64 protein-coding genes (2 of these 64 cut by a window edge) are annotated in these 57671 nt (G+C 36.2%); 17 read left to right on the forward strand and 47 right to left on the reverse strand.

Annotated elements, in window-relative coordinates; all coding sequences use genetic code 11:
- The 6 genes from QRY57_RS19345 to QRY57_RS19370 all read right to left on the reverse strand — a co-directional run.
- Nucleotides 1-1510, reverse strand: partial view of a stage V sporulation protein D gene (locus tag QRY57_RS19345; RefSeq protein ID WP_090687167.1) — the 5' portion only. Its footprint begins 407 nt before the window's first position; only the first 1510 of its 1917 coding nucleotides appear in the window; the start codon lies at nt 1508-1510; its stop codon lies beyond the left edge, outside the window.
- A gap of 91 nt (nt 1511-1601) precedes the next feature.
- Nucleotides 1602-3749 carry a PASTA domain-containing penicillin-binding protein gene (locus QRY57_RS19350; RefSeq protein ID WP_286015890.1) on the reverse strand — a complete coding sequence of 716 codons (2148 nt, stop codon included), beginning with the start codon at nt 3747-3749 and terminating at the stop codon, nt 1602-1604.
- A 20-nt stretch (nt 3750-3769) separates the two neighbouring features.
- A complete protein-coding gene (ftsL, locus tag QRY57_RS19355) occupies nt 3770-4138 on the reverse strand; it encodes a cell division protein FtsL (RefSeq protein ID WP_208017082.1) in 369 nt (122 codons plus the stop codon).
- A 15-nt stretch (nt 4139-4153) separates the two neighbouring features.
- On the reverse strand, nt 4154-5086 hold the full coding sequence (gene rsmH / locus QRY57_RS19360) for a 16S rRNA (cytosine(1402)-N(4))-methyltransferase RsmH (RefSeq protein ID WP_026590239.1): 933 nt from the start codon (nt 5084-5086) through the stop codon (nt 4154-4156).
- 371 nt (nt 5087-5457) lie between these two features.
- Nucleotides 5458-7074: a bacillithiol biosynthesis cysteine-adding enzyme BshC gene (gene bshC / locus QRY57_RS19365; protein WP_286015891.1), complete on the reverse strand. Its 1617-nt coding sequence runs from the start codon at nt 7072-7074 to the stop codon at nt 5458-5460.
- A 79-nt stretch (nt 7075-7153) separates the two neighbouring features.
- Nucleotides 7154-8041 carry a 2-dehydropantoate 2-reductase gene (locus QRY57_RS19370; RefSeq protein ID WP_286017906.1) on the reverse strand — a complete coding sequence of 296 codons (888 nt, stop codon included), beginning with the start codon at nt 8039-8041 and terminating at the stop codon, nt 7154-7156.
- Between the two features lie 305 nt (nt 8042-8346).
- Between QRY57_RS19370 and QRY57_RS19375 the strand changes: the two genes are divergently transcribed.
- Nucleotides 8347-8820 carry an N-acetyltransferase gene (locus QRY57_RS19375; protein WP_286015892.1) on the forward strand — a complete coding sequence of 158 codons (474 nt, stop codon included), beginning with the start codon at nt 8347-8349 and terminating at the stop codon, nt 8818-8820.
- A gap of 26 nt (nt 8821-8846) precedes the next feature.
- Here the strand turns inward: QRY57_RS19375 and QRY57_RS19380 are convergent, their stop codons facing one another.
- The 3 genes from QRY57_RS19380 to QRY57_RS19390 all read right to left on the reverse strand — a co-directional run bounded on the left by QRY57_RS19380 (nt 8847) and on the right by QRY57_RS19390 (nt 10232).
- Nucleotides 8847-9368, reverse strand: a complete 522-nt coding sequence (locus QRY57_RS19380) for an RsfA family transcriptional regulator (RefSeq protein WP_026590235.1) — start codon at nt 9366-9368, stop codon at nt 8847-8849.
- 128 nt (nt 9369-9496) lie between these two features.
- The gene (gene rpmF / locus QRY57_RS19385; RefSeq protein ID WP_001984764.1) at nt 9497-9670 is read right to left on the reverse strand and encodes a 50S ribosomal protein L32; all 174 of its coding nucleotides are present in this window, start codon (nt 9668-9670) and stop codon (nt 9497-9499) included.
- Between the two features lie 61 nt (nt 9671-9731).
- Nucleotides 9732-10232, reverse strand: coding sequence for a YceD family protein (locus tag QRY57_RS19390; protein WP_026590234.1), 501 nt, complete (start codon nt 10230-10232; stop codon nt 9732-9734).
- A 153-nt stretch (nt 10233-10385) separates the two neighbouring features.
- Between QRY57_RS19390 and QRY57_RS19395 the strand changes: the two genes are divergently transcribed.
- Complete coding sequence (locus tag QRY57_RS19395; RefSeq protein WP_286017907.1) at nt 10386-11627, forward strand: nucleotidyltransferase; 1242 nt, start codon at nt 10386-10388, stop codon at nt 11625-11627.
- Nucleotides 11628-11653: 26 nt separating this feature from the next.
- Here the strand turns inward: QRY57_RS19395 and QRY57_RS19400 are convergent, their stop codons facing one another.
- On the reverse strand, nt 11654-12679 hold the full coding sequence (locus QRY57_RS19400) for a SepM family pheromone-processing serine protease (protein WP_208017077.1): 1026 nt from the start codon (nt 12677-12679) through the stop codon (nt 11654-11656).
- On the reverse strand, nt 12672-13463 hold the full coding sequence (locus QRY57_RS19405) for a patatin-like phospholipase family protein (RefSeq protein ID WP_286015893.1): 792 nt from the start codon (nt 13461-13463) through the stop codon (nt 12672-12674). Before QRY57_RS19405 ends, QRY57_RS19400 begins: the two co-directional genes overlap by 8 nt.
- A gap of 114 nt (nt 13464-13577) precedes the next feature.
- Between QRY57_RS19405 and ylbJ the strand changes: the two genes are divergently transcribed.
- Entirely contained in the window at nt 13578-14810 is a 1233-nt protein-coding gene (gene ylbJ / locus QRY57_RS19410) for a sporulation integral membrane protein YlbJ (protein ID WP_090687271.1), read from the forward strand.
- On the opposite strand, the gene coaD is transcribed toward ylbJ, so the two are convergent.
- The gene (gene coaD / locus QRY57_RS19415) at nt 14802-15293 is read right to left on the reverse strand and encodes a pantetheine-phosphate adenylyltransferase (protein ID WP_026590229.1); all 492 of its coding nucleotides are present in this window, start codon (nt 15291-15293) and stop codon (nt 14802-14804) included. The two genes, ylbJ and coaD, sit on opposite strands and share 9 nt — an antisense overlap.
- On the reverse strand, nt 15290-15856 hold the full coding sequence (gene rsmD, locus QRY57_RS19420; RefSeq protein ID WP_090687273.1) for a 16S rRNA (guanine(966)-N(2))-methyltransferase RsmD: 567 nt from the start codon (nt 15854-15856) through the stop codon (nt 15290-15292). Before rsmD ends, coaD begins: the two co-directional genes overlap by 4 nt.
- Nucleotides 15857-16422: 566 nt before the next feature.
- On the opposite strand from rsmD, the gene QRY57_RS19425 reads away from it, so the two are divergent.
- Nucleotides 16423-16812, forward strand: coding sequence for a DUF7147 family protein (locus QRY57_RS19425; protein ID WP_026590227.1), 390 nt, complete (start codon nt 16423-16425; stop codon nt 16810-16812).
- Nucleotides 16813-16881: 69 nt separating this feature from the next.
- Here QRY57_RS19425 and QRY57_RS19430 read toward each other — a convergent pair whose 3' ends face one another.
- The 6 genes from QRY57_RS19430 to QRY57_RS19455 form a co-directional block, all read right to left on the reverse strand.
- On the reverse strand, nt 16882-17148 hold the full coding sequence (locus QRY57_RS19430; protein ID WP_026590226.1) for a YlbG family protein: 267 nt from the start codon (nt 17146-17148) through the stop codon (nt 16882-16884).
- Nucleotides 17149-17275: 127 nt separating this feature from the next.
- Complete coding sequence (locus QRY57_RS19435; protein ID WP_286015894.1) at nt 17276-17728, reverse strand: YlbF/YmcA family competence regulator; 453 nt, start codon at nt 17726-17728, stop codon at nt 17276-17278.
- Between the two features lie 106 nt (nt 17729-17834).
- On the reverse strand, nt 17835-18407 hold the full coding sequence (locus QRY57_RS19440; RefSeq protein ID WP_286015895.1) for a histidine phosphatase family protein: 573 nt from the start codon (nt 18405-18407) through the stop codon (nt 17835-17837).
- A gap of 78 nt (nt 18408-18485) precedes the next feature.
- A complete protein-coding gene (locus QRY57_RS19445; protein ID WP_286015896.1) occupies nt 18486-18731 on the reverse strand; it encodes a YlbE-like family protein in 246 nt (81 codons plus the stop codon).
- 12 nt (nt 18732-18743) lie between these two features.
- Nucleotides 18744-19169 carry a YlbD family protein gene (locus QRY57_RS19450; RefSeq protein WP_286015897.1) on the reverse strand — a complete coding sequence of 142 codons (426 nt, stop codon included), beginning with the start codon at nt 19167-19169 and terminating at the stop codon, nt 18744-18746.
- A gap of 89 nt (nt 19170-19258) precedes the next feature.
- Entirely contained in the window at nt 19259-20296 is a 1038-nt protein-coding gene (locus QRY57_RS19455; protein ID WP_286015898.1) for a CAP domain-containing protein, read from the reverse strand.
- Between the two features lie 205 nt (nt 20297-20501).
- Between QRY57_RS19455 and QRY57_RS19460 the strand changes: the two genes are divergently transcribed.
- Complete coding sequence (locus tag QRY57_RS19460; RefSeq protein ID WP_026590220.1) at nt 20502-20867, forward strand: YugN family protein; 366 nt, start codon at nt 20502-20504, stop codon at nt 20865-20867.
- Nucleotides 20868-20901: 34 nt separating this feature from the next.
- Here QRY57_RS19460 and ctaG read toward each other — a convergent pair whose 3' ends face one another.
- The 6 genes from ctaG to cyoE all read right to left on the reverse strand — a co-directional run bounded on the left by ctaG (nt 20902) and on the right by cyoE (nt 26826).
- On the reverse strand, nt 20902-21807 hold the full coding sequence (gene ctaG / locus QRY57_RS19465) for a cytochrome c oxidase assembly factor CtaG (protein WP_286015899.1): 906 nt from the start codon (nt 21805-21807) through the stop codon (nt 20902-20904).
- A gap of 88 nt (nt 21808-21895) precedes the next feature.
- Entirely contained in the window at nt 21896-22234 is a 339-nt protein-coding gene (ctaF, locus tag QRY57_RS19470) for a cytochrome c oxidase subunit IVB (protein WP_026590218.1), read from the reverse strand.
- 3 nt (nt 22235-22237) lie between these two features.
- Nucleotides 22238-22861, reverse strand: coding sequence for a cytochrome c oxidase subunit III (gene ctaE, locus QRY57_RS19475; protein ID WP_286015900.1), 624 nt, complete (start codon nt 22859-22861; stop codon nt 22238-22240).
- Nucleotides 22861-24696, reverse strand: a complete 1836-nt coding sequence (gene ctaD, locus QRY57_RS19480) for a cytochrome c oxidase subunit I (RefSeq protein ID WP_286017908.1) — start codon at nt 24694-24696, stop codon at nt 22861-22863. The genes ctaE and ctaD overlap by 1 nt, the downstream gene beginning before the upstream one ends.
- 60 nt (nt 24697-24756) lie before the next feature.
- Nucleotides 24757-25806 (reverse strand): cytochrome c oxidase subunit II, encoded by a 1050-nt coding sequence (coxB, locus tag QRY57_RS19485; protein ID WP_026590215.1) that lies wholly within the window; start codon nt 25804-25806, stop codon nt 24757-24759.
- Nucleotides 25807-25902: 96 nt separating this feature from the next.
- Nucleotides 25903-26826 carry a heme o synthase gene (gene cyoE / locus QRY57_RS19490; protein ID WP_090687281.1) on the reverse strand — a complete coding sequence of 308 codons (924 nt, stop codon included), beginning with the start codon at nt 26824-26826 and terminating at the stop codon, nt 25903-25905.
- Nucleotides 26827-27307: 481 nt separating this feature from the next.
- On the opposite strand from cyoE, the gene QRY57_RS19495 reads away from it, so the two are divergent.
- The gene (locus QRY57_RS19495; protein WP_286015901.1) at nt 27308-28246 is read left to right on the forward strand and encodes a COX15/CtaA family protein; all 939 of its coding nucleotides are present in this window, start codon (nt 27308-27310) and stop codon (nt 28244-28246) included.
- 84 nt (nt 28247-28330) lie between these two features.
- On the opposite strand, the gene pyc is transcribed toward QRY57_RS19495, so the two are convergent.
- From pyc to QRY57_RS19510, 3 genes are all read right to left on the reverse strand, one after another.
- The gene (gene pyc, locus QRY57_RS19500; protein WP_286015902.1) at nt 28331-31777 is read right to left on the reverse strand and encodes a pyruvate carboxylase; all 3447 of its coding nucleotides are present in this window, start codon (nt 31775-31777) and stop codon (nt 28331-28333) included.
- A 329-nt stretch (nt 31778-32106) separates the two neighbouring features.
- Nucleotides 32107-33288, reverse strand: a complete 1182-nt coding sequence (locus QRY57_RS19505) for an FtsW/RodA/SpoVE family cell cycle protein (RefSeq protein ID WP_026590211.1) — start codon at nt 33286-33288, stop codon at nt 32107-32109.
- Nucleotides 33289-33411: 123 nt separating this feature from the next.
- Nucleotides 33412-33699, reverse strand: a complete 288-nt coding sequence (locus QRY57_RS19510) for an Fpa/YlaN family protein (protein ID WP_026590210.1) — start codon at nt 33697-33699, stop codon at nt 33412-33414.
- Nucleotides 33700-33852: 153 nt separating this feature from the next.
- On the opposite strand from QRY57_RS19510, the gene QRY57_RS19515 reads away from it, so the two are divergent.
- The gene (locus QRY57_RS19515; protein ID WP_286015903.1) at nt 33853-34350 is read left to right on the forward strand and encodes a molybdopterin-binding protein; all 498 of its coding nucleotides are present in this window, start codon (nt 33853-33855) and stop codon (nt 34348-34350) included.
- Between the two features lie 131 nt (nt 34351-34481).
- Here QRY57_RS19515 and QRY57_RS19520 read toward each other — a convergent pair whose 3' ends face one another.
- Together QRY57_RS19520 and QRY57_RS19525 are read right to left on the reverse strand one after the other, a co-directional pair.
- Nucleotides 34482-35810 carry a PhoH family protein gene (locus tag QRY57_RS19520; RefSeq protein ID WP_026590208.1) on the reverse strand — a complete coding sequence of 443 codons (1329 nt, stop codon included), beginning with the start codon at nt 35808-35810 and terminating at the stop codon, nt 34482-34484.
- A 274-nt stretch (nt 35811-36084) separates the two neighbouring features.
- A complete protein-coding gene (locus QRY57_RS19525; RefSeq protein WP_286015904.1) occupies nt 36085-36540 on the reverse strand; it encodes a pyridoxamine 5'-phosphate oxidase family protein in 456 nt (151 codons plus the stop codon).
- Between the two features lie 142 nt (nt 36541-36682).
- On the opposite strand from QRY57_RS19525, the gene QRY57_RS19530 reads away from it, so the two are divergent.
- Nucleotides 36683-36883: a YlaI family protein gene (locus QRY57_RS19530; protein ID WP_208017065.1), complete on the forward strand. Its 201-nt coding sequence runs from the start codon at nt 36683-36685 to the stop codon at nt 36881-36883.
- Nucleotides 36884-36919: 36 nt separating this feature from the next.
- Here the strand turns inward: QRY57_RS19530 and QRY57_RS19535 are convergent, their stop codons facing one another.
- The 3 genes from QRY57_RS19535 to typA all read right to left on the reverse strand — a co-directional run bounded on the left by QRY57_RS19535 (nt 36920) and on the right by typA (nt 39569).
- Nucleotides 36920-37195 carry a hypothetical protein gene (locus QRY57_RS19535; protein ID WP_026590205.1) on the reverse strand — a complete coding sequence of 92 codons (276 nt, stop codon included), beginning with the start codon at nt 37193-37195 and terminating at the stop codon, nt 36920-36922.
- An 11-nt stretch (nt 37196-37206) separates the two neighbouring features.
- Nucleotides 37207-37509, reverse strand: a complete 303-nt coding sequence (locus tag QRY57_RS19540) for a YlaH-like family protein (protein ID WP_286015905.1) — start codon at nt 37507-37509, stop codon at nt 37207-37209.
- Between the two features lie 215 nt (nt 37510-37724).
- A complete protein-coding gene (typA, locus tag QRY57_RS19545) occupies nt 37725-39569 on the reverse strand; it encodes a translational GTPase TypA (RefSeq protein WP_026590203.1) in 1845 nt (614 codons plus the stop codon).
- A gap of 140 nt (nt 39570-39709) precedes the next feature.
- Here typA and QRY57_RS19550 point away from each other — a divergent pair, with 140 nt between their 5' ends.
- Nucleotides 39710-39889: a DUF5325 family protein gene (locus QRY57_RS19550; RefSeq protein WP_026590202.1), complete on the forward strand. Its 180-nt coding sequence runs from the start codon at nt 39710-39712 to the stop codon at nt 39887-39889.
- Nucleotides 39890-39932: 43 nt separating this feature from the next.
- Here QRY57_RS19550 and QRY57_RS19555 read toward each other — a convergent pair whose 3' ends face one another.
- Nucleotides 39933-40724 carry an inositol monophosphatase family protein gene (locus QRY57_RS19555; RefSeq protein WP_286015906.1) on the reverse strand — a complete coding sequence of 264 codons (792 nt, stop codon included), beginning with the start codon at nt 40722-40724 and terminating at the stop codon, nt 39933-39935.
- Between the two features lie 88 nt (nt 40725-40812).
- Nucleotides 40813-41001, reverse strand: a complete 189-nt coding sequence (locus QRY57_RS19560) for a YkzI domain-containing protein (RefSeq protein WP_001250169.1) — start codon at nt 40999-41001, stop codon at nt 40813-40815.
- 207 nt (nt 41002-41208) lie between these two features.
- On the opposite strand from QRY57_RS19560, the gene QRY57_RS19565 reads away from it, so the two are divergent.
- Nucleotides 41209-41835, forward strand: a complete 627-nt coding sequence (locus tag QRY57_RS19565) for a YktB family protein (protein WP_286015907.1) — start codon at nt 41209-41211, stop codon at nt 41833-41835.
- 81 nt (nt 41836-41916) lie between these two features.
- Here QRY57_RS19565 and QRY57_RS19570 read toward each other — a convergent pair whose 3' ends face one another.
- The gene (locus QRY57_RS19570) at nt 41917-42186 is read right to left on the reverse strand and encodes a UPF0223 family protein (protein WP_026590199.1); all 270 of its coding nucleotides are present in this window, start codon (nt 42184-42186) and stop codon (nt 41917-41919) included.
- Between the two features lie 595 nt (nt 42187-42781).
- Between QRY57_RS19570 and QRY57_RS19575 the strand changes: the two genes are divergently transcribed.
- Complete coding sequence (locus tag QRY57_RS19575; RefSeq protein WP_490715731.1) at nt 42782-44254, forward strand: aminotransferase class I/II-fold pyridoxal phosphate-dependent enzyme; 1473 nt, start codon at nt 42782-42784, stop codon at nt 44252-44254.
- A 74-nt stretch (nt 44255-44328) separates the two neighbouring features.
- A complete protein-coding gene (locus QRY57_RS19580; protein ID WP_286015909.1) occupies nt 44329-45159 on the forward strand; it encodes a protein-glutamine gamma-glutamyltransferase in 831 nt (276 codons plus the stop codon).
- Between the two features lie 37 nt (nt 45160-45196).
- On the opposite strand, the gene QRY57_RS19585 is transcribed toward QRY57_RS19580, so the two are convergent.
- The 4 genes from QRY57_RS19585 to QRY57_RS19600 form a co-directional block, all read right to left on the reverse strand.
- A complete protein-coding gene (locus tag QRY57_RS19585; protein ID WP_090687296.1) occupies nt 45197-45328 on the reverse strand; it encodes a GapA-binding peptide SR1P in 132 nt (43 codons plus the stop codon).
- 62 nt (nt 45329-45390) lie between these two features.
- Nucleotides 45391-45522 carry a GapA-binding peptide SR1P gene (locus QRY57_RS19590; RefSeq protein WP_026590194.1) on the reverse strand — a complete coding sequence of 44 codons (132 nt, stop codon included), beginning with the start codon at nt 45520-45522 and terminating at the stop codon, nt 45391-45393.
- Between the two features lie 61 nt (nt 45523-45583).
- Nucleotides 45584-45712: a GapA-binding peptide SR1P gene (locus QRY57_RS19595; RefSeq protein WP_000536782.1), complete on the reverse strand. Its 129-nt coding sequence runs from the start codon at nt 45710-45712 to the stop codon at nt 45584-45586.
- 199 nt (nt 45713-45911) lie between these two features.
- On the reverse strand, nt 45912-46208 hold the full coding sequence (locus QRY57_RS19600; RefSeq protein WP_026590193.1) for a DUF3055 domain-containing protein: 297 nt from the start codon (nt 46206-46208) through the stop codon (nt 45912-45914).
- Between the two features lie 133 nt (nt 46209-46341).
- Here QRY57_RS19600 and QRY57_RS19605 point away from each other — a divergent pair, with 133 nt between their 5' ends.
- Nucleotides 46342-46734, forward strand: coding sequence for a DUF1885 family protein (locus QRY57_RS19605; RefSeq protein ID WP_286015910.1), 393 nt, complete (start codon nt 46342-46344; stop codon nt 46732-46734).
- Here the strand turns inward: QRY57_RS19605 and QRY57_RS19610 are convergent, their stop codons facing one another.
- From QRY57_RS19610 to pdhA, 5 genes are all read right to left on the reverse strand, one after another.
- Complete coding sequence (locus QRY57_RS19610; RefSeq protein WP_026590191.1) at nt 46735-46965, reverse strand: hypothetical protein; 231 nt, start codon at nt 46963-46965, stop codon at nt 46735-46737.
- A gap of 352 nt (nt 46966-47317) precedes the next feature.
- The gene (gene lpdA / locus QRY57_RS19615; protein WP_026590190.1) at nt 47318-48730 is read right to left on the reverse strand and encodes a dihydrolipoyl dehydrogenase; all 1413 of its coding nucleotides are present in this window, start codon (nt 48728-48730) and stop codon (nt 47318-47320) included.
- Nucleotides 48731-48735: 5 nt separating this feature from the next.
- A complete protein-coding gene (pdhC, locus tag QRY57_RS19620; protein WP_026590189.1) occupies nt 48736-50025 on the reverse strand; it encodes a pyruvate dehydrogenase complex dihydrolipoyllysine-residue acetyltransferase in 1290 nt (429 codons plus the stop codon).
- Nucleotides 50026-50117: 92 nt separating this feature from the next.
- The gene (gene pdhB / locus QRY57_RS19625; protein WP_000068166.1) at nt 50118-51095 is read right to left on the reverse strand and encodes a pyruvate dehydrogenase complex E1 component subunit beta; all 978 of its coding nucleotides are present in this window, start codon (nt 51093-51095) and stop codon (nt 50118-50120) included.
- Nucleotides 51096-51098: 3 nt separating this feature from the next.
- On the reverse strand, nt 51099-52214 hold the full coding sequence (gene pdhA / locus QRY57_RS19630; RefSeq protein ID WP_026590188.1) for a pyruvate dehydrogenase E1 component subunit alpha: 1116 nt from the start codon (nt 52212-52214) through the stop codon (nt 51099-51101).
- A gap of 513 nt (nt 52215-52727) precedes the next feature.
- Here pdhA and QRY57_RS19635 point away from each other — a divergent pair.
- Both QRY57_RS19635 and def read left to right on the forward strand, forming a co-directional pair.
- The gene (locus QRY57_RS19635; RefSeq protein WP_026590187.1) at nt 52728-52901 is read left to right on the forward strand and encodes a YjcZ family sporulation protein; all 174 of its coding nucleotides are present in this window, start codon (nt 52728-52730) and stop codon (nt 52899-52901) included.
- Nucleotides 52902-53095: 194 nt separating this feature from the next.
- Nucleotides 53096-53650, forward strand: a complete 555-nt coding sequence (gene def, locus QRY57_RS19640) for a peptide deformylase (protein WP_026590186.1) — start codon at nt 53096-53098, stop codon at nt 53648-53650.
- An 80-nt stretch (nt 53651-53730) separates the two neighbouring features.
- Here the strand turns inward: def and QRY57_RS19645 are convergent, their stop codons facing one another.
- Complete coding sequence (locus QRY57_RS19645) at nt 53731-54504, reverse strand: Cof-type HAD-IIB family hydrolase (protein ID WP_208017057.1); 774 nt, start codon at nt 54502-54504, stop codon at nt 53731-53733.
- A gap of 589 nt (nt 54505-55093) precedes the next feature.
- Between QRY57_RS19645 and QRY57_RS19650 the strand changes: the two genes are divergently transcribed.
- Nucleotides 55094-55306, forward strand: coding sequence for a DNA-dependent RNA polymerase subunit epsilon (locus QRY57_RS19650; protein ID WP_026590184.1), 213 nt, complete (start codon nt 55094-55096; stop codon nt 55304-55306).
- Between the two features lie 3 nt (nt 55307-55309).
- Nucleotides 55310-56977 (forward strand): ribonuclease J1, encoded by a 1668-nt coding sequence (gene rnjA / locus QRY57_RS19655; RefSeq protein ID WP_208017055.1) that lies wholly within the window; start codon nt 55310-55312, stop codon nt 56975-56977.
- Nucleotides 56978-57025: 48 nt separating this feature from the next.
- Here the strand turns inward: rnjA and QRY57_RS19660 are convergent, their stop codons facing one another.
- Nucleotides 57026-57671, reverse strand: partial view of a potassium channel family protein gene (locus QRY57_RS19660; RefSeq protein ID WP_051588525.1) — the 3' portion only. The gene runs 68 nt beyond the window's last position; the window shows 646 of its 714 coding nt (coding positions 69-714); its start codon lies beyond the right edge, outside the window — the gene reads right to left on this strand; its stop codon occupies nt 57026-57028.

Consider the following 57671-nt stretch of genomic DNA (forward strand, 5'->3'; position numbering starts at 1 on the left):
TTACTTTTTGGGCAGTTCCTGTTTTCCCGCCAACACGATAACCATCAATATATGCACCTTTACCAGAACCTTTCGCTACAACATTTTCTAACGCATAACGAACTTTTTCCGATGTTTCCTTGGAAATAACTTTTCTTTTCTCAACCGGCGTTTTCTTTCTGACAACTTGATTATTCGATGGATCAACAAATTCTTTCGCAATATATGGTTGGTATAATGTCCCGCCATTTACAGCTGCTGCTACTGCAGCAACTTGTTGAATTGGTGTGACAGAAACCCCTTGCCCGAAGGAAGTCGTCGCTTGTTCAACCGGTCCAACCTTATCTAAATTAAATAAAATTCCTTTTCCTTCTCCTTGTAAGTCAATCCCTGTCTTCTGTCCAAAACCAAAATCACGAATGTATTGGAATAACTTTTCTTTTCCCAGGCGATCCCCAAGCTCAATAAAACCTGGGTTACAAGAATTTTGAACAACTTCTAAAAACGATTGGCTACCATGACCGCCAGCTTTCCAACAACGTAGTCTAGCTCCACCAACTTCAGCTGCTCCATCATCATAAAACGTATCTTTCTCCAAGTCTACTAATTTTTCATTCAAAGCAGCTGCCAATGTAATGATTTTAAAAGTTGATCCCGGCTCATATGTACTCCAAACGGGCAAATTCCGATTAAATACTTCTGGTGAAACGCTCTGAAAATCTGCTGGATCAAAACTTGGGCGACTTGACATACCTAAAATCTCACCATTTTTCGGGTTCATCGCAATTGCTATCATACCATCTGGATTATAAGTAGAATCTGCGATATTCATTTCTCTTTCTATAATTGTATTGATTCGAGAATCGATTGTTAATTTTAAATCTAAGCCAGCCTCTGGTTTTTTGAAATCATCTCCAACATTCGGCATTCTTTGTCCTTTTGCATCCGCAAAAAATCGCACATGACCTTTATCACCATTTAATTCTTTATCATAATATGCTTCTAATCCCATTAGCCCTTGGTTATCAATTCCAGCAAATCCCAGTACATGAGATAAATATTTTCCAAACGGATAATACCGAATGGAATCTTCAGCAATATAAACACCTTTTAAACTTAAAGTACGTACTTCCTTTGCTTTATCATGAGAAATTTTCCTTCCACCTTTATCCAATCTCACAATAGACTCTTTTTTTGTAATCCGTTTATAGATTTCCTCTTTTTGCACACCTAAAACTGCAGCTAACTTCTCTGCAGTCTCTGCTGGTTTTTCAATTTGTCTTGGTACAACAAAGACTGTTGGGGCACTTTTATTTGTTGCAAGCTCCACACCATTTCGATCTAAAATTTTCCCTCGTTCAGGTTCAAAAGTAATATTACGACTCCACGAATCTTTCGCACGATCTGTTAACATATTCCCGAGAAAAAACTGTACATATCCAAGACGAATATCAATAATTGTAAAAATGAGTATACCCGATATAAGTATAAAAATGAGTCTTTTTCTAACAGTTACATTTGATACACGCATATTGGAACAAACCTCCTTTACGCCTAGCTTGTTCCAATATATGCTTGTACCTGTTCGAATAGAACCTCTCGCATTTCTTGCACCTAAAACATTATGGTTTTTCTGCCTCTTGTTGTGGTTCAAGCGGTGGTACCAGTGTTACAGCTAATTCCGTACCTGCTTGTAACGGCGTTCCTTCCGCCACACTTTGTTCTGTCACATATCCTGTACCAGATGGTTTCAAATTAAGATTTAACGTTTTCGCTAAATTCATTACATCACGAAGTGCCCATCCTTGTACATTCGGCATCAACGGCTTATCTCCTACTAAGAAGACCCGATCGCCCTTCAATGTTTTTTCAGTTGCTTTTGGTACCTGTTGTTTTACTTTTCCTTCACCTAGTATAATCGGTCGGAATTTGGCTTTTTCTAACACTGCCTTTGCCTCTTCCATTGTTTTCCCAGTTACATCTGGAACAACCGTCTGCTGTTCTTTCACATATTTCTTCGAATCTTTTACTTCATTCGGTTTAATTTTCAAATACTCTAAGCTATTTTTCGTTACAGATTTAAACATTTCTGCAAGAGGTTGTGCTCCGTATTCATTATCTTTTAATTTCGGTTGCTTTATTGCAAAGTAAACAATTAACTGTGGGTCGTCCATTGGTGCCATACCAAGGAATGAGAAAATATAATTTTCTCTTCCAGTCATATATCCACCTTTTCCATCCGGAATTTGTGCTGTTCCTGTTTTACCACCAACAGAGTATCCATCGATTTTATACGCATTCCCTGTTCCTTTTGGTGATGTAACAACACGTTCTAATAATTGCCTTACTTGTGCTGCTGTTTCTTTTGTAACTGGTTGTCCTACTTCTTCTGGTTTATGCTGTAAATCCACTTTATTTGTTATTGGGTCTACAATTCGATCAATTGCATAAGGTTTCATCATTTTCCCATCATTTGCAATTGCAGTCGCAGCTTGTACAAGCTGTATCGGCGTTACAGTAGACCCTTGTCCAAAGGCCGTTGTTACCTGTTGAATTTGCTGATCAAATATAATCGTATTTTCTCCTTCACCAGGTAAATCAATATGCGTTTTTTCATCCAATCCAAATTTGTGAATATATTGACGGAAACGATCTGGACCAAGTTTTTGATCCCCTAAAATAGCAAATGCAACGTTAGAGGAACGCTCAACACCTTCATCGAATGTAATAGATCCCCAACCAGCACCACCGTTATGATCTTTTATTTTACGATTCCCAACTGGATATGTACCTGATTGGTAATATTCTTGACCGTTATATACCCCTTCATTAATCGCCGCAGCTAATGTGAAAATTTTCATAGTAGATCCCGGCTCATATGCATTTGCGATTGGATCATTTAAATAGTATTCAATATTACGCTTATTCGGATCATAACTAGGCCGACTAGACATCCCAAGTATTTTTCCGGTTTTCGGATCCGCAACCACTCCAATTAGCATAGAAGGTTCATAATGCTGCTCAGCCGCTTTCATGGCATCCTCTAAAAAGCCTTGAATACGTTGATCAATTGTTAAATACACATTTTCCCCATTTTTCGGCGGCTTTACATTTTGTTTTCCTCCATCAAGGGAAACCCCATTACGATCTCCTGTATATGCTACACTCCCGTTCGAGGCGCGCAAGTACTTATCTAAGCTCTTTTCTAATCCGAATTTCCCCTCTGCAATTCCTTTATCATCAGGTTTTGCAAAACCTAACACATAAGATGCAAAATCTCCATTTGGATACACCCTAGCTTTTTCTGTAACAAATGAAATACCTTGTATATTAAGACTTTCTATTTGTTCTTTCTTCTCTTTCGTCAAGTTCTTTCCTAGCGTTCCGAACTCCACCTGACTCTTATCTTTGTTTAAAGCGTCTAAAATTTCTTCTTCACCTGACCCAAGTACACCTGCAATTTTTTTTGCAGCATCCTCTTTATCTTTTACAGGTTTTTCACCTTTCAGCTGCGCAACAATCTTGTATGAGTTCGCATCTTGCGCTAACACATGTCCATTTTGATCATAAATCGTTCCACGATTCGCTTCAAGTACACCATTTTTATTATGCTTTTCTTGTGCAAGTTTCTTTAAATCCTGACCATGTACTGTTCCTGTTGCTTGAATATAAAAGAATCGGGCTAACAACACCAAAAAGAGCAGGAGGAAAAATATCATAAAGTAACCTGCTCCTTTATTGGTATGAATTTTGTTCATATTCGTCTTCATTTTTCTTCACACCTACTATATTAATGTAAACCTTTCACATTATTCGCATTAATTTCTAGCCCGTGTTTTTTTGCAATCTCTGCGATACGCTCATAGCGACTTAATTTTTCTACTTCAGCTTGTAATTCTTGATTTTCTTTTTGTTGTTTCACAATTGTACTCTCTATTTTTGCTGCTTCCGCATCAACTTGGTACAGTCCCGCTTTATTTCCAATAAAAGCAACGCAAGCATATAATAAAAAGCCAACAAAAGCCACATATAGTAATTTCTCAATTCTTGTAATTTTTGTTTTCACCTTTGGTTGTACTTTTTGCTGCGGAGCTTGAGATTGTACTTGTACTTGTTCTTGTACTTGTTGTTGTTTATACTTTACAGCTAAATTTGTCATACCTCTCTCTCCTTTTTATCGTTTTTCAGCGATCCGTAACTTCGCAGAACGCGCTCGATTATTCTCTTCTAACTCTTCATCAGAAGGTAAGATTGGTTTTCTTGTGACAAGCTTTAGTTTTGGCTTAAACTCATCAGGAATAATTGGTAAGCCTGGCGGAAGCTGTGGCGTTGTACTATTTCGTTTAAATGTTGTTTTACAAATACGATCTTCTAATGAGTGGAACGTAATAACACTTATTCTTCCACCCGGCTTGACCATTTCAATTGCAGATTCCAACGCTTCCTCGAATACTTTCAATTCATCATTTACAGCAATACGAATCGCTTGAAATACTCGTTTTGCAGGGTGTCCTCCCGTTCTACGAGCTGGAGCAGGAATTCCTTCTTTAATTAACTCCACTAACTCTGCTGTCGTTTCAATCGCCTTATTCTCACGATACGCTTCAATTTTCCTTGCAATCTGCTTTGAAAATTTTTCTTCACCATATTGGAAAAAGATTCTTACGAGTTGTTCATATGACCAGTTGTTCACAACATCATATGCTGTTAATGAGGCATCTTGATCCATCCTCATATCTAAGGGTGCATCATGATGATAACTAAAGCCACGTTCTGGTGTATCTAATTGTGGGGATGAAACACCTAAATCAAATAAAATTCCATCTACTTCTGTTATTCCTAGTTCATGAAGTTTTTCTGACAAATAGCGGAAATTACTCTTCACTGTTATAAATTGATTACCATAAGAAGAAAATTTTTCTTTCGCATTTTGAATCGCAACTTCATCTTGGTCAAATGCAATTAATTTTCCCCCTTCCGTTAGTTGGGATAATAAATAGGAACTATGTCCTCCACCACCTAGCGTACAATCTACATATGTACCACCTGGCTTTATATCCAAACCATCTACTGTTTCTTTTAAAAGAACTGTTACGTGTTTAAACATTGTTGCACCTACTTTTTGCAAAATAATTACGTTGAATGTCTCACTTGTTCCCTTTTAATACCATACACAATATGTTGGGAAATTAACGCTATGAAAACATGTCACATCCAACTTGGCGTTAGTGGAAATCTAATGTCCACTAATCGCAGTTTCACTTTATTATATACTAAATTTTATCATCTTTTGCGGGAAATTAAATAAAAACATGTCGAAAAACACAATAATGCGTTTACATTTTGTTCTATTTTGTCATATACATGCGTTTTGTTCTCCATATCACACTCTTGTTTATATAGTTTGATAATTCAGTTTTTTACTTTACATTTAATTCCACAAATCAAAAATAAAATCCTGCTCCTAAGAGCAAGATTTTATAGTTTTATAATATGATGTTTCCCGTCCCAAGAGTACGATTGTTTCGTTACCCGTTCAACAAAATCTAATCCAAACTGATTTAAATAATAACATATATTCCATACACGCTCCTGCGGTGCGCCTAACGGACGGAGAGCGTATTGTACACGCCTGAATTTATTCAGCTCTACTTCATTTTTTTTCTCAACATTCCGCTTTAACATTCTTTCTAACAATTCAATTTGCTCTTTAATTTTCCGCTCATTTTTCTCAGCAAATTTCTGCATTCCTGGGTCTATTTTTGTTACAAACTGTCGTAAAGAAGTATGAATATCGATCATTTTCTCTGTCGCTTCTATAAATCGTTCACCAATCGGCTCTTCTATTTGATTAGAAAGCCACTCTTCACGTAACATATCTATACTCTTTACAAACAGATCACTCTCTTGTAATTGCAAATCGTGTAAATCTGTTGAAATATCACGTTCCACATAACTAATTGTGAGCCTTGGAATAACCGGAGGTACCTGAAATCCGAACACATGAAATACTCGTTGCAATTCACTCCAGTAAGCAATTTCACCAGGCCCTCCAATAAATGCTAATGTCGGAAATATATATTCTTGCATAAGTGGTCTCGTTACAACATTATTACTAAATCGTTCCGGACTTCTTTCCATTTCCGCTATCAATTCTTCATACGAAAATGAATAAGCACCATCTTTCCCAACAAATTGCCCATTCTCTTCTTCTAACAACACACGTTCTTCATCAATTTGCATAAATATGTGTACCGCATTTGATTTTGTTTCAATAATCGGTTTATATCCTTGTTCTCTTATTAATTGCTGTTGTTTATGAAGACTCATTTGCACTTCTTGATATCGACTTAATATTTGTTTAAAAAAAGAGACTTCCAATTTTCTTAACGCTGGATGATGTGAATCAACAAGAATCAAGCCTGAATCTACAAATAATTTCATAATAAGATGCGCAAAGAAATCCACATAAGTACGCGAATTCTGCAAGGCATCTTCAACAAACTGTAATACGTCCTTTGTAAAATTCGTTTCTGGATATGTTTTAAAAATTTCTTCAATCCACTTTCTACAATCTTCTTTTGAAAGCTCAGACTCAGATGCACTCGCTTTTTTTAGAAGACGATCATGAAAAATCGTCTTTTTTATTTTTTTATTTTTCGTTACAAACACATGATTAATTTCATCGATATCATGATCTTCACCAGCAATCCAAAAAACAGGAACGACACGTACTCCTAAACTCGCCTCTTTTTCTTTTGCAAGCTGTAAAATCGAAATAATTTTATGCACTGTATAAAGAGGTCCTGTTAATAGTCCCGCTTGCTGTCCTCCAACAACAACATATGTATTTTCATCCGCTAGCGCCTTTATATTCTGAAGAGTATGCTCTCCAGCATGTAAATTAGTATTATACTCTAATAAATGTGCCACTAAATCTTGACGGAAAAATTTCTTATTACGCAAATCATGCAGACGTTGCCCGAATCCTTCTTCTGTCAACGGATAATCAAAGTATGCCTGCGCTTCTTTCTTACCCTTCATATAGTCCGCCACAACACCTTGTAGTGGAACAGAGATCTCTTTTATCTCCATATAATTCTTCCTTTCCTATCCTGTTCTCTCACCAATCCAAATTGTAGTCAATGTTTCATGTAAAAGCAAAGAATATCTCTTATACTTCTAATCCCTTTATGGAATTGTATACAAATTGCAGTACTGGAACTTGTTTTTGCTGTTTCCGTGCTTCCTCCATCACATAACCAATAATAGCGTCAATTTCCGTTTCCCGGCCCGCTCTTATATCAGCTAACATAGATGATGTATTACTGGCTGTGGTTTCACATACACGACAAACCAATAGCCACAAATCTTCTTTTCTTTCCTCCCCTACAAGAAACACGACCTCCTGAAATATTTGCTCCATGACTCTATAAAAATAAGGGTTCGACAGCAACACTCCGTTTTGTATACCAAATAAAGCTGTTAGCGGATTAATGCATACATTTATTACAAGTTTATAATACATCGTCTGTTTCCAATCTTCTTCGACTTGCACCGAAAAATATTTTGGAGAAAAACAATCTAATAGTGAATCAAATTGAGACAACTCTCCATTTACCACCCCAAATTTTGTAACTCCTACTCCTGTATGATTCACTGTATATTTATTTTCTTTTTTTGCTCCATGCTCTACAATTCCCACTGCTATATTTTCACATTTTATTTCTTGCAAGATATGCAAATGAGACATCCCATTTTGCAAAAAGATAATCCGTCTTTGTTCTTTTATAAAAGGAAGAATATTCACTAGATGATATTGTTTTACAGCAATGAACAGATAGTCCATTTGTTCATCTACAATATTCTCTAAGGGCATAGCATTTATAAATACCGTTTCCATTTCTCCCTTACGAATACATTTTATTCCCTCCTGAACTAACTTTTCAGCTTGTTCTACCGTTCTTGTAAATAATGTAACATCCCGTTTGTTCTTTTTTAAATAAAATGCAAAAAGCAGACCAATCGCTCCCGGACCAACAATCCCAATTTTCATCTCTATCCTTCAGAAGCTCCTAACCGGTACCAAAATAAATTATATCCTACCATCAACTAGAAGCCTTCTGATTTCCCCCTCTCTATACTTGTCCTAACATTGATTATATCTTAATTTATATTTCAACAATCGAAAGTACATTTCATAAATATGTATAAATCCCCTTCCTATGACTAGTGTAGCAAACACTTCAAAAAAATACCGAAAGAAATACTCTATTTTCTTCATAAAAACGAAAAAATGAGTTATAATATTATTGAAAATATTTATACTTTTCTTTATTTTACAAACTGAGAAGAGGATGTGATGTAATGACATTCCCAAAAGTTGAGCGCTTGCTCATCAATTATAAAACGTTAGACGAATTTAAAAAATTTAAGGGCTGTGGTGCCCAAGAACTCTCCATGTTTGAAGAATTACAAGCAAATATTATTGAAAATGATAGCGAATCTCCCTTTTACGGCATTTATTACGGCGGATCCCTTATCGCACGTATGAGTTTGTACATGAGGAGACACGGTGAGTCCAACCCTGAGATTACTGGACCTTACGTAGAACTTTCAAAACTTGAGGTGTTACCAAACTTTCAAAAACAAGGTTTTGGTCAAATGCTTGTTAACTATGCAAAACAACTACAATTTCCAATCAAAACAACAGCCCGTATACACTCTGCTGCGTTTTGGGATAAACAAAATTTCGAGCAAGTATCAACGGCTGATGGCGAATTTTATATTTGGCATCCAGAAACTAATTTGAATGCGGTTACAAACGAAGAATCTGCATAAATAAAAACAGCTGTTATCAGCTGTTTTTATTTTTTCAACTTTTCTAATGTTTCATGCTCATGAATCGTATCTCTTTCTTTTGTCTCTAACACCATCACACTTCTTTTTCGATCAATATAATCAAGCAAAGTACGATACTCTTCTTCATATACAGATAAACGCTGAAGAAGCCATTCCTTTTCCTTTTGTAGCAATTCAATTTTTTGATGTAATTCTTTTACCTCTTTTTCATCTTTATATTTTTGTAAAAAGGTAATAACATCATCTAACGTAATCGATACAGGAGAAAGCTCCACTACTTTCGGTTGCCTTACTTCATAACTTTCTGCCTTACGAATTTGTTTGGCCTCTTCAATACGTTCCTTATATTGCTTTCTAACGTAAGAATTCCATCTAAATCCACATGCTGCAGGTGTACGAGATAAATGCCTTCCTACCTCTTTAAATGCGGAAAGTTGCGTTCCACCTTCACGAATATGCCGGAGTACCACTTCTGCCAGAAGTAAATCTTCATCATCAGTCCATGCATCTTGTCTTGTTGTCGCCATTCCTCTAGTCCTCCTTATGCATTTTTTATTAAGCATATGCAGTTACTAGAAAAGATAGAATACCTACATGTAAAGTTAAGACAAAAAAAATAAACGTAGAAGATATTCTTCTACGTTTATTTCCGCAATTACTTGCTGATTACTTCTTTACCTTTGTAAGTACCGCATGCTTTACATACACGGTGAGCTAATTTCGCTTCACCACAGCTTGGGCACTCTACCATACCAGGTACTGATAATTTGAAATGCGTACGACGCTTTCTTTTTACTGTTTTAGAAGTTCTTCTAAAAGGTACAGCCATTCTTCCCACCTCCTTAAAAGAAATAGTTATTTTCATATGAAGGCCTGAACCAGTCTTCCGATTATTTGTCAAAAAACTTCGCAAGTCCTGCCAATCTTGGATCAACAGGCTTTTCTTTGCTTTCTTCCGAAATCACTTGCCAGTCTTGACCTTGCGTCGGTGCTCCACCGGAAACATCATCACTGAAAATTTGCATTGGAATCTCCAAAAGTATATTTTCCTTGATTATAGGGAGTAAGTCAAGTACTTCTCCTTCTAAGTAATGGATTTCCGCTTCCGTTTCATACTCTTCTGCTGAAGTTTGGAACACCTCAGTTGTTTTAATGTCAAATGGTAATGTTACATCTACTAAAGAGCGAGAACATGGTAACACCATGCTTCCAGTTATATGTAGATGAAACGTAAACTTACTAGAGCCAAAATCAACTCTACCTGTTACATGAACAGGACTAATTTTACGAATTTCTTTCTCGACTTCTTTTAGCTCACTTACATCTACCATCTCATCCAATGTCAATCCTTTATGTCTCAATTTGTTTAATTGATGGATGGACCATTTCATATCATATCACCTCAAGGCAACAAACAAAATTATAGCTAGCCATTTTATATTTGTCAATGTTTTTTCTTTACACTATAATGAAGTCATTATAGGAAATAATATATAGATTATCATGTTTTCAGAAAAGATGCTACATCGAAAGGAGAGATTATCATAAAGGCTAGTGGTATTATTGTGGAATATAACCCCTTTCATAACGGTCATGCTTATCATGTGCAACAAACAAAAAAGTTAACACAGTGCGACATTACAATCGCTGTCATGAGTGGACCATTTTTACAGCGCGGTGAACCAGCTCTCGTATCAAAATGGCAGCGAACCAAAATGGCTCTAGCTGGGGGCGTAGATCTTGTTGTTGAACTCCCTTATGCATTCGCAACACAAAAGGCCGAAACATTTGCTAGCGGAGCTATTTCTATTTTAGATGCGCTTGGCGTTTCTGAAATTTGTTTTGGCAGTGAGGATGGAAAAGTTCAAAATTTCTATAACACCATTTCGTTACGCCAAAAAGAAAATGATACTTTCAATCAACTTGTACAGCAATTTATGGATAATGGAAACAGCTATGCAAAAGCAACTTCTCAAGCCTTCTTACATATCTTATCGGACAGCAATACTGTTGATATGTCACAGCCAAATAATATATTAGGCTTACATTACATTGAAGCAATTCTTTCCCAGAAAAGTTCAATTCATGCACATACCATTGAAAGATTCGCATCTCATTATCATGACGAAACCTTTCAAGATAACCATATTGCAAGTGCCACCAGCATTCGCAAACAATTATTTAGTGAAAATGATTCATTCACAACCATTTATCCCTTTGTACCAAATTTTACTGCATCTTTTTTAGAAAGCTATAACCAAACCTATCACATGCTACATTGTTGGGAGAAGTATTTCCCATTTTTTAAATACAAACTTTTGACAATGTCTTCCAAGGAGCTACAACATATATATGAGATAGAGGAAGGATTGGAGCATCGTATTTTATCAAAAATACATAATAGCTCTTCATTTCTTACTTTCATGGAAGCGTTAAAAACAAAACGTTATACATGGACTAGATTACAACGAGCGTGTACACATATTTTAACGAATACAACAAAAGAAGAAATGGAGAAGGCGCATACAGAGCAATATTCACCATATATACGTTTACTTGGTATGTCACAAAAAGGACAAACTTATGTTTCGAAACATAAAAAAAGTCTAGGACTCCCTCTTCTTACTCACACAAAGACATTCAAGCATCCTGTTCTAGATATAGAGCGAAAAGCAAACGCTGTTTATTTTTCAGTGCTACAAGAACCGCTACGTACAAAATGTATACAAAAAGATGTAACGCAACATCCTATTCGGTATGATGAAACAATAAATACCTTTTTATAAAAAAGTAAACCTCTCTTGCGAGAGGCTTACTTTTTTTCTGACATTTTTTCCAAGTATGTTAATGCATCATCCAATGTATCTACTGGTACAATTTTCATCTTCGTCTTAATATCTTTTGCTGCTTCAAGTGCTTCTTTATAATTCGATTTCGATGCCCCTTTTTCATTTGGAGCAAAGAATATTTCTGCACCCGCATCACTAGCTGCTACAACCTTTTGCTGAATACCACCTATAGGACCGATTTCTCCCTTTTCATTAATTGTTCCTGTCCCAGCAATTTCATGGCCTTTTGTCATGTCTTTTTCAACTAATTGATTATAAATTTCTAATGTAAACATTAATCCCGCCGAGGGCCCACCAATTTCGTGCGAGTCGATTTTCACTTTTGGATCTACGACTAATTCTCTTTCAGTGACAATAGAAACTCCGATTCCCACACGCCCCTTACCATCAGGAATTTGTTTTAATGTTAACTTTTCCTCAAAACGTTTTCCATCTCGAACATATTCAATATGTACTACTTCCCCTTCTTTTTTCCCTGCCATGTGCGCAGTAAATTGGTCTATCGTTTCAAAAGGCTGACCGTCAGCAGCGACAATTACATCTCCCAGTTTTAATTTTCCTTCAGCGGACATATTCTTTGCAATCCCAGCAACTAATACTCCTTTATTTTGAAAAGAAACCGGACGATTCGCACGTTTATATGCATTATAAATCGCTGCATTTTGTGAATCTTTCATTGCATACGCTTGGCGGAATTGGTATTCCTCATCACTCTCACCTTTTTGCAAAATTTCCTCTGCTTTAGAAATGTGATTATATTTATTAAATTGGGCAGCTATTAAGTTTACAACATTCGCTGGCCCCATTGAAACTGTCACAAGCATAAAATCACCTGATTCTTTCTTTCCACCATCAACTTGTACATATGGTTCTAATTTCGCAGCCATACCTGGCTTTGTTACATAATATGGAAGGCGTACGTAGACAAGTAACATCGCCAATATAACTCCAATTAAAATTGCATATATAAACCGAAAACGCTTAAACATTATTTTTCTCCTTCCACTGCTCAACTAATAAGTAAATTTTCTGAATATGCTTCTCCGCCTCTTCTTCTCCAACTCGAATAATGTCTTCAATATTGGTAAAAGCACGAGAACTAAATTGTTCTACTGCCGGACGCATCATTAAATCCGAAGCAATTTGCCGATTGACAACAAGTTCATGCTGCATAATTTCAATGCTCTGCATGATAACATCATAAATGGATGTAATTTCTCCGTTCACCTTAATAGGCGATACATCTACAGCAATCACAATATCCGCACCTAGCTCTTTTACGACAGATACAGGAATACGATCAATTACCCCACCGTCCACTAATAAACGACCATCTATTTTCTCAGGTACAAACACTCCTGGCACAGAAATACTTGCTCTGACCGCATCAGCAATAGAACCGCTTGTAAATACAACTTTTTCCCCCTTTAAAATGTCAGTGGCCACAACTGCAGTTGGGATATCTAACTCTTCTAATTTTTTATTATATGTAAACATTTTAATCATATCTTTTACACGCTTTCCAGAAATAAAGCCCATTTTGGGTACAGTAAAATCCAAATAGTATTTTCGTTTAAATAATGTAGCCATTCGATATAGCCTCTCTACGTTGCAACCCGCTGCATAAAATGTACCAATCAATGCCCCCATACTACTTCCGGCAATCATATGGATGGGGATATTCGCCTCTCGTAACACTTTAATCACACCGACATGCGCAAAACCTTTCGCACCTCCAGATCCAAGAGCTAAACCTATTTTCGGTTCCTTCATTTCTCTCACCCTTAAAATTTTTTTGTCCTCTTTTTCATACTTATGGTCTAAACTCACCATGTATCCACGTATACTGAAGTGAACGTTTTTGGGACAAAGGGGGGCTACGTTAAAATGTATGAAAAATGGAAAACAGCTTTTCTCACCATAACGATGATATTTCTAACATTTTCTCTCGTACTTCACCCCCAAGCCGCTTTGCAAGCTTCTATTCGCGGATTAAATATATGGTGGGAAGTTGTCTTTCCTTCGCTATTACCTTTTTTTATCGTTGCGGAGCTTTTAATTAGTATAGGTGTTGTAAAGTTTATCGGTGTTATATTAGAACCGCTTATGCGCCCACTCTTCCGTGTACCTGGTATTGGAGGCTTTGTTTGGGCAATGGGGATGGCTTCTGGCTTTCCTGCAGGCGCCAAATTAAGTGCCAGACTAAGGCAAAGTAACCAGCTAACTCAAATAGAAGCAGAACGGCTCGTATCATTTACCAACTCTTCTAATCCACTATTTATTTTTGGAGCTGTTTCTATTGGCTTTTTTAACAATCCAAAATTAGGTTTTATATTAGCTACTGCACATTACGTTAGCAACTTTACTGTCGGTTTACTTATGCGTTTTTACGGCAACAACAATACTTACATAAAGGAAAAACAATCCATTCAAAAACGTCCCTTACAGCACGCTTTTTCAATCCTCCATGAGACACGTTTGCAAGAGAACAGACCGATTGGAAAACTACTTGGTGATGCTATTATTTCCTCTATTCAAACTTTACTCATGATTGGCGGATTTATTATTTTATTCTCCGTTTTAAATAAAATGATTACCGTCTTCCAAATCACAACAGCACTAGCTCTTATTATGCAACATATTTTAACATTCTGCCAACTATCGCCACACTTTAGCATCCCCATCTTGTCAGGGCTTTTCGAAATGACACTGGGTAGCCAAATGATTAGCCAAACCAATCATACTACAATTCTTGAACAAGCAATGGTCACAAGCTTTATCCTCGCATTTAGCGGCCTTTCTATCCAAGCTCAAGTGGCAAGCATTTTAGCCGAAACTGATATTCGCTTTAAGCCTTATTTCTTTGCAAGAATTATCCAAAGTATTCTCGCCCCAATATACACCTTTATATTTTGGGTACCACTTTACGAAAAATTACATTCTTTTTCACCAAATCAACAAGATATTCCGGTTTTCTTATCAAATCAGTCTTCTATTCTTACAAAGGCTTGGGATATATTGCTTCACTACGGCCCTACTTTTACACTATTTTGTTTATATCTATATGTTATTTTATTATTCTTACGCATAATAAATAAAGAAAAACCCCGTTCATCTTAACGGGGTTTGAAACTTTTCTTTTAAAGCGCGCTCTACAACAGAAGGAACAAGACCAGCTACATTCCCACCATAACGAGCCACTTCCTTCACAATGCTCGAACTTAAAAATGAATATTGATTATTTGTCATAATAAAAAATGTTTCAATGTTTTCATCTAACTTACGATTCATTGATGTAATTTGCATTTCATATTCAAAATCAGAAACCGCACGTAAACCACGTAAAATCGCGTTTGCATTACGCATTTTTGCATACTCAACTAACAGTCCGCTATGCGAATCAACTTTTACGTTTGGAATATCTTTTGTTGCTTCTCGAATTAGCTCTAGACGCTCTTCTACTGAAAAAAACGGTTTCTTAGAAGAATTATTTAAAACAACAACATATACTTCATCAAACACCTTTGCGCCCCTTTTAATAATATCCAAATGTCCAAGAGTTATTGGATCAAAACTTCCTGAAGAAATTGCTATACTTGTCATTCGGTCTCCTCACCTTCATACTTATAAATCGAAATCGCCGTAATACCATAATTTTCTGCTCTTACCTTTACAAGTCTACCTATCGTCTCAGGTAAGACTATATCATCCCCATGTTCTGCCATAATCAATCCATCTTCGTTCAATACTCCATGTTGGTCCATAACACTAATTAACGAAATGATTTTTTGATCTTTGTATGGTGGATCTAACAGTATGAGATCAAATGATAATTCACGCTTAATTAGCGCCTTCAAAGCGCGCTCTGCATCATTTCTATACACTTCAGCTTGATCATGTACTCTGCAGCTTTCTAAATTTTGATGAATTACCTTCACCGCTTTATTATCTCGATCAACAAAAATAGCTTTGTCAATCCCTCTGCTAAGTGCTTCAATCCCAAGTCCTCCGCTACCTCCAAATAAATCGAGAGCAACTCCTCCCTCGAAATAAGGACCAATCATATTAAAAATGGCTTCTTTTACTTTATCTGTTGTTGGTCGCGTTGTATTACCTGGTACAGCCTTAAGTGGATGCCCTTTACATTTTCCTGAAACTACTCTCATTCGCTGTCACTACCTTTATTTCAATCTATCGAGCGATTATTACAAACACATATCCGCTTTGGTAATCGCTATCAAATCCCAATATTTCCTGGCTATTTTCCCATTAAAGGATAACCTAATCCGCTACCTATTAAAAGAAAAAACACTTTATTTCTTTTAATAGCCATCATTGTATGATCACTTTCCAGTATCCAATATGTATATTCATCTCACTATATGCGAGTAAAATCTCTTCTACTGATACAAGTTTCCCTTTATCTTTTTTATCCTATCATAAAATAAAAAAAAGCAAAATAAAAAGCCTACGATAAAATTTAAATTCATTATGTATATCTTCATTTAGATTGGACATAAATAAATATAACAACATCACCTTCGATGTTGTTGCCAACCGCGGAGAAGACTTACGTTTCCCCATAAGTTCTTCCTCCGGTTTCTCCTCTCCCTTTGCCTTCTTGCTAGTACATACTAGTATAAGAAGGGCCCTGCTTTGCAGGGTTTTTTTCTTTGCGTTCTTTTCATTTTAAAAATGAAATGATACAGTAAAAGAAAGAGGAGGAAATAATATGATTCAACGTTTTATTGAACTAGGAGAAGGCTACTCCGATTTATATGAATTACTTGAGATTGCGAAAACAAATAAAGACCGTGTGTCACATATGTTACAATTCGAAACCTTAAAAAATGATAAAAAAGTATGCTCACTAGTTGTTGTTCTGAAACCAACAACAGTTGGTGATTTCCAACCGCTATATATATGTCGCGAAGGGATTCCTATACTTGAAAATAAAAAAAGCAAACGAATTGTTTTATTCGAAGAAACAGCTGAACAAATTGAAAAAAATGTCGTTTCTTTTACTGTAAAACCTTCTACAACTTTCCCAGAAAAAGAATTATATTTTAATCACCTTATCGGCATTTTACGAATGAATCATTTCATTCCTCCAATGCAGTAGCAATTTATACCCATTGTATTTTTATTAAAATAAAGAATCCCCCCACTAAAATTAGTGGGGGGATTCTCCTTAACTATAGTCGTATTCTTTCGCACGATCCGGACGCGAATTTTCAAATTCCGTTTTAAGAAACGGGCGATATGACTGCTCAATTTTTTTCACAAAAGGAAGCTTATTTAGCTTTTGCATCATATGCTCTATTTGCTCTACATCACAATATACAACTGCATATTTCAAACGCTTTGATATGTAATGAATATTACCATATTTCCTTAAAATTTTGGCATGTTTCAATGAATGTAAATAAACAATCATACTTTGTCGTTGCCCGAACATAATCTTCTCCATCTTCTCCTTTTATATACTCATATTCTTGTATTTTATAAAAATCAATCAGAAATTTGTGAAATTATAGAACAAATTCTGTATACGTTTTCTTCCATATTCTAAAAAACGGGGCACATCACCCCGTTTTTTTACAACCGCAACTTCCACCAGAGCCACACCCGCTTCCGCAGCCACCTGCATCAAAAAACGGATTTCCAGTAGGAACTTTAATCGCAGATGATACTTCGGAACCAATTGCTGCACTGACTTCATCTAATAGTTTTTGCAAAGTATTTTCCGCTTTTTTAAAAGCAGATATCTTTTCATGCAAGTCTACAGAACGTTTTAACTCTCGCATGTTTTTCGAAACGAAAGTATAATCAGGATGATATTTTCCAAAGCGTTGCACTTCTTCATATCGCTCTTTCATTACTGTAAATTGACCAATTAATGTTTGAGCCTCCAAATCTTCCTGTAATGCCTTATAACATTTACGATAGCTCTTAGCTATATCGGAACAGACAATCGCTTTTGCAAGCTGTTCTGCTTCGTCTAATATCATTACGCTTTCAAGCGTCGCTACAATCATGAGAGACACCTCCGAGTATCCATCATAACACATTTAGAACAGAACTACTAATTTGAATATAAAGTTAAAAGTTCTATTACTGAAAATACTCATCCATTATAATTTCTTATACGCAAATATGCTCGGCAATATTATATCGTAGTACGTCCCAGCTTCCATTCTCTTCTTTTACATAACTAATACACGCATTTTTTAATGGCGTTTTAAATGTAATTTCATCAGGTGAGATTGCGTGTAACATTGCTTTTATCGCATGTGAATGTGCAACAATAATAACACGTTTACCCACATGTACTTGTGCAACGTCTTGCAATGCAGCAAAGCAGCGTTTTACAATCTCTTCATCTGTCTCCATACCTTCTACATTTCCCTCTGCAATAAGCTCTCTAACTGCAGGAACTGGTTTTCCTGAAGCCTCTCCAAAATTCCGTTCAACAAACCGCTCATCTAGAAGAATAGACTGTATTCCAACAGCATCGCTAATTGCCTGTGCTGTTTCTTGCGCTCTAATTAAGGGACTACTAATAATTGCATCCCACGTTTCCAATTTTAATGCAGCTGCACTTTGACTGGCTTGCTTTTTCCCAACTTCATTAAGTGGAATGTCTTCACGCCCTTGAATAATCTCTTGAAAATTCCAATCAGTTTGTCCATGTCGCACTAAACAAATTTCCGTCATGCTGTAACTCCTTTTTTTCAATAATCTGTTTCTATTGTAACAAATGTTTCGCATGACGGACATAGTTTTTCCTTCCAATTATGTTGCATTCTGCTGCTTCATATATTGAAACATGTCAATCATAATAGAAGCAACCGCCAGTTGATTTTGAAATTTTGCAACTTTATCAGGAATTGTCTTTTTATAATACTGTAAGGCAGCTAATTCAAAAGCCTCCTTCTCCTTAGGATTACGTGATAATTTCCGATACCAATGGGGTTGTTCACGAATATAACGCTCTAAATCTTTGTCAGCTTTTATAAATTCCATAAGTTCTACCCTCATCCTCTTTTCCTCCTAATCTTTTCGAAAGAAAAACGGATTATTTTCAGAAGTTCTTTGCTCAGGTTGTGTACGATTCCCTTGAAATTGTTGAATAACTTGTTGTACACTCCCAATTGCACTTGTTACATTAGCTAGATGCTGCTGCATTTGTTCTGCATCTAATTTTTTTAAAAACGAAAGCATTTGTCCCATTAAATCAGCAGCTTTTTCATCATTATTTTCTGTACGATTCTCTTGTATAGGAGAAGAAATCGCTTCTCCATCCGCTTTATAAGCATTCCACATTTCATCTTGCTCCCCAAGTAAATACCATTCCTCATAAAATTGTTGCCATGTTTTTTGACCGTTTCGAACTTCATGAACCATTTTAGGGTGATGGTTTACAAACTCTTTAAATTGTTGAACAGAAGGATGTAACGGTCCTTTTGTCTTTGTCATAATCCTCACCTCTTCAGATGTATCTACTATATTGTAAGAAAAAAAAGGCGCATGGTTCGCCTATTTTTAGACGTTTCATGCACCTTTTCTTATTTTCTAATGAAATTTTGAGTATAGAATTTATCGAAGACCCCAACACCTAGTCCAGTAAATTGTTCATTTAACAAGTTTTTCCGATGCCCTTCGCTATTCAGCCAACCTTGCACTGCCGCGATTCCATCAGTATGCTGCGCTGCTATATTTTCTCCCGCTAGTTGAAAAGTGACTTGACCACGTTGTAATCGATCTCCTAAAGTTCCAAATTTCGGTGAATCATGTGAAAAGTAATTATTCTCTTTCATATCTTTACTATGTCCAAAAGCTACTTCAGCTGTTTGTTGATCCCATGTTAGTAATGGCAATTGATGACGACTACGAATAATATTAGTCAAATCTAGAATTTGTTGCATATTCCCATGTTCTACTTGTGCCATTTTTTCCTGAGGGATTGATGGCTCCGTCCCTAATTCTCCAGAATAAACAAGCTGATACGGTCTTTGTCGAAGCAATGTTTCATCATCCATATACCTAATTCCAACAAGTTTATGTGTAAACCGATCAAAGTATAACTGCGCCCAATCATCTTCTTCTATCGAAACAAGTGGTTGTTCTGCAATTTCAGTATCAGATAATTCAAATTGGTAACTGTTCCTTCCTTTTTCTAAAGAAATTTCATGTGAAAATGGATTTTTTTTATAGACATCTTCATACTTTTCATTCATATGAAACGGGGCTACATCCACTTGATCACCAGCAACATAAGCTGTTACAATTTTATGCTCTGCAACACCAAACTGTACATATTGTGATAAATCTTGATTATAAATCCACCATTCGTAACCATAAGCAGAAGGTTCGATTCGAGCTGGCTCACCCCATTTTGCTAATAAATTTTCCGAATCTCCTCCTATTAATTGGGAGATTGTCTCTGGAAAACCTTCATTTATCTGTTTCTTTTTCTTGACAATCTTATGTTCCTGCTTAGAATGAGATGGCTGTAATATATATTGCGAAACGAGTAATTTCCCGTATAAATCAATTGCTAAAATCAAAGCCGTAATCATTACGATACGTAATAATTTTTTCAAAAAATATACCTCCTGGTCAAACATAAAATTGAGATATACACAAAGCCCTGTCTTCTCTTTTGTTTGTACCATACTATTTTCACTATATCATATTTTTATAAAAAAAGCCGTGATTATCCCTTTTCTCTCAATATGAATTGCGATTTCTCATTATTCATACTATTATAAAATTAGATGGTTTCAAATAAAAATAAGGAGGAATTCTATGCAGTTTACAAATTCAAAACTTATAGACGCAACTATTGATTTTACACTTCTCACAGAAGTCATGCAAAATCATCATTTCGTACTTGCTGGACAGTGGGATTATGAACGAGTTACATATGACTATAAATTTGAAATATTAAAGGATGTATACTATTTACGGGTTCAAGGATTTGCTGTAGAAGGAGAAATCGGAGGACGACACGCACAAGTTAAATTACTTCCCCCATTGTTAGGAAAACACTATTATCCACATGGTGTTGAATATGGAGAGAATGAAAATTTCCCTACAAACGTACTTCAAAAAAGCGAACAACTACTGCAAAATATTGAAAAGGAATTGAAGGAATTTCAAATTATCGAGTAAATAAAACAGGCATGTCCATGTGGACATGCCTGTTTTATTTCGTTTGCAAATAAGGAGGTACTGCCTGTAGTTGCTCCTCATCTTTTTTACGTTCCTTACGTGCCCATTTAAAAAATACATAGCCAATAATTGTACCATATACTATCTCCTGGACAATTTTCATAATGATACCACCTGTTTGTTGATCTTGTACAATCGGCATCCAGTGTAAAAATTCTGGTCCGGTTATATTTAAATCAGCCAGTGTCCCTACAGGCACACAAAGCTCCATCGCTTTCATCCATGCACTTGGATCCGTATATGTAACAAACAATGATTCGCTAGCAAATATGATTAGCGCACAAGCTGGTGTCAATAATATACCGTTCGCAAACATATAGCCAATTTTTTTAATTTCACTTAATGTTTGATACTCCGGCAATGGATTTAGCATAGGCCACCACATCATCATTGCTGTAAAAAATAAAACAGCAAGAAAAATAGGATGAGCGACTTGATTTTGTTTTACAGCATCAAACACAACCGGCAAATGATAAATGGAAAATAATCCATTAAATACAAACAGGGCAATAAGCGGTTTTGTAAACATATTCAACATCACCTGGATAAAACGAAAAGAAGTAATATATTTATATAACCAAATCGGAATTCCTAATAACAATAATGGTGGTACCGCAATATACATCACTGCCATTTCAAACATATGTGCACTAAATACAATATGTCCAAGTAAATCAATAGGTCCACCCTTTACAAAATACAATAGGACAATCCCAGTCGTAAAATAAAATATCTGCTTTTTATTTACCTTATCTGCATTTTCGAACCGATTTCTATATGGCCCAATAATAAGAAAGTAACAGATAAGGATAGACACCATAAAAAGTAAAAAGATCGGGCTCCATAAAGCTTGAAAACCAAATATCCATAAGTTGCTCATTTTTACACCCACCCTTTCAATTTGAATTCCTTACCCTCATAGGAAAAAGGGAGCGAAGATAACTTCAAGCTCCCTATCCTTTGCTTTTTTAAACCCAGATAATCGTCATAAAAGCTAAAATGGTTAATAATCCAACTAATAACCCTGCATATAAGAAAAAGGCCGCTGTTTCATGTCCCTTATGACTCATATGCATGAAATAGTACAATTGAAATATTACTTGCACAACAGCTAACAATAAAATAAATGGTACTGAGAAAAGAGGACTAAATGTTTTCGGATAAGCGACTGCCACAAAAGCTACAATCGTTAAGAAAATCATTAGACCAAATGTAATCACTTGATGCCTCATTTCCTCTGCACTTTTTCTTCTACGATAAACAAGATCTACCTTTGAGTTACTTGTGTTTGTTTGCTTTATCGCCATTGTTTATCCCACCATTCCCATCAAATATACTACAGTGAAAATAAACACCCAAACTACATCGATAAAGTGCCAGTAAATCGATGCGACGTAAAACTTTGGAGCATTATATAAATTTAGCCCTCGCTTCGCATTCCGAAAAACTAATGTTGAGATCCATAACAATCCGAACAATACGTGTAATCCATGAGTTCCAACAAGCGCATAAAACGCTGAACCAAATGCACTGCTTTTCATCGTATGTTTGAATTCATGTGTATAATGATAAAATTCATAAATCTCAAATCCTAAAAACCCCAAGCCTAATAGTACTGTAACAATTAACCAAAGCTGCATTTGCTTAAAGTTAAAATTCTTCATATGATACATCGCATACACGCTTGTTAAACTACTTGTTAACAAAAGCATTGTCATGATAAAGACAAGTGGCATTTGAAACATTTCTTGAGAAGTGGGGCCGCCATTTGTAGAATTTTTTAATGCTAAATATGTGCCAAATAAGGAAGCGAACAATACAGTTTCGCCTCCAAGGAATAGCCAAAATCCAACAAACTTATTTTTCCCCTCAAGGGTTGCTTTTTCAGGCTCTGCCGGAAATGTTTCATTTGTTAATTTTTCCTCTACATGCATTACGCTGTGCCCCCCTTATCATCCAAATCTTCTTTATGAATATGATAACCATGGTCATCAATTACTGAACGTAAGAACATTGCACCAAACGTAATGATAAGCCCAATTATTGCAACCAGGAGCCAAAACTTATCTTTTCCACCTTGCATGTACATTGCACCAAATGCCGCTATAAATAGCCCAAGCGAAATAACAAATGGTGAAAATGAAGAGTTTGGCATATGAATGTCACTCACAGGCTCTGCTGGTGTCATCTCTTTATTCCCTTCACGTTTCTCAATCCAAAACGGATCCAGACCTCGAACGAATGGTAATTGCTTAAAGTTATATTCTGGTGTCGGAGCTGGTATTGACCATTCTAATGTACGACCATCCCATGGATCACGACCCGCTTTCTCTTTAGACAATGATGTTTTCACAACATTGAATAAAAGAACAATCGTTCCAAGTCCCATAAATACAGCACCAATCGAACTAATTAAGTTCCCTGTTTCTAATCCTTGTCCTGGTAAATACGTAAAGTAGCGACGCGGCATACCAATTAAACCAAGGAAATGTTGGATAAAGAATGTTAAATGGAAGCCGATAAAGAACAACCAAAATGTAATTTTCCCTAGTGTTTCATTTAATACTCTGTTAAACATAAGTGGCCAATAATAGTGTGCACCGGCTAATAATCCAAATACAACCCCACCAACGATTACATAGTGGAAATGTGCCACAACGAAATAGTTATCATGAAATTGATAGTCAGCAGGCGCTGAAGCAAGCATAACCCCTGTTACTCCTCCCATTACGAATGATGGGATAAACGCAACAGCCCACATCATTGGAGTTGTAAACCGAATACTTCCACCCCACATTGTAAAGAGCCAGTTAAATATTTTAATCCCCGTTGGGACTGCAATTGCCATTGTTGCAACTGAAAAAATAGCATTCGCAACAGGACCAAGGCCAACCGTGAACATGTGATGTGCCCATACCATAAATCCTAAAAATCCAATCAACACTGTTGCAAATACCATAGATGAGTAACCAAATAGTCGTTTTTTAGAAAATGTAGCGAAGATTTCTGAGAATATTCCGAAAGCTGGGAGTATAAGAATGTACACTTCTGGGTGACCAAAGATCCAGAATAAATGCTCCCATATAATCGTATTACCACCTAAAGCTGGGTTAAAGAAACTTGTACCAAATAGGCGATCTAACATAAGTAGTGCCAATCCGACTGTTAATGGTGGAAAGGCAAATAAAATAAGTGAAGACGTTACAAATGTTGTCCATGTAAACATCGGCATACGCATATAGGTCATTCCAGGTGCACGCATATTAATAATTGTGACAAGGAAGTTAATACCACCAATCAGTGTACCTATACCCGATATTTGTAATCCTAATACATAAAAGTCAATACCATGTCCTTTAGAAGCAAGAGATAACGATGCATAAGATGTCCATCCTGCATCAGGTGCTCCTCCCAAAAACCAACTTAAGTTTAAAAATACGCCTCCAAAGAAAAATAACCAAAATCCAAGTGAATTTAAAAATGGAAACGCCACATCGCGCGCCCCAATTTGAAGTGGCACAGCAGCGTTCATAAATGCAAACACGAGCGGCATAGCTGCGAGGAAAATCATTGTTGTACCGTGCATTGTTAATACTTGATTATAAGCATCCCCAACAAGAAAAGCATTGTTCGGAATGGCTAATTGAAGACGGATAAATAATGCTTCTATTCCGCCAATGATAAAAAATAACCCACCTGCAATTAAATAGAGAATGGCAATCTTTTTATGGTCTACTGTCGTCAAATAATCCCATATAACAGCACCCATCCCCTGTTTCTTTGCTACAGAACTCACGTTTTCAACCTCCCCTTCGCAAATAATCCCTTTTTACTTCTCAACTTTTAACGTTTTCAAATAGGCATTTAATGCCTCTATTTCATCGTCCGTTAAGTTGCCATATTTACCAGTCATTTTATTTCCTGGCTTCATATTTTCAGGATCCTTTAGCCATTTTTTTAGGTTTTCTTCATTATTTTCAGCAATGCCGGCAACCATATCGCGATCAGCAAAATTTGCTAGGTTTGGTGCGATACGTGCAGAAGGTGGTCTACTATCATTTGATCCAGTTGCATGACAACCGATACAGCTTTTGTTGAATATCTCTTTACCTTGTTGTTCTTTTGTAGAAGCTACTTCCTTCTTACCATCAATTTTCTTCATATCTGCAATCCAAGTTTTGTACTCGCTTTCATCAACAGCTTTCACTTTAAATTGCATTAAAGAATGTGATGGGCCACAAAATTCTGTACAAAAACCATTATAAGTGCCTGATTTATCTGCCTTTAACCACATTTTGTTTACATTATCTGTATTCGTATCCATTTTTCCAGCTAAAGATGGAACCCAAAATGAATGTTTAATATCAGCACCTTTCAGATTCAAATACACTTTTTTACCTGTGGGGATAACTAAATCTTGCGAAGTTACTATCTTTTCTGATTTGTAAGAAAATTCCCACCAATAAAGATTCGCTGTTACATCAACAACGATTGTATCTTTATCAATATTCTTTTTCTCCATCGCACTTACGTCAGCAAGTTTGAAGGTATATGTAACAGTCGGAACAGCCAATATTAGCAAAAGAATAATCGGAATAACTGTCCATATAATTTCTAGTTTGTGATTTCCTTCAACTTGCTTTGGAATATAATCCTCTTGGCCCTTCTTTTGTCGGAAACGCACAATTACATACAAGAAAATAATAGTAACTACAAGTACAACACCTACCATAATCGCACTTGCTAACAAGAGTAAATCATATTGCATTTTTGCTACTTCACCTTGCGGAATTAAAGTAGATTGAAAGGCTTTACCGCATCCCCCTAACAGTAAAGCCAGCAGTGAAACGAATGAAAGCAGTCGCCACTGTTTCTTCATACAAACAACCCCCACTTTCTTTGTGAATTAGATTGTACTTTATTTATAGTAAGTAAAGTAAATCTCAACGTAAAGAAATCCCCTCATGTCGTTGTCTTAGAAGAATGTAACTACAATCATTGACACAAATAAGATTGTCAAGTAATTCAAGGAGTAGACGAACATTTGTACAGACCATTTTATGTCATCCTTCTTACGGAATCCATAGAATCCTAATACGATCCATCCAATGTTAAGCAATGTTGCAATTACCATGAATGTTACTCCCAGTCCACTCATATAAAACGGTAGTGGTAATAAACATACTGTCCAAATCATGATTTGACGTTTTGTAATATCAAATCCATGTACAACAGGAAGCATTGGAATACCTGCATTTCGATATTCATCAACACGTTTCATCGCTAATGCGAGGAAATGTGGGATTTGCCAAACAAACATAATTAAAAATAGCATCCAAGCAATCGGATGATCTAAACTAGGATCAATTGCTGCCCAGCCAATTAAAGGTGGAACTGCTCCAGATACACTACCTACTACTGTATTTAGTGTGTATGCTCGTTTTGTCCATAATGAATACAAAACAACATATGTGAAAGCACCAATGAAACCAATCAATGCTGCCATCGGTGTTGTAAATAACAAGAATACAAAACCTAGAAGTAATAAAGTAATACCTAATGTTAACGCAAACCCAGGTTTATATTTTCCTGTTACTGTCGGACGATTTTTTGTCCGTTCCATTAAATGATCGATATCTCGATCAATATAATTATTTAAGCTACATGATCCTGCCATAATTAAAGCAGAACCGACAATTGTAAAGAACATTTTATCCAAATGGTTAGCAGCATTTAATCCATTAAAGTGTAAAGCCAACCAAAATCCTGTAAACACCGTAAGTGTATTTGAGTTTACAATCCCCATCTTAACGAGCGCTAATAAATCTTGTACACGTGTTGTTTCCGGCACATTTGTTATAGCTGACTCATCATGCAGCTCACTTGTTGCATGGTTCATCATTTCAACCCCCTCTTAAACGCGTCTTTCCTTTACAAAAGTATTACGCTTCTATATAGCAATATTATTACAGTAGAAATGTTGTTTTCCCACTCTACTACTAATCTACGCTCATACTCGAATATATTAAATCATATTTCCCGAACATTTTGTGAAGAAAACATGAACTTTTTGTGTCGAATAACAAAAAAGTTTCTCCTATTACTCCCTATCATAACACGAGATTATCTTCTATCATAAACTATTTTGTCATATTTAGCATGCATTCTCCTTATTTCTTTTTATAATAGAAGTATTTCCACTTAAAAACTGTAATATCTACACCGTTTTTTCTTATCCCAAGTACTTTATCCTCCCTCTTCATTTCTTTGCTATTTTATTATTTTTTATATATCATAGGACTGTAGCGCGTTTTGTTCTATAAAATTGATGGAATGAAAATATTTCGCAATAACTTCATAACAGAAAGATGGTGAAAAGATTGCAACGCTTTATTAAATGGTTAGCAGTCATTACAAGCCTTGACTTACTAGGGGTTTTATTAGGGGGGGCTTTAGTTACAAAAACAGGTTCAGGTCAAGGATGCGGAAAATCATGGCCACTTTGTAATGGTGAACTCGTTCCCTCTAATCTATCAATGGAAACAATTATCGAACTCAGTCACCGTTTAACATCAGGATCGGCAGGAATTCTCGTTACACTGCTTTGTATCTTATCATGGAAATATTATAAACATGTACGTGAAACAAAGACGCTTGCTATTTTATCATTTGTATTTTTAGTTGCACAAGCGCTAATGGGAGCAGCGGCAGTGGTTTGGGGACAAGTACCAGCTGTACTAGCTATTCATTTTGGTATTTCCTTAATTTCATTTGCTTCTGTCATTTTACTAGCCTGCCTTATTTTTGAAATTGACAAGAAATTCGATGCACGTTCTCTCATTATGGATAAAAAAATGAAGTTTCATATTTACGGTGTAACAATTTACAGCTATATCGTCGTCTATACAGGTGCTTTAGTACGTCATGAGCATGCTAGTTTGGCTTGTCCAGACTTTCCATTTTGTAGTAAAAACAGACCGTTTCCTACTCAATTGCATGAATGGGTTCAAATGGGACATAGGATTGCCGCAATATTAATATTTGCTTGGATCCTATACGCAATGATTCTTGCTATTCGCCACTATAAGCAACAGCGAGTTGTATATTTGGGATGGATTATCTCATTTATTCTCGTTACGCTTCAAGCAATTGTTGGTATTTTGGTTGTCTATACGAACGCTAGCCTCTCAATGGCACTGTTACATTCACTCTTTATCTCTTGTTTGTTTGCTGTATTATGTTATCTAGTGATGCTAGGTACAAGAAGTACAAGAAACGCAAAAGAGGCACAACAATCAACTACAACGCAAAATAAATAATCCTTTTAATAACTTGCCATTATAGCAAGTTATTATTTTTATATCAAAAAAAGAGCTACTTTTGAGCAGCTCTTTTCCTGATTTTTATTGTTCTAATTCAATAAGTAAATCCCCTGTTTGAATCGCATCGCCATCTTTTACATATACTTTCTTCACTTTTCCATTGAATGGCGCCTGAACCGTTGTTTCCATTTTCATTGCTTCTGTGATTGCCATGGAATCACCTTTTTTCACTTCATCGCCTTCATTTACAACGATTTTAATGACCGTTCCTGGCATTGTTGCACTAATATGATTTGGATTTTCACGGTTTCCTTTCACACGCTGCGCAACCGTTGCTTTAACACTTTCATCTTTCACAACAATTTCACGCGGTTGTCCGTTAAATTCAAAGTAAAGTACACGCGTTCCATCTGGTTGAGGCTCACCAATTGACACTAATTTAACAATTAATGTTTTACCACGTTCAATTTCCACACCAATTTCTTCACCCAATCTCATACCATAGAAGAATGTTGGTGTATCAAGTACAGATACATTTCCATAAAGTCCAGTTACCTTTTGATAATCCATAAATACTTTTGGATATAATGCATATGCAACAACATCAAAAATAGTTACTTCACGTCCAAGTTTATGGAATAACTCTTCTTTTAAAGCATCAAAATCCACTGGTTCTAACAGTTCTCCTGGTCTTACCGTTAATGGCTCTTTTCCTTTTAAAATAATTTTTTGTAATTCTTTTGGGAATCCGCCATATGGTTGTCCAAGATCTCCAGAGAACATCTCTACAACAGAACCTGGGAAATCTAACGCATGTCCCCGTTCAAAAATGTCTTGTTCTGTAAGATGATTTTGCACCATAAATAGTGCCATATCGCCAACAACTTTTGATGATGGTGTTACTTTTACAATATCACCAAACATATCATTTACACGGCGATACATTACTTTTACTTCATCAAATCGATCTCCTAAACCAACCGCTTTCGCTTGTTGCTGAAGGTTACTATATTGACCACCTGGCATTTCATGCATATATACTTCTGTATGCGGTGCATTCATACCACTTTCAAATGGTGCATAATATTTCCGAACATCTTCCCAGTAATGTGAAAGTTTTTCTAATGCATCCACATTCACATCTGGTTGTCTTTCATTTCCACCTAGCGCATAATATAACGTATTTGCACTTGGTTGTGATGTTAGGCCTGCCATTGAGCTTACAGCAACGTCGACAATATCAACACCTGCTTCAATTGCTTTCGTATACGTTAAAACACCATTTCCACTTGTATCATGTGTATGAAGGTGAATCGGAATCGATACCGCTTCTTTTAACGCAGAAACTAAATCGTAAGCTGCATTTGGTTTTAATAATCCAGCCATATCTTTAATACCTAGAATATGCGCTCCTGATGCTTCCAATTCTTTCGCTAAGCTTTTATAATAATTTAAGTCATATTTACTACGCATTGGGTCATGAATATCCCCTGTATAACACATTGTTGCCTCTGCAATTTTGCCACTCTCTCTTACAGCATCAATTGCAACTCTCATACCTTCAACCCAGTTTAAGCTATCAAAAATACGGAATACATCAATACCCGCCTGTGCTGAACATTCCACAAATTTTTGAATTAAATTATCTGGATAGTTTTTATAACCAACTGCATTTGATGAACGAAGAAGCATTTGGAATAAAACATTAGGCATTCTTTCACGAAGCTCTAATAAGCGTTCCCATGGATCTTCTTTTAAGAAACGATACGCAACATCGAATGTTGCACCGCCCCACATTTCCGCTGAGAATAAATTGGGTAACATTCTAGCTGTTGGCTCAGCAACTTGATTTAAATCTTTTGTACGAATACGTGTTGCAAGTAATGATTGATGCGCATCACGGAATGTAGTATCCGTTAATAGTACGCGCTTTTGATCTTGTACCCATTTTACTAGACCATCTGCACCGCGTTCGTCTAAAATTTGTTTCGTTCCATTTGGAACTGATTCAGAATTTTTCAAATTCGGTATACGTGCATCCGGGAAAATCGGTTTTTCTTTCTTACCTACTCCAGGGAAACCATTTACTGTTACTGTACCTACATAACTTAACATCTTCGTCCCACGGTCTTTACGTTTCGGGAAGACGAACAGTTCAGGCGAAGCATCAATAAACGATGTATCATACTCTCCTGATAAAAAGTTTCTATGCTTTACTACATTCTCTAGGAATGGAATATTTGTTTTAATACCACGGATACGGAACTCTTTTAGGTTACGCTCCATCTTTGCAGCTGCTTGTTCAAATGTAAGTGCCCAAGTCGTTACTTTAACAAGTAATGAATCATAATATGGCGTAATAACTGCTCCTTGGAAGCTGTTACCTGTGTCAAGACGAACACCAAAACCGCCACCAGAACGATATGCCATAATTTTTCCTGTATCCGGCATGAAATTATTAAGCGGATCTTCCGTTGTTACACGAGATTGGATTGCATATCCATGTATAACAACATCCTCTTGTTTTGGTACGCTCACTGTTGAACTATGTAAAGAGTGTCCATCAGCAATCAAAATTTGAGACTGAACAATATCAATTCCTGTAATCATTTCTGTAATTGTATGTTCTACTTGAACACGTGGATTTACTTCAATGAAATAAAAGTCATTACCTTTTACAAGGAATTCAACTGTACCAGCATTTAAATAGTTTACGTTTTTCGTTAGCTGTACCGCCGCTTCACAAATACGATGGCGAAGTTCATCTGAAAGCGATACACTTGGCGCAATTTCAACTACTTTTTGATGACGACGTTGTACAGAACAATCGCGTTCGTATAAATGCACAACATTGCCTTCTTCATCTGCTAATATTTGTACTTCTATATGTTTAGGTTTTTCAACGAATTTTTCAACATACACTTCATCGTTACCAAAAGCTGCTTTCGCTTCTGATTTTGCACGATCATAAGATTCTTTTAATTCATCACCGCTACGTACAATACGCATACCACGGCCACCACCACCAAGTGATGCTTTAATAATTATCGGGTAATCATACTTCTTAGCAAATTCTTCAACTTCGTCTAGTGAATGAACAGGTCCATCGCTACCAGGAATAACTGGAATATTTGCTAATTGTGCTTGTTTTCTTGCTTTTACTTTATCTCCAAACATATCTAAATGTTTACTTTGTGGTCCGATAAAGATAATCCCTTCTTCTTCACAACGTCTAGCAAATTGGATGTTTTCTGACAAGAATCCATATCCAGGGTGAATCGCGTCCACATGGTTGCTTTTCGCAATCTCAATAATACCTTCAATATCAAGATAAGCATCGATTGGCTTTTTGCCTTCCCCCACTAAATAAGATTCATCTGCTTTATAGCGATGGTAAGAACCACTATCCTCTTTTGAATAAATTGCAACTGTCTTTAATCCAAGTTCTGAACAAGCCCTGAATACACGAATTGCAATTTCTCCACGGTTAGCTACTAATACTTTTTGAATACGTTGCAGCTTTGACATGATTTTCCCCCTCTACTTTCCTACCACTCTAGAGATTAAATAGGCACACGCTCTAAAAAGCGTGAAGTTCTTCACTTTCTTTTCTAAATTATACTTGGAAAGCTTCACTTTATTTTTATACATCATACCTTATTTTTCAACAAATGATAAGTTTTCTAATCAATTTGTTTCACAAAAATAGTATAGCACAACTCTTCCTTTTCTAACAGTTTTAATGTATATCACATTCAGATAAATATGACACACTATTCTTATTAAAACTTCACAAAGTATAGCTCATTATGACACCATAATAAAAAGGCTTTGTGTCATCAAACACAAAGCCTTTTTTATTTTACAACAACAAGATGTGGCTCACCCTGTTCTTTTTTCTCATATACTTCTTTTTGTTGCTTCTCTTGTCGTTTCACGTAACTACCTATATTTATCAATATACCCATTGCAATTAAGTTCGCCATTAAAGAACTACCACCATAACTGATAAATGGTAAAGGTACACCAGTAAGAGGTATTAGCCCCGTCATACCACCAACAATAACAAATGTTTGTATCCCAATCAGACTAGCAATACCAATTGCAATTAAACTTCCAAATGGATCTTTGCACTTTTGAGCAATTCGCAATGCCCGAATAATAATAAGTAGCAAACTAATTAAAACAATCGCTACACCGATAAAGCCAAGTTCCTCAGATATAATCGCCATAATAAAGTCTGTATGTGGTTCAGGTAAATAACCGAATTTTTGTATACTGTTACTAAGTCCTCTACCATTTAGACCGCCTGATGCAATTGCAATAAAGGAATTCACCAGCTGATATCCATCATGTTGAGTATCTTCAAATGGATTTAAAAACGCTGTAAAACGTGCCTTCTGATAATCTTCCAATGCATAGTTTCCAAATAAGTATAAAAGCGGAATCCATACAATTGCACTTAATGCAATACGCTTTATCCACTTGTTAATCGGAACCCCCGAACAAAGGAACATAATTCCAACAATACCTATGATTAACAAAACTGTACCTAAGTCATTTTGTTTTAGAATTAAAAATACTATTAATCCTATAAATAGAATTGTACCTGCTGATCCTTTCCATACTGAAGTATCTGTTTCTTGCCTTCTTGCAAAGAAACGTGCAAGTACGATAATGATAGCTATTTTAACAAATTCAGCCGGCTGTATACCAAACACCCAAGCTTGCGCACCATTTGCTTTCGTTCCAAGTAACAAAGATAACGAAAGCAAACCAATACTTCCTATCATCATTAGTAATAAAATAATTCTTTTTCTCCAAAACTGGTATGGAATCACAGCGATTATCCCTAATCCAAATACTGTACCTATTCCTAATGCTAGTAGTTGCTTATAAAAAAAGTAATTAGCCGGTTTCTCATATTTTGTAACCGCTAAAATAGAGCTAGAACTGTATACCATTACAACTCCCAGTACACATAAAATAACAAGAGGAAGCAATAATGAATAATCCATTGACTTCCATACTTTTTTCATTCAATATCCTCTTTCTGTTTTCAGTTTAATTGTTGTATTCCATATGTATCGCCATTCTTCCTGCTTTATTATACAAATAAAAAGCTCAAACTTAGTCAGTTTGAGCCCGCTTATTTGAACCCTTTATTGTTGTTTGTTTGTAAATGCTTCATGAAGTGCTGATAATTCCCGTTCGAGCTCTCCTAGCATTTCTTTCCCTTGCTCTTCTGGAATAAGACCAAGACGAACCGCAAAGTCAACTTCACGGGATAGTCCAAACATTTGCGTGTCAAGCACTTCTTCATATAATGGACATTGCGGCATCGTAAGGTGGTCCATTTGCACCTTAATAAGTCTTAAAATCTTCTCCGCATCCGCTTGTAGAAGGGCAAGTGCCTTTTCCTGATGATTTGCTACTGTCTCAGACGCCAAATTGATTCCCTCCGTTTCCGTCCTACTCTCCTATCCTATCTATTAATATTAGCGATAGTTTTAATAAATTGCAATAGAAACATTTTTTGTGACAATCATGTCTAATACTATTATACTGAAAAGTGGGAGCATAATACAAATGGGGGAACAACAATGAGTGAAATTTTATTTATAAATGGAAACGTACGCTTTCCGATCACACTTGACCCAAGCGTTTGGATTTTTGATGATCGAAAAGTAGATTTAACAACTTATTTCACCGAAACAAAAGAAGAAAAATCAGAATTAGAAGACTATCTCAAGCATACTTCCGAACACTGGGATCGCGAAATTCGTGATGGTGCCGCTTTTCCGCCTATACAACAAAGCGTAAAAAAATTTAAAAAAGAACAGCTTATCACAGGAACGTTTGGCATACCACTTCATCCCTTTTTCAAAAATGCTGAGATTGCAGCAGAAGCAACACATGTTGAAATCCATACATTGCATGATTCCATCACACTTTCATTAGAAGAAGCAAACAATGCTATTCTTGGATTTTCAAAAGATGGAAAACCATTGCGAGAAGATGGACCTGTTCACCTTTACTTTGGTGATGGCTCTAATATAAACAATCCAATTCGAAATATCCGTAAGTTTACAATTATTTAAAAAAAGGAGTGGGCAAAAGCCACTCCTTTTTTTAGCCTTTTACTATCAGTAATATTTCTATCTCAAAATTCCACACATGCAATACAGTTAGACGCAAGCTAATAAATCCCCTTACTGATTAAAGTTCCACTTTATAATAAGTCCGCCGCTAATTGTGCTAAATTAGAGCGTTCTCCTTTTACAAACTTTACATGTCCACTAATTTTTTGTTCTTTAAATTTCTCTACAACATAGGTTAGACCATTATTATATTCATCTAGGTAAGGGTGATCAATTTGTTGCGGATCTCCCATTAATACAATTTTACTTTTTTCTCCAACCCTTGTTAATATTGTTTTCACTTCATGTTTCGTTAAATTTTGTGCTTCATCAATAATAATAAATTGATCTGGAATACTTCGTCCTCGTATATAAGTAAGTGCCTCTACTTCAATTGAACCCATTCCTGCTAAAATCGCATCTAATTCACCAGGTTTTTTTGTATTAAATAAATACTCTAGATTATCGAAAATTGGCTGCATCCACGGTCTTAATTTCTCTTCTTTTTCTCCCGGTAAATAACCGATATCCTTGCCGACTGGAACAATGGGCCGGGCAACAAGGAGTTTTTTATACAACCCTAAATCTTCGGTCTGCATAAGACCAGCAGCTAACGCAAGTAAAGTTTTACCAGTTCCTGCTTTTCCTGTTAACGTTACGAGTGGAATATCTTCACGAAGCAACAATTCTAATCCCATAATTTGCTGCACATTCCGCGGGCGTATTCCCCAAACTTGCTCATTATGAAAAATAAGTTTCTTCACCTTTTTCCCTGAATAATCAACAATTCCAAGCGCAGAACTAGAACCACCTAATGCATCTTTCATCACAATAAACTGATTTGGATAAAATGGATGATTTGCAATTTCTGATAAAGGAAGTTCTCCTTTTTCATAATAATAATTTAACTGTTCTTTTGATATGTAGCCTTCTAAAAAACCTGAATATATATTGTCCACTTCAATTACACGATCACTTAAATAATCCTCAGCTTGTAAGCCAAGAGCATCTGCTTTTACTCTTACAAGCACATCTTTACTTACTAAAACAACAGACTTTCCATCCTCTTTCTCTTGTTCTTCTAAAAATATATTTTTCGCAACAGCTAAAATGCGATTATCGTTTGTTTTTTCAACAAAAATATCTTGTAGTTGAACAAATGAGCGATGGTTTAATTCAATACGAAATGTCCCTCCATTTTCAAGCGGAATACTCTCATGCAATTTTCCTAATTCACGAAATTTATCTATCAGTTTAGATACATAACGAGCATTTCGTCCAACTTCATCCATGTAACGTTTTTTCGAATCAACCTCTTCTAATACAACTGCTGGAATCACTACCTCATTTGTTTCAAAAGAAAAAATAGATAAAGGATCCTGCAAAAGTACATTCGTATCTAACACATAAATTTTATCCAACCTGTTACCCCCTGACTCCACTTTTAAATTTGTAGAACAAGGGTTTCATCCATGATTATGATATGGACGAACCATTGTTATAATTATATGTAATGTATTAACGAGGTAGAATCTAAATTCATATAAATTAAAACTTTTCTCAATCATTTTTTTCATTTATAACTAGGTATCCTATTCATCAAAATTTATGTTTGAACATGGAACAAAGGTTACCTATTCACCCAGATTAAAATAGCAGTAAAAGGATGAACAACCATAGTACTCATCTACTTTTCTACAATCCTTTCATTGCCGTTAAAACTTGGTTATCAAGTTTTTCAGCAGCACGAAGATCATAAGTTTTTTCATACGCTGGTTCCAAAGCAAGCTTTGCTCCATAAAACATAACATCACGCACTTCTTGAACAGATACTTCTACTATAGTTAACTTAAGAGGAATTCCTTCCATTCTATCCGTTAAAATCTTTGCTTCACCGCTAATGGAAAATACAGATTCATTCGCCATTACAGTGAGTACAAGCCCCGCATGATGGCGTAAATTTTCCGCAATACGAGATCGCCGATCAACTGCAAACCGAATACGTGTCTCATTCATTGCATATACCCATGAAATAGCACTTACATTTGGAACAGCCTTTTCAAAATCAATTGTTGCAATTGTTATAATACGTCCTTCACGTAAAGATTGAACTAAAGAATCTGTCAATGTAGGTTCTACTACATTTGCCATATTTCCACCTCCAAAATTTTATTTATCTTAATGATAACTTATTTTTCGAATTGCGAAAATATTATTTTTTTCCTCCATAGTTCAAAAATATCAAATTTACATGCTATACTTATATCGATAGAATTTGTATTGAGGTGACGAAATGAGAGTCAAATGTATGCTTTGTGATAAAAAAGAAGAGTTAGATGACGAAAATCCTATGGCCAAAAGGCTTCGTAACCGTCCTATTCATACATATATGTGCATGGAATGCACAGAACGTATTGCAGAACGTACAATGGAACGCCATGCAACCGGAAAATTCCACCTATATCGTGATAAAACAGTAGAAGATGAGTGGTAAACTGTCAAATAAGTCCTTAATCATTCGGATGAGGACTTATTTATATTTCTCCGGCTCTTGTCTCATTTGATCTAAGAAACAATCTATAAGCTCTACTGGAAATCTTGTAGAATGTTTTTCTCCGCCTCGTTTATATGTAACTAAATACATATCTTCTTTCTTTTCCACTTCCACATCACTTAATTGATGATCTTCATGCAACATATCATGAAACAGCAAATATGTTTCTTGTGCAGCTGCATCATTGGGTCTTGCTTCCGCAACCGTTTTAATCGTTAACCAATTATATAATGTATCTTGTACAGAGCGCATAAAGAACCTCCTTAACTTACTCTTTGTTGCTTTGCTTGACGTAAACGTAATCTATAAATTCCTAGTACAATTGCGGCTACAACAAGTCCTTCTCCCACCGGCAACAAAACTCCTAAAAAAGTTAAGACTGTACATCCTAACGCCAGCGCCACATACACCACAATATTTTTTAATAGCGATAACTTCCTAGCAAACCCTAAATTATATACAAGGGCACTTAAAAGAATCATTGTGCCATATAAAAGCCACATCCCTATTTCTGGATTCGTATCTACATTATATAATTTTGCGAAAAATGACATTCTCTTTAGCATTATACTCCCCCCTTATTTTGCAAAGATGAACGAAAACAACCCATATGAGTCCAATCCACTAACTAGTAGTACCTTGATTCTTACTTTTTAAATTTTATTTTCCCTACTATAAGAGTACCTTGCAGAAAAACTACTGTCTAGATAAAAGAGTAAATTTTCTAAAAAAATAAACAAAACAAAAAGCTGCCTTTTTTAAAAAGGCAGCTTCATATTTTTTACGCTTCTACAGATTTCTTTTTCTTAGCAGCTCTTTCGCGCTCACTCTTATCAAGAATCTTTTTACGAAGACGAATTGATTCTGGAGTTACTTCACAGAACTCATCATCGTTTAAGTACTCTAATGACTCTTCTAAAGTCATTAAGCGTGGTTTTTTCATTGTTGAAGTTTGATCTTTCGTCGCAGAACGAATGTTAGTTTGTTGTTTCATTTTTACAACGTTAACTGTTAAATCATTCTCACGTGTATGTTCTCCGACAATCATACCAGCATATACTTCTGTACCTGGTTCAACGAAGATTACACCGCGGTCTTCAACTTGCATAATACCGTATTGTGATGCTTTTCCTGTTTCAAGTGAAACTAGAACACCTTGACGACGTCCACCAACTTGTCCAGCATGTACTGGCTGGTAGCAATCGAATGTATGGTTTAAAATACCGTAACCACGAGTTAATGTTAAGAATTCTGTTGTGTAACCAATTAAACCACGTGCTGGAACCATGAAAGTAAGGCGAACTTGACCGTTTCCGTTATTCACCATATCTAACATTTCACCTTTACGTGCACCCATTGATTCCATAATAGAACCAGTGTATTCTTCAGGCACATCGATTTGTACGCGTTCTACAGGCTCACATCTTACGCCATCAACCTCTTTAATAATTACTTCAGGCTTAGATACTTGTAGTTCGTAACCTTCACGGCGCATGTTTTCAATTAAGATAGATAAATGTAATTCTCCACGTCCAGATACAATCCATGCATCAGGAGACTCTGTATTATCAACACGTAAACTTACATCTGTTTCTAATTGTGAACGAAGACGCTCTTCAATTTTACGAGACGTAATGTATTTACCTTCACGACCTGCAAATGGACTATTATTTACAAGGAACGTCATTTGTAGTGTTGGCTCATCAATACGTAATAATGGTAACGCATCTTGATGTTCAACTGGACATACCGTTTCACCAACGTTAATATCTTCCATACCTGAAACTGCTACTAGATCTCCAGCTTTTGCTTCTTCAATTTCTTGGCGTTTTAATCCCATGTAACCAAATAGTTTTGTTACGCGGAATTGTTTTACGCTTCCATCGACCTTCATTAGTGCAACTTGTTGTCCTACTTTCATTGTGCCGCGGAATATACGACCTACCCCGATACGACCTACATAGTCATTATAGTCAAGAAGTGCTACTTGGAATTGAAGTGGCTCTTCGCTGTTATCAACTGGTGCTGGAATATGTTCAATAATTGTATCAAATAATGATTTCATATTCTCTTCTTGATTTGCTGGGTTTGAATCCAAGCTTGCTGTTCCGTTCATTGCCGATGCAAATACAACTGGGAACTCTAATTGATCTTCGTTTGCACCAAGCTCGATAAATAAGTCGATTACTTCATCAACTACTTCATCCGGGCGAGCAAAGTCACGGTCAATTTTGTTTACTACAACGATTGGAGTTAAGTTTTGCTCAAGAGCTTTCTTTAAAACAAATCGCGTTTGTGGCATACAACCTTCATATGCATCAACAACAAGTAAAACACCATCAACCATTTTCATAATACGCTCTACTTCACCACCGAAGTCAGCGTGTCCAGGCGTATCTAAAATGTTAATTCGTTTATCTTCATAATGAATCGCTGTATTTTTTGCTAAAATTGTAATACCGCGTTCTCTTTCTAAATCGTTCGAATCCATTGCACGTTCTTCTACGTGCTCATTTGCACGGAACGTCCCCGCTTGACGTAATAATTGGTCAACAAGTGTTGTTTTACCATGGTCAACGTGGGCGATAATTGCTATATTTCGTAAATCTTGTCGTTTTTTCAACATGTCCAACTCCTAGTGTCTTTTTAATCCTTCTCTATTATAAGAGTGAAGGGGATACAATGGCAATCAAAATAAAATCAAGAATGAAAATATAGTTGTATTCTTACTTTTGTGAAAGTAAAATGAAATTGGAGGGTGAAGATATGGAACAAATTCAGTACCGCTTTTTATTAACAGCTATTATCGGTGTTATTTTCTTAATTGGCATTGGAATTATGATTGCTGAAAATAGTCCCATCGGTATTATTATTTGCATTATCGGCACATTTGTTACAGTTGGATACGGATTTGTAACAAAACGAAAAATGCGTAAATCACAGTAACAGTAAAAAGTAAGAAGCTTTTCGTAGCCTCTTACTTTTTTTGTTACTGTGATACAAATGGTAGTAACTCTTCATATACCCCCGGCTTCGCAACTAATACACTACTTTTTTCTACAATAGAAAGTGCTTTACCAGCAAACGTCGTCACTTTGCCATCGACTTCTTCTACAATAATCAGTCCTCCGCCAAAATCCCAAGGAGATAATCGCGGCGTCACGTAAGCATCTAATCTTCCTGTTGCAACATATACCATTTCTAGTGCTGCGCAACCATATGAGCGTGTTCCTCGTGCTTTTTTCACGAGCTTCATCATTTTTTCCATATTAAGTAATGGATTATCAGTAAGCCACGTAGCATTTAAAGCAATAATCCCGCTTTCTACTGTACCTTTCTCTAAAGTGGGAATGGTTACACCGTTACAAAAGGCTCCTTCCCCCTTTATAGCATGATACAGTTCGTCATGAACCGGATCATAGATGAGGCCGATTTTTCCGATACCGTTCTCATAAATGCCAATTGAAATCGCAAAATTTCTTTTCTGATGAACAAAATTCATCGTACCATCAATTGGATCAATTAACCAAACAACCCCATCCGAAGAAGCAAGCTTATCTCCATATCCCTCTTCTCCTAAAATATAATGGTGTGGGTATGTTTCTTTAATTTTCCCAATCAAAAACTGTTCCGTTTCTCGATCCATATTTGTTACTAGGTCAGCTGCATTTGATTTCGTCTCCACAATAAGCGTCTTTTGCAATGATGCCATTAAACGCTCACCAGCTTCTTGAATCCACTGTTTTGCATGTGTATCGATTTCTTTCCATACCTCTTGCATGTTTAAACACTCCGATCTACACTGTTCACAGAAAAAACGAACCCTTTATAAGGTTCGCACCAACTTAATTTTTATACATATACTATTATTACGCTTCTAAACGGATCATTTCAAGTCTTAGCACTTCTAGCTTTTGCACGCACTCTTCTTTTTTCTGATTGTCATTTTCCATCATTGCATCATATAGCGTTGCTAATTCATAATCTAACTCCAATCTTAGCACCGGAATTCTTTTTTCAGCATCTGTTCTCTTTAACGCGTTAATCACCTGTCTCATTTTTATTGCCTCCTCCCAATATTCGTCTGCCCTCGGACTAGAATTAACTTAATTTTCTGATTTTTTGTTTTATACTATACTATGTTGGATAAATCATCTATGCAACAAAATTATATTTTTTTACTGAAGTTTTTTTGTACTGTTTTTTTTATGAATTGTACAAGCTATGCTAAAATAAAAAACAAACTAGGAGTTGGAGGAACTATCATGACATTACAAACATTTAAATCAACTGACTTTGCTGTCTTTGCAGTTGATGGTCTCGAAGAACGAATGAGTGCTATTAAAACGAATATTCACCCTAAATTAGAAGCTCTAGGCGAGCAATTTTCTCATTATTTATCAGAACAAACTGGGGAAACTTTTTTCTATCATGTTGCAAAACATGCACGACGTAAAGTCAATCCACCAAACGATACTTGGGTTGCTTTTTCAACAAATAAACGCGGATATAAAATGCTTCCACATTTTCAAATTGGTTTATGGGGTACCCATGCTTTTATATACTTTGGTTTAATTTATGAGTGTCCACAAAAAGTGGAAGCGGCTCGTGCCTTCTTAGAACATTTAAATGATTTAAAAACAAATATACCAAATGACTTCGTTTGGTCCATTGACCATACCAAACCAGCTGTAAAATCGCATAACTCACTTGAAACAAATGACTTACAAAAAATGATTGAACGCCTAGCGACTATAAAAAAAGCAGAGTTACTAGTTGGTATTCACATTTCTCCAGAAGAGTGCTCAACACTCGATGATGAACAATTTCTTGAGAAGATACAAACTACGATGCACTCACTCCTTCCTTTATATAAAATTTGCAATCGATAGTAAGAAAACGGACAATTTATATTGTCCGTTTTAAGTTGTTATCCCATTATAGCACTTAGAATTTGATTTTTCAAAATCTTTTTACATTTTCACAATCTTTTGTTCTTCTACTTCTTTCGCCTTTTGAATCGCTCGGTATATAGAGTAACCACTTACTTCTTGAAACTCTTTATCAATTTTTTTCTCTTCCGCTTTCGACGGCACAATTTCTTTAAAACGGCGATATAATCTCATCAATTCTTCTCTGATGATACCTTTTTCATACGCCTTTTCAATTGCCTCATAGAATGTCACAATCGCAATCATCTCATCATTCGACCAATCATAATCAAGTGGATATTGATATTCCATATGTACACCTCTTTCATTTTTACCCTTATTCTCCCTTAAAAATAAACCTTCCATCCTTCTTTATCATAGTCCCTTTTGCATTATACACTATTTCTCTTTTATTATGGCATTGTCTCTCTTCATACCGAAGACAACGAGGCGATGAAAGGCATAGATCTCCTTTCCTTTTTGAAAATAAGCCCCGATAAATTGAAACTTTATTTTTCCTCCATCCTCCTTTATTTTCGCTGATTTTTGAGATGAGGATATTACTGAACGCGAATAGAAATATAACTTCCATTGACGGAATTCTACGTATCTCCTCGCTTTCTCAGAACTTTAAGTTAAAACTTTACTGCGCACGAATAACGGCATACAAATTATTACTAATTATGCATATAATAAAAATAATAGTTTTTTCTATACATATATAATCATTGGTGATATAATGCTTTTGTTTTATTGAAAATAAAGTGAAACTTCCATTTGGTAAGTAGAACAAGTCAAGTTCTTATAGACAGTTATATAACTATATAGGGGAAATAACTTTCTTACTGAACAAGATACACATAAAACAACTCATAATAAATATTACGAAGAAGAAGGGGTGTATAGATTGTCCCAATACAAAACACCATTGTTTACCGCTTTAGTAGAGCACAGCAAGCGAAATCCAATTCAATTTCATATCCCAGGTCATAAAAAAGGACAAGGGATGGACCCAGAATTTCGCGAATTTATTGGGCATAATGCATTAGCAATTGATTTAATTAATATTGCTCCGCTCGATGATTTACATCATCCAAAAGGTATGATTAAAGAAGCTCAAAATTTAGCTGCAACTGCATTCGGTGCAGATCATACCTTCTTTTCAGTTCAAGGTACAAGCGGTGCAATTATGACAATGGTAATGAGCGTTTGTGGCCCAGGAGATAAAATTCTTGTACCACGAAACGTTCATAAATCTGTAATGTCAGCCATTATTTTCTCAGGTGCAAAACCAATTTTCATTCATCCTGAAATCGATCCGAAGCTCGGTATTTCACATGGGATTACGATTCAATCTGTAAAAAAAGCACTCGAGGAACATTCAGATGCAAAAGGGTTACTCGTTATTAATCCAACATACTTTGGATTCGCCGCAGACTTGCAGCATATTGTAGAATTAGCTCATTCCTATGAAATACCTGTATTAGTTGATGAAGCTCATGGTGTTCATATTCATTTCCATGACGAATTACCAATGTCAGCTATGCAAGCTGGTGCAGATATGGCAGCGACAAGTGTTCATAAGCTCGGAGGTTCATTAACACAAAGTTCCATTCTAAATGTCAAAGAAGGCCTTGTGAATGTAAAACATGTTCAATCGATTATTAGCATGCTTACAACAACATCAACTTCCTATATTCTATTAGCTTCTTTAGACGTCGCAAGAAAACGTCTTGCGACTGAAGGAAAAGAATTAATCACAAAAACAATTCAGTTAGCCGAACATGTACGCTGTACGATAAATGAGATTGAAAATCTATATTGCCCTGGTAAAGAAATGTTAGGTATGGATGCAACATTCAGCTATGATCCAACAAAACTGATTGTATCTGTCAAGGATTTAGGCATTACAGGTCACGAAGCAGAATTATGGTTAAGAGAACATTACAACATTGAAGTCGAGCTTTCAGACTTATATAACATTCTATGTCTTGTGACATTGGGAGATACAGAGGTCGAAACTAATATTCTTATTGAGGCCTTACGAGAACTAGCAACTACCTTTAAAGATAGAGCGGACAAAGGTGTTCAAATACAAGTTGAAATTCCAGAAATCCCTGTACTTGCCCTCTCTCCTCGGGATGCTTTTTACTCAGAAGCAGAAGTCATCCCATTTGAAGAAGCTGCTGGTCGCATTATAGCAGATTTTGTTATGGTTTATCCGCCAGGTATTCCAATCTTCACCCCTGGCGAAATCATTACGCAAGAAAATCTAGACTACATTAATAAAAACCTAGATGCTGGCTTACCAGTACAAGGTCCTGAAGATATGACACTCCAAACACTACGCGTTATTAAAGAATACAAGCCTATCAGTTGATAGGCTTTTTTTCACCATTTTTTCTTTTACTCATACGATACTAAAGAATGTAACTTATAGGTGGGGATACAATTATGATTGTGATTGGTCGTTCTATTGTACATCCTTATATCACGAGTGAAAATGAACAGTTCGCTACTGAGAAACAACAAATATTGGCCATTATGGCTGGAAATCAGGAAGTATATTCATTCCGAACAACTGATGAACTCAGCTTTGATCTAAATTTACGAATTCATATCATTACATCCTCCTTAGAACTCTTTCAAAGTGGATTACAGTTCCGTACATTCCAAGAGTCCTATTGTAACCCTGAATTTTGGCAAAGGACACCACTAGGAGGATTTCAATTACTTCCAAATAGACCACCCTCGGTCGCGATACGAGATATTTTTAAAGATGGAAAAAAGTATGGAACAGAATGTGCAACAGCAATGATTATTATTTTTTACAAAGCACTTTTAGCTCTATATGATGAGCAAACTTTTAACCGCTTATTCGCAAACCTTCTACTATATACATGGGATTATGATCGAGATTTAAAACTGGTGACAAAAAACGGTGGGGATATCGTTCCTGGCGATCTTGTTTACTTTAAAAATCCACAAGTGAATCCAGCTTCAGTTGAATGGCAAGGAGAAAATGCCATTTATTTAGGTAATTTCTTTTTTTATGGGCACGGTGTAGGAGTACAAACAAAGGAACAAATCATTTATCTATTAAATGAACGAAGAATTCCCTATGCCTTTATCTCAGCATATTTAACAGATTTTATTACCCGCATAGATAGTCGCCTCATGAGCCAACATGCTTCTGCTAATACCCTACAAACCACATTCAAATTCATTCCCATTCGAGATGATGCAATTGTTGCAACGGTTGGCCACACAACTACAATCTATTAAAAAAACGCCTGCAAAAAATATGCAGGCGTTTTTTTAATTATTGGGCTTTTGTATGCTCTTTGTGACCACATTCGCAATGAGATCCACATTTCCCGTAAAGTACTGTTGTCTTTTCATCTTCAAAGTGTGCAATTGTTCCTTCACAAACTTGACATACGATTGTTCCCATTTTTCATTTCCCCCTGAGTTTGAATTATGATTGAAAACCTTTATATTTACACGTTCTATATATTACTGAACTTTTGTATGTTCTTTGTGACCACATTCGCAATGAGATTCACATTTCCCGTAAAGTACCGTTGTTTTTTCATCTTCAAAGTGTGCGATTGTTCCTTCACAAACTTGACATACGATTGTTCCCATTTTTCATTTCCCCCTAAGTTTATGGTCCTAAAAACTTTTTCAGCTAGAATATTCCTATATATTACTGGGCTTTTGTATGCTCCTTGTGATCACATCCGCAAGATCCGCATTTCCCGTAAAGTACTGTTACTTTCTCATCCTCGAAGTGTGCAATTGTACTTTCACAATCTTGACATACGATTGTTCCCATTTTTTTATTTCCCCCTAAGTTTATAATCCCAAAAACTTTTTTGTAACCGCTTAACTTTCTGTCTTTATTTTAATATGTTATACTTTTTACGTCAATAGGTTTTTAGTATAACACATTAAAAAAATTAACTTTATATTAGTATGAGACAATAACATGAAAAAACAGTCATATCTTAATAAGTACGACTGTTTCCTTTTATTTATTCTTCATATTCAGCATGTAAGGAAGTAGGTGGTACAAGAAACTTAAAGAATTGTGCTAGGTCATTCGCTTCCTCCTCTGATTGTAATTTAAAGACCTGTTGTAAATGTTGAACATTATCTACATCGTCTTGTCCTAGTAAAGTTGCTCTCCCTGTTTGCATGCAAACAACAAGAGGTTTTCCAAAAAACATATTTGTATAAATAACACCAAAATCATAGCGGTTTTCATGTGTCATAAATCCCAAAAATCGTACCTTCACACTCTCATGCTCATCATACAATTTTTCAAACATTTTCTTCCTCCTTTCCTCACAACACTTTCTACCGTATATATTAAACAAAAAAAGGAAAGAACCTTTTTAATTGTCAAAAAATTTACAACAGTGTTAAAATGTCTGTATATATTACTTTAGGAGGAAAATCTTTATGCAACATGCATTTATTAAACTTGTACCTAAATCGAAACAACAAGCTGTCTCATTAGAAGATGTTAAACAACTTTTTAATTATTATAAAACCATTACTTCGCAAACCGGCGCGCAAGTTAGCTATGCATATACTAACGTAGCATTTCCGTATGAGATATTTGATACATCAGATACTACACTTGAGCTCAAATCTAGTCATGATCGTTATAATTCTATCTATGTGGGGATAGGAACAGAAAAAGACCAAGCTTTCGTTCAAATCTCCTTACCTTCTACTGCCACATTTGGGGATAAAGGAAAAGCAAATGAATTCTGCCGTTTTTTAGCAAAAAAATTAGAGGGTGAATTAAGGTTATTTAATGGAAGAACAATGTATTTTTATAAACGCTAACTATAAAAAAAGGAAAGATATCAGTAAAAAGAGCATACTATTTGCGCAAGTAAGAAATAGTGCCTGTTTTCTTATACGAAGAACAACATATGCAATTACATATGCTAAATAAAGGAACACGAAAAAGAGCATCACTTTATAATGAAATTTATCACCATTTGATAAGAATAGTACAATAGAAAATCCACTCCATAAAAGGAAATGATAAAATATAACATGTATGATTTTCACGAAACCATCTCCTTTGACATGCTCTATTTTATAATAAGATATGGTATTGGACTCAAATCCATTACATAATACGAAAAGATGTAATGGATTTGAGTCCATTATATTTCTAAAAAAGTTACGTACATTCCAATTTAGACTATATAGTATTACGTATTTATTCCATAAATATACATAACGACCTTGTTAGCTCTACTAAAGCTTTAATGGATAAAGTGAAACTTTAATCAATGGATTTCTTCATTCTCACTAACGATCAGCTCTCACAAATCGGGATTTTGCAAGATAAATTCCATAAAATAAAAAATAACCCGCCTTTAAAAAGATAAAAGGCGGGTTATTTTGGTTATTCGTATTATTTTACAATGTGAATTGGCATTCCAAGAGCAACTTCAGCTGCTTCCATTGTGATTTCACCTAATGTTGGGTGAGCATGGATTGTTTGAGCGATATCTTCAGCTGTCATTCCAGCTTCGATAGCTAAACCAATCTCAGAGATAATATCAGAAGCACCTGCACCTGCAACTTGTGCACCTACAAGAAGACCATCTTCTTTACGTGTTACAAGTTGTAGGAAACCGTCTGTGCTGTTTAATGATAACGCACGACCGTTTGCAGCGAATGGGAACTTAGATACAGTTACTGCCATTCCTGCTTCTTCAGCTTGTTTCTTAGTGTATCCAACAGATGCTAATTCTGGATCTGTGAAGCATACTGCAGGAATTCCGATGTAATCGATAGCTGATGCATGGCCACTAATTGCTTCAACAGCTACTTTACCTTCGTAAGAAGCTTTGTGAGCTAATGGTGGTCCAGGAACGATATCACCGATTGCATAGATGTTTGGTACGTTTGTACGGCATTGCTCATCGATTTCGATGATACCGCGATCAGTCATTTTAACTCCAACTTGCTCAAGACCGATTTCTTGAGTGTTTGGACGACGACCTACAGTTACTAATACGTAATCTGCTTCTACAGTTTGTACTTCACCTTTAACTTCGAAGCTAACTTTTACGCCAGTTTCTGTTTCTTCAACGCCTTTAGCCATAGCTTTTGTATGGATATTTACGTTACCTTTCTTTTGAAGGGCACGTTTAACAACAGAGCTCATTGCTTTTTCGAAACCAGCTAAGATTTCGTCGCCAGCTTCTACTACAGTAACTTCTGTACCGAAGTTAGCATATGCAGTACCTAATTCCATACCGATGTAACCGCCGCCGATTACAACAAGTTTTTTAGGAATTTCAGGTAAGCTTAGAGCGCCTGTAGAGTTGATAACACGTTTAGAGTATTTGAATCCAGGAATTTCGATTGGTGTAGAACCAGTTGCAAGAACAGCATTTTTAAACGTATAAGTTTGAGCTGCATCTTCAGTCATTACGCGTAATGTGTTAGCATCTACGAAGTAAGCTTCACCGCGAATGATTTCAACTTTGTTACCTTTAAGAAGGCCTTCAACACCGCCAGTTAATTTCTTAACTACGCCGTTTTTCCATTCTTGAACTTTTGTAAAGTCAACTTTTACGTTCTCTGCAGTGATACCCATGTCATCAGAATGCATTGCATTCTCATAACGATGACCTGCATTGATTAACGCTTTTGAAGGAATACATCCAACGTTTAAGCATACGCCACCAAGGTTAGCTTTTTCGATAATTGCTACCTTTTGACCTAATTGTGCTGCACGAATTGCCGCAACGTATCCACCAGGACCTGCACCAACAACGACTGTATCTAATTCAATTGGGAAATCTCCTACTACCATTGTTATTACGCCTCCATTACTAATAATTGTGGGTCATTCAATAGACGTTTAATTTGGTTTAATGCTTTTTGAGCAGTTGCGCCGTCAATTAAACGATGGTCAAAGCTTAGAGATAATGCTAATACTGGAGCTGCAACGATTTCACCGTTTTTCACAACTGGCTTCTCAGCGATACGGCCGATACCAAGGATTGCTACTTCTGGGTGATTGATAACTGGAGTGAACCATTGTCCACCTGCAGAACCAATGTTTGTAATTGTGCAAGAAGCACCTTTCATTTCAGCTGGAGCTAAACGACCTTCACGTGCTTTACCAGCAAGATCATTGATCTCGTTAGAAATAGTGAAGATTGATTTACGATCTGTATCTTTAACAACTGGTACTAATAGACCTTTGTCTGTATCAGCTGCGATACCGATGTTGAAGTAATGTTTATGAACGATTTCTTGAGAAGCATCGTCTAAAGCAGTATTCAACATTGGGAATTCACGTAATGCAGATGTTAAAGCTTTTACAACGTATGGAAGGTAAGTTAATTTAATACCTTTGTCAGCTGCAACAGCTTTGAACTTCTTACGGTGAGCAACAAGTTCTGTTACATCTACTTCATCCATTAATGTTACGTGAGGAGCTGTATGCTTAGAGTTAACCATTGCTTTTGCAATCGCTTTACGGATACCACTCATTTTCTCACGAGTTTCTGGATATTCACCAGCTGGGATTGGTTGTGCTTTTGGTGCTTCTTCTTTTGCTGCTGCTGGAGTAGCTTCTACTGCTGCTGGAGCCTCAGTTGCTGCTACAGTTTGTCCACCATTTGCAAATGCATCGATATCAGCTTTCACAACGCGGCCGTTCTTACCAGAACCAGCTACTTTATGAATATCTACACCTTTTTCACGAGCATATTTACGAACTGATGGCATAGCGATTACGCGCTCATTTACTACTTCAGCAGTTGCTGCTGGAGTAGCTTCAGCTTTAGGAGCTTCTTCTTTCGCTTCTTCAGCTTTTGGAGCATCGTCATGGTCGTCACCTTTAAATTTAAGGTTTTCGTATCCAGGAGCATCAAATTTAATTAATGTATCTCCAACTACTGCAACCGTACCTTCTTCTACAAGTACTTCAAGTACTTTACCTTTAACTGGAGAAGGGATTTCTACTACTGCTTTATCATTTTGCACTTCAAGAAGTACATCGTCTTCGTTTACTTCGTCGCCTGGTTTAATAAACCATTTTACGATTTCACCTTCGTGGATACCTTCACCGATATCTGGTAGTTTAAATTCAAATGCCACGGAATTCAGCCCCCTGATTCATTTCTTTATTATGGAATATGGCAAAAGAAATCAGCATGTGCTGATTTCTTTTGCACATGAAAAACTAAAAATTAGAAGTTCATTACTTTGTTTACAGCTTCAACAATATCTTTATGGTTTGGTAACCATACGCTCTCAGCTTGAGAGAATGGGAATACTGTATCAGCAGCTGCAACACGTACAACTGGAGCTTCTAAGTTTAAGATTGCACGGTCGTTAATTTCCGCTACAACGTTAGCTGCAATACCAGCTTGTTTTTGAGCTTCTTGAACTACAACTACGCGACCTGTTTTTTCAACAGAAGCGATGATTGTTTCGATATCTAATGGTTGAACTGTACGTAAGTCAACAACTTCTAAAGAGATACCTTCTTTTTCAAGTTCTTCAGCAGCTTTTAATGCAGCATGAACCATAGCACCGTAAGCGATAACAGATACATCTGTACCTTCACGTTTGATATCAGCTTTACCTAAATCAATTGTGTATTCGCCTTCTGGTACGTCTTGACGGAATGAACGGTACAATTTCATATGCTCTAAGTAGATAACTGGATCGTTGTCACGAATCGCAGAGATTAAAAGACCTTTTGCATCGTATGGAGTAGATGGGATAACAACTTTTAGACCAGGTTGTTGAGCCACTAATCCTTCTAAGCTATCAGCATGTAATTCTGGAGTATGAACACCGCCACCAAATGGAGAACGAACTGTTACTGGAGCAGTCCAACGTCCACCAGAACGGTAACGCATACGAGCTAATTGACCAGAAATAGAATCCATTACTTCATAAACGAAACCGAAGAATTGGATTTCTGGAACTGGACGGAATCCTTCAAGTGCAAGACCAACTGCAAGTCCACCGATACCAGACTCTGCAAGTGGAGTATCCATTACACGATCTTCACCGAATTCAGCTTGTAAACCTTCAGTAGCACGGAATACACCGCCGTTTACACCAACGTCTTCACCAAACACAAGTACGTTAGGGTCATTTTTCATTTCAACACGTAAAGCATCAGTGATTGCTTGAATCATTGTCATTTGAGCCATGGCTTACTTCGACTCCTTTTCTTTATAAATTTCATATTGTTCAGCTAAGTTGTAAGGCATTTTTTCGTACATGATTTCCATTAAATCAGTTACTTTTTGTTTTGGAGCTTGGTCAGCCTTAGCAATTGCTTGTTTGATATCTTCTTTTGCTTCTTCGATTACTTTTTCTTCTACTTCTTGAGACCATAGGCCTTTATTTTCTAAGAATGTACGGAAGCGTACGATTGGATCTTTTTGTTCCCATTCGTTTTCGATATCTTTTGTACGGTAACGAGTTGGGTCATCACCAGCCATTGTATGTGGACCGTAACGGAATGTTAGAGTCTCGATTAGAGTAGGGCCTTCGCCATTTACTGCGCGCTCACGAGCGAAAGCAGTTGCTGCGTATACAGCTAATGGATCCATACCGTCTACTTGAATTCCGTAAATACCTGCTGCTACTGCTTTTTGTGCTACAGTTTTAGCTGCAGATTGCTTTTCTACTGGAGTAGAGATTGCGTAACGGTTGTTTTGAACAACGAAGATTGCTGGAGCTTTGAATGCACCTGCAAAGTTCATACCTTCGTAGAAGTCACCTTGTGAAGCACCACCGTCACCAGTGTAAGTAATTGCAACAGATTTTTTACCACGTAGTTTCATACCTAACGCAACACCAGCAGTTTGGATGATTTGCGCACCGATAATGATTTGTGGAGCTAGTGCATTTACATTCTCAGGCATTTGGTTACCCATGAAGTGTCCACGAGAGAATAAAAATGCTTGGTATAATGGTAATCCGTGCCATACTAATTGTGGTACATCACGGTATCCTGGTAAGATGAAGTCTTCTGCTTCAAGTGCGAAATGACTCGCTAATTGAGAAGCTTCTTGTCCAGCTGTAGGTGCGTAGAAACCTAAACGTCCTTGACGGTTTAAAGAAATAGAACGTTGGTCTAATACGCGAGTATACACCATACGACGCATTAATTCTTTTAATTGATCATCAGATAATTCAGGCATAGCTGCTTCATTCACAACTTCGCCGTTTTCATTTAAAATTTGTAATGTTTCAAATTGAGCTGCGATAGCTTTCATTTGCTCATCAACATTAAATAGGGTCTTTTTTGTTTTAGTACCCATTCCGTTCACCTCTTCCTCTCTTGAACCATATTCTGAAACGCTTTCACTAGAAATTCACTAGTACGAAAACGTAACCATGTAAACCGACAGGAAACCTCGCCGGTTGAGAATAATTTTGTGTACCTAACAATCTGTACTAATGTTTTTTCAGAAACATATTAATACAATCTTGATCACGTTTTTTAGTTTACAACTATTCTAATCACGATGTCAATTACTTTGGTTACGATTTTTTTATGAATAACATTAAGGTTTCCACTATACATTGTTGTTTTTATTTTCACATCTGTATTAGTAAGCAATAACCTACTGTTATATTATTCCCTATTTAACCTGTTTTCCATCGTAGAATAATATGTAAACGATTTAATTCTTCTTAGTTTTTCTCTCTTTATAACAAAAATATGCAATCACTTCTTCCTTTTCTAGGCGAATGTCTATACACTTCTAACCACTCTTCCATACCTTATAATAACCGCAGTATTAGCGGGAAATGATAAAGGAGGTCATCTCATGTACGGATACACATATTGTTATCCAACTTGTTCATATCCTTCCTATGGATACGGAGGTTCTTACGGAGGATACGGAGGTTCTTGCGGAGGATGCGGATACGGACGGGGCTTTGCTTTAATCGTTGTGTTGTTTATTCTTTTAATTATCGTTGGTGCTGCTTGCATTCGTTAATGTAAAACAAAGCAACTATAGAAAGAAATAGGCGGCTCTGCCGTCTTTTCTTTTTTTACCAACCAATCGCTGATAATAAAATTACAGCACTAGTCATCCTCTTTATTTGCTTAATTTATATATAGGTACTATGTACTTTATCATGACTTTTTTCAGCTCCTTTGGTAGACTAAAGGAGAAAGGAGAGATTGTGAATGCTTACAATGAACGATGTAATTCGTGAAGGAAATCCCATTCTACGAGCAGTAGCAGAAGAAGTACCTCTGCCAGCAAATGAGGAAGATACACGTGTACTACGAGAAATGATTGAATTTGTAATGAACAGTCAAAACCCTGAAATGGTTGAAAAATATAATTTACGTCCAGGAATCGGGCTAGCTGCACCACAAATTGGTATTTCAAAAAGAATGATTGCTGTTCATGTTACTGATACAACCGAAACTTTATACAGCTATGCTTTATTCAATCCCAAAATTATTAGTCACTCTGTTGAACGTACATACTTATCAGGTGGCGAAGGATGCCTATCTGTAGATCGTGAAGTTCCTGGATATGTTCCACGTTATACACGAATTACAGTTAAAGCAACTACCGTCGATGGTGAAGAAGTAAAATTACGTTTGAAAGGGTTACCAGCGATTGTATTCCAACATGAGATTGACCATTTAAATGGTGTAATGTTCTATGATCATATTAATCAAAAAAATCCTTTTGTAGCCCCCGAGGATGCAAAACCTCTAGAACGATAAAGAGCAGAAGCAATAGCTTCTGCTTTTTACTACTATTATTATATTACTCCTCTTATGGAATGGTTCTCACACCATATTACCTAGAGTAAACCAGCCCACTGCAAACCGTGAAGAATCCCATCTTCACTAACATCTTTCGTCACATAATTAGCAAGTTTTTTCAAATCGTCGTGACCATTCCCCATCACAATCCCCGTTCCTACTGCTTCAATCATTTCTAAATCATTTAATCCATCTCCAAAAGCATAGACCTGTTCACGCTTAAACCCTAATTTCTCAATGAATTTTTCAATTCCCTTTGCTTTAGAACCACCATTTGGGATAATGTCCATAGAATACGCGTGCCAACGAATAAAATGAAAATCTGGATAATCATAAATGAACTTTTTTTCCTCACCCGCTTGGCAAAAAAGAAGCGTTTGATAAACGTCACGATTTTCATAAAAACTTGGCTCATATAACGGATGCTCAAATTGCAGACTTCCGAAACTTTCTTTTACATAATTATGATATTCTACTGTTGCCTTCATATCCTTATGATCTAAATAAACAAGTGGATATCCCTCTTGCTTAGCAAACGTTGTAAAAGTATGTAATGTATTAGGGTGTAATGGATTTTTAAATATAACCTCATCTTCAAATACAACATATTGGCCATTAAAACTAACATAATTATGAATGTTAAGCTCATTACGAATGTCTTCAAACATGAAAGGTGCACGCCCTGTCGCAATTGCCACATGTACTCCTTTTTCTTGTAACGTACGCACCGCTTCTCTTGTAGATTGTGGAATTTTTTTATCGTGATCTAACAATGTTCCATCAATATCAAAAAAGACGATTTTATTATTCATTTTCAAAACCCTTTCTAAGCCTTCTATATTCCTATTTTGACTACTTCTTTTCAAATCCTAAAAAAAAGTATAACATATTAAACATCTGTGAAGAAAGCGTTCACTTTCTAACCTTATTTACGAAATATGCATATACTATTAAAAGAGCATTAATAGTAGTTTGAATGAATTTTCTTTTCTAATCTACCTCATACTATATTTATAACCGGGGGCGTACTGCCTGTGAGAGCAAAAAACGGAATATAAGATTACGTCTGCATGAGCGAATAAGATCACTGAACATCAAGGCGGCGATTCCCTCATTTATCTTCTATGGTTTTCTAGTATGTGGAGATGAAGAGTTACTACTAAATAAGAATTAAGTATGCATGTTTAAAATAAGGAAAGGAAGGAGTAATCATGCTGAAGAAGCTGAAGAAAAAGCTAAAACAATATTTAAACGATTTAGTCCGTAAAAAGACAATGGCTTAAATCGTGCCCATTTCGGGCTTTTTCTTCATTCTCATTCGAAAAAACATGAAAATCATAACTATTTGCTTTATAATAGGTAACAGATAATGCAAAACATAGACAAGGAGAGGTTTTCCCAATGATTTTTAAAGTATTCTATCAAGAAAAAATGACTGAGGTTCCAGTGCGTGAAAATACAAAAGTTTTATATTTAGAAGCGGAATCCGAAAAAGACGTTCGTACAAAATTACAAAAGTTCGCATATAATATTGAGTTTGTCCAATCTGTTACTGGTGCTCATCTTGAATACGAAAAACAAAATGCTGATTTAACATTAACGGAGCTCGTATAATTTATGAAATTCCTAAAAAATGATCAGGTAGCCGTTTTCGCTCTTGGCGGACTCGGTGAAATCGGCAAAAATACATACGCTGTTCAATTTCAAGATGAAATTATTATAATTGATGCTGGAATTAAATTTCCAGAAGACGAACTTCTCGGAATCGACTATGTGATTCCTGATTACACTTATTTTGTACGAAACGAAGATAAAATTAAGGGGTTATTTATTACTCATGGTCACGAAGATCATATTGGCGGTATCCCTTACCTATTACGTCAAGTGAATATCCCAATTTACGGCGGGAAATTAGCAATTGCTCTAATTAAAAACAAATTAGAAGAGCACGGATTATTGCGAAAAGCAAAACTTTACGAAATTCAAGAAGACGATGTTATCAAATTCAAAAAGACATCCGTATCGTTCTTCCGCACAACACACAGTATTCCAGATTCATACGGTGCTGTGGTAAAAACACCGCAAGGTCAAATTGTTCATACAGGAGATTTCAAATTTGATTTCACACCAGTAGGCGAACCAGCAGACTTAACGAAAATGGCGGAAATCGGTAAAGACGGTGTACTTTGTCTCTTATCTGATAGTACCAATAGTGAAGTCCCTAACTTTACAATGTCTGAACGCCGCGTCGGCGATAGCATTCAAGATATTTTCCGCAAAGTAGAAGGTCGCATTATCTTTGCAACCTTTGCGTCAAATATTCATCGCTTGCAACAAGTTGTTGAAGCTGCCGTTGAAAACAATCGTAAAGTGGCTGTATTTGGTCGAAGCATGGAAGCAGCAATTGAAATTGGTCATGATCTCGGTTATATTCGCTGTCCAAAAGATACATTTATTGAAGCCTCTCAAATCAATCGACTACCAGCTAACAAAGTCGTTATTTTATGCACAGGTAGTCAAGGTGAACCAATGGCAGCACTTTCTCGTATCGCGAATGGGACACACCGCCAAATTCAAATTATTCCTGGTGATACAGTTGTCTTCTCTTCTTCACCAATTCCAGGAAATACAGTTAGCGTAAGCCGTACAATTAATATGTTATATCGCGCTGGCGCTGATGTTATCCATGGTAAGCTTTCAAACATCCACACAAGTGGACATGGTGGACAAGAAGAACAAAAGTTAATGCTACGTCTTATTAAACCTAAATACTTTATGCCAATTCATGGTGAATTCCGCATGCAACGTATGCACATGAAATTAGCAAACGATTGTGGTATTCCAGAAGAGAATTGCTTCATCATGGACAATGGTGATGTTCTTGCATTACGTTCAGACGAAGCAAGTGTTGCTGGAAAAATCCCATCTGGCTCTGTTTATATCGATGGAAACGGTATTGGTGATATTGGTAACATTGTACTGCGCGACCGTCGTATTCTTTCTGAAGAAGGACTTGTTATCGTAGTTGTCAGCATTGATATGAAAGAATTTAAAGTTGCTGCCGGACCTGATATTATCTCTCGCGGATTCGTTTATATGCGTGAAAGTAGCGATTTAATCAATGATGCTCAAACACTGATTACAACGCACCTTGAAAAAGTAATGGAGCGAAAAACAACACAATGGTCTGAAATTAAAAATGAGATTACAGACACATTAGCACCATTCTTATACGAAAAAACAAAACGTCGTCCAATGATTTTACCTATCATTATGGAAATATAAAAAAAGACAATGCTTACGAGCATTGTCTTTTTTATTTTACGTTCTATCTTATCTTAAGAAGTGCTTAAAGCGATTTACTTCATCATCATGACCAATTACAATTAAAATATCTCCCGATTGAATATTTTCTGTAGCTCGCGGGGAAACAATAACTTCCTTCCCTCGCTTAATTGCAACAATGTTTAATCCAAACTTCGCTCGAATATCCAATTCAATTAACGAGTGACCATCAATCTTTTTATTAGCAATAATCTCTACAATACTATGCTCATCAGAAAGCTCTAAGTAATCTAATACGTTACTTGAAGCAATATTATTCGCAATTCGTTTTCCCATATCACGTTCAGGATGGACAATATGGTCTGCCCCTATTTTAGATAACACTTTTTCATGATAATCATTTTGAGCTTTTACCGTAATATTTTTCACACCTAGCTCTTTTAAAATAAGTGTAGTTAAAATACTTGCATTTAAATTATCTCCGATTGCAACAACAACATGATCAAAATTACGAATACCTAGACTTTTTAACACCATCTCATCTGTTGAATCTGCAATCACTGCATGCGAAGCAATATTGGCAAATTCATTAATTTTATCTTCATCTAAGTCAATAGCCATTACTTCCATACCTAATTGGGCTAATTCACGACAAATACTGCCTCCAAAACGTCCAAGTCCGATGACAGCAAAT

The sequence above is a fragment of the Bacillus arachidis genome (genome assembly GCF_030285945.1).
GTDB classification, from domain to species: domain Bacteria; phylum Bacillota; class Bacilli; order Bacillales; family Bacillaceae_G; genus Bacillus_A; species Bacillus_A arachidis.

What these genes read in the sequence shown, in the direction of transcription:
- QRY57_RS19595 (WP_000536782.1), bottom strand. Translation starts at nt 45,712, where the DNA reads ATGGGAACAATCGTATGTCAAGATTGTGAAAGTACAATTGCACACTTC.
- QRY57_RS19645 (WP_208017057.1), bottom strand. Translation starts at nt 54,504, where the DNA reads ATGAATAATAAAATCGTCTTTTTTGATATTGATGGAACATTGTTAGAT.
- QRY57_RS19515 (WP_286015903.1), top strand. Translation starts at nt 33,853, where the DNA reads ATGAGTGAAATTTTATTTATAAATGGAAACGTACGCTTTCCGATCACA.
- ylbJ (WP_090687271.1), top strand. Translation starts at nt 13,578, where the DNA reads ATGTATGAAAAATGGAAAACAGCTTTTCTCACCATAACGATGATATTT.
- QRY57_RS19560 (WP_001250169.1), bottom strand. Translation starts at nt 41,001, where the DNA reads ATGAGACAGGTGATTAACGCGTTAAAGAGAACAGATGCTGAAAAAAGA.
- QRY57_RS19440 (WP_286015895.1), bottom strand. Translation starts at nt 18,407, where the DNA reads ATGACGGAAATTTGTTTAGTGCGACATGGACAAACTGATTGGAATTTT.
- QRY57_RS19405 (WP_286015893.1), bottom strand. Translation starts at nt 13,463, where the DNA reads ATGAAGGAACCGAAAATAGGTTTAGCTCTTGGATCTGGAGGTGCGAAA.
- QRY57_RS19390 (WP_026590234.1), bottom strand. Translation starts at nt 10,232, where the DNA reads ATGAAATGGTCCATCCATCAATTAAACAAATTGAGACATAAAGGATTG.
- QRY57_RS19550 (WP_026590202.1), top strand. Translation starts at nt 39,710, where the DNA reads ATGGAACAAATTCAGTACCGCTTTTTATTAACAGCTATTATCGGTGTT.
- QRY57_RS19555 (WP_286015906.1), bottom strand. Translation starts at nt 40,724, where the DNA reads ATGCAAGAGGTATGGAAAGAAATCGATACACATGCAAAACAGTGGATT.
- pyc (WP_286015902.1), bottom strand. Translation starts at nt 31,777, where the DNA reads ATGTCAAAGCTGCAACGTATTCAAAAAGTATTAGTAGCTAACCGTGGA.
- rsmH (WP_026590239.1), bottom strand. Translation starts at nt 5,086, where the DNA reads ATGTTTAAACACGTAACAGTTCTTTTAAAAGAAACAGTAGATGGTTTG.
- QRY57_RS19580 (WP_286015909.1), top strand. Translation starts at nt 44,329, where the DNA reads ATGATTGTGATTGGTCGTTCTATTGTACATCCTTATATCACGAGTGAA.
- cyoE (WP_090687281.1), bottom strand. Translation starts at nt 26,826, where the DNA reads ATGAACCATGCAACAAGTGAGCTGCATGATGAGTCAGCTATAACAAAT.
- QRY57_RS19505 (WP_026590211.1), bottom strand. Translation starts at nt 33,288, where the DNA reads ATGAAAAAAGTATGGAAGTCAATGGATTATTCATTATTGCTTCCTCTT.
- rsmD (WP_090687273.1), bottom strand. Translation starts at nt 15,856, where the DNA reads ATGAGAGTAGTTTCAGGAAAATGTAAAGGGCATCCACTTAAGGCTGTA.
- QRY57_RS19570 (WP_026590199.1), bottom strand. Translation starts at nt 42,186, where the DNA reads ATGGAATATCAATATCCACTTGATTATGATTGGTCGAATGATGAGATG.
- QRY57_RS19535 (WP_026590205.1), bottom strand. Translation starts at nt 37,195, where the DNA reads ATGCGCTCTGTACAAGATACATTATATAATTGGTTAACGATTAAAACG.
- QRY57_RS19590 (WP_026590194.1), bottom strand. Translation starts at nt 45,522, where the DNA reads ATGGGAACAATCGTATGTCAAGTTTGTGAAGGAACAATCGCACACTTT.
- ctaD (WP_286017908.1), bottom strand. Translation starts at nt 24,696, where the DNA reads ATGGGTGCTGTTATATGGGATTATTTGACGACAGTAGACCATAAAAAG.
- QRY57_RS19425 (WP_026590227.1), top strand. Translation starts at nt 16,423, where the DNA reads ATGATTCAACGTTTTATTGAACTAGGAGAAGGCTACTCCGATTTATAT.
- rpmF (WP_001984764.1), bottom strand. Translation starts at nt 9,670, where the DNA reads ATGGCTGTACCTTTTAGAAGAACTTCTAAAACAGTAAAAAGAAAGCGT.
- QRY57_RS19430 (WP_026590226.1), bottom strand. Translation starts at nt 17,148, where the DNA reads ATGTTCGGGCAACGACAAAGTATGATTGTTTATTTACATTCATTGAAA.
- QRY57_RS19525 (WP_286015904.1), bottom strand. Translation starts at nt 36,540, where the DNA reads ATGGCAAATGTAGTAGAACCTACATTGACAGATTCTTTAGTTCAATCT.
- QRY57_RS19460 (WP_026590220.1), top strand. Translation starts at nt 20,502, where the DNA reads ATGCAGTTTACAAATTCAAAACTTATAGACGCAACTATTGATTTTACA.
- QRY57_RS19635 (WP_026590187.1), top strand. Translation starts at nt 52,728, where the DNA reads ATGTACGGATACACATATTGTTATCCAACTTGTTCATATCCTTCCTAT.
- typA (WP_026590203.1), bottom strand. Translation starts at nt 39,569, where the DNA reads ATGTTGAAAAAACGACAAGATTTACGAAATATAGCAATTATCGCCCAC.
- QRY57_RS19600 (WP_026590193.1), bottom strand. Translation starts at nt 46,208, where the DNA reads ATGTTTGAAAAATTGTATGATGAGCATGAGAGTGTGAAGGTACGATTT.
- QRY57_RS19375 (WP_286015892.1), top strand. Translation starts at nt 8,347, where the DNA reads ATGACATTCCCAAAAGTTGAGCGCTTGCTCATCAATTATAAAACGTTA.
- QRY57_RS19380 (WP_026590235.1), bottom strand. Translation starts at nt 9,368, where the DNA reads ATGGCGACAACAAGACAAGATGCATGGACTGATGATGAAGATTTACTT.
- coxB (WP_026590215.1), bottom strand. Translation starts at nt 25,806, where the DNA reads ATGAAGAAACAGTGGCGACTGCTTTCATTCGTTTCACTGCTGGCTTTA.
- QRY57_RS19585 (WP_090687296.1), bottom strand. Translation starts at nt 45,328, where the DNA reads ATGGGAACAATCGTATGTCAAGTTTGTGAAGGAACAATTGCACACTTT.
- ctaG (WP_286015899.1), bottom strand. Translation starts at nt 21,807, where the DNA reads ATGAGCAACTTATGGATATTTGGTTTTCAAGCTTTATGGAGCCCGATC.
- QRY57_RS19565 (WP_286015907.1), top strand. Translation starts at nt 41,209, where the DNA reads ATGACATTACAAACATTTAAATCAACTGACTTTGCTGTCTTTGCAGTT.
- QRY57_RS19450 (WP_286015897.1), bottom strand. Translation starts at nt 19,169, where the DNA reads ATGACAAAGACAAAAGGACCGTTACATCCTTCTGTTCAACAATTTAAA.
- QRY57_RS19540 (WP_286015905.1), bottom strand. Translation starts at nt 37,509, where the DNA reads ATGCTAAAGAGAATGTCATTTTTCGCAAAATTATATAATGTAGATACG.
- QRY57_RS19530 (WP_208017065.1), top strand. Translation starts at nt 36,683, where the DNA reads ATGAGAGTCAAATGTATGCTTTGTGATAAAAAAGAAGAGTTAGATGAC.
- ctaF (WP_026590218.1), bottom strand. Translation starts at nt 22,234, where the DNA reads ATGGCGATAAAGCAAACAAACACAAGTAACTCAAAGGTAGATCTTGTT.
- QRY57_RS19350 (WP_286015890.1), bottom strand. Translation starts at nt 3,749, where the DNA reads ATGAAGACGAATATGAACAAAATTCATACCAATAAAGGAGCAGGTTAC.
- ftsL (WP_208017082.1), bottom strand. Translation starts at nt 4,138, where the DNA reads ATGACAAATTTAGCTGTAAAGTATAAACAACAACAAGTACAAGAACAA.
- rnjA (WP_208017055.1), top strand. Translation starts at nt 55,310, where the DNA reads ATGAAATTCCTAAAAAATGATCAGGTAGCCGTTTTCGCTCTTGGCGGA.
- coaD (WP_026590229.1), bottom strand. Translation starts at nt 15,293, where the DNA reads ATGACAAGTATAGCAATTTCTTCAGGAAGTTTTGATCCAATAACTCTT.
- QRY57_RS19605 (WP_286015910.1), top strand. Translation starts at nt 46,342, where the DNA reads ATGCAACATGCATTTATTAAACTTGTACCTAAATCGAAACAACAAGCT.
- lpdA (WP_026590190.1), bottom strand. Translation starts at nt 48,730, where the DNA reads ATGGTAGTAGGAGATTTCCCAATTGAATTAGATACAGTCGTTGTTGGT.
- def (WP_026590186.1), top strand. Translation starts at nt 53,096, where the DNA reads ATGCTTACAATGAACGATGTAATTCGTGAAGGAAATCCCATTCTACGA.
- QRY57_RS19445 (WP_286015896.1), bottom strand. Translation starts at nt 18,731, where the DNA reads ATGAGGGTAGAACTTATGGAATTTATAAAAGCTGACAAAGATTTAGAG.
- pdhB (WP_000068166.1), bottom strand. Translation starts at nt 51,095, where the DNA reads ATGGCTCAAATGACAATGATTCAAGCAATCACTGATGCTTTACGTGTT.
- QRY57_RS19650 (WP_026590184.1), top strand. Translation starts at nt 55,094, where the DNA reads ATGATTTTTAAAGTATTCTATCAAGAAAAAATGACTGAGGTTCCAGTG.
- ctaE (WP_286015900.1), bottom strand. Translation starts at nt 22,861, where the DNA reads ATGCATGTAGAGGAAAAATTAACAAATGAAACATTTCCGGCAGAGCCT.
- bshC (WP_286015891.1), bottom strand. Translation starts at nt 7,074, where the DNA reads ATGGAGATAAAAGAGATCTCTGTTCCACTACAAGGTGTTGTGGCGGAC.
- QRY57_RS19400 (WP_208017077.1), bottom strand. Translation starts at nt 12,679, where the DNA reads ATGTTTAAGCGTTTTCGGTTTATATATGCAATTTTAATTGGAGTTATA.
- QRY57_RS19435 (WP_286015894.1), bottom strand. Translation starts at nt 17,728, where the DNA reads ATGATTGTAGCGACGCTTGAAAGCGTAATGATATTAGACGAAGCAGAA.
- pdhA (WP_026590188.1), bottom strand. Translation starts at nt 52,214, where the DNA reads ATGGGTACTAAAACAAAAAAGACCCTATTTAATGTTGATGAGCAAATG.